Consider the following 56,979-nt stretch of genomic DNA (forward strand, 5'->3'; position numbering starts at 1 on the left):
GCCGACGTCGGCGTGTACGCCGCGAGCCTGCGCCGGCGCGACCGGTTCAACCGCATCCTCGTGATGCAGATCCAGTCCGTCGCGGGCCGCGCCACGTCGCTCGGCCACTTCGACATCCTGCTCATCGACGAAGCGCACCGCATCCCGCTCAAGGGTGACGGCCAGTACCTGCAGTTCATTCGGGATTGCAGGCGCATCAACCCGAACCTGCGCGTCGTCGGCCTCACAGCCACGCCGTATCGACTGCAAGGCGCGGCGGTCCCGGTGTGCGGTGCGGACAACGTGCTCACCGAAATCGCGTTCGAAGCGCGCATCCCGGACCTGATTCGCGGCGGGTATCTGTCGCGCCTGGTGTCGCGTGCCGGCGAGCTGCCGAACTTGGCCGGCGTGCACACGCGCGGAGGCGAGTACGTCGAGGCCGAGCTCGCGGCACGCATGGACGACGCCGGGCTGATCGCGCGCACGATGGACGACCTGTGCGTACGCGCTGCGGATCGCCGCGCGTGGATCGTCTTCTGCGTCAACGTCGGCCACGCCGAGCACGTGCGCGACGCGCTGCAGGCGCGTGGTGTCGCATCAGGCTTGGTGCACGCTGGAACGGCGAAGGCCGACCGCGAGAGTCAGATCGCCGACTTCCAGTCCGGCCGACTGCGCGCGATGGTCAACGTCAACGTGCTGTCGGAAGGCTTCGACGCCCCCCACATCGACTGCGTCGCGATGCTGCGTCCGACGAAGTCGCCGGGCCTCTACTACCAGCAGGTCGGCCGCGGCTTGCGCCTGGCGGACGGCAAAGCCGATTGTCTCGTCCTCGACTACGCCGGCAACGTGCTTGAGCACGGGCCCGTCGACGAGATCAAGGTCCGTCGCGCGCGCTTCGAAGGCGACGCCGCAACCGTGCAGACGGCACGTGTCAAGGAATGCGGCTGCGGCGCGTTGCTCGCGCTCGGCATTCGCATGTGCCCCGAGTGCGGCCACGAGTTCGGCAGTGCGGATCCCGCACACGCTGAGCGGCCCGTCGACGCGCCCGTGTTGTCGATCGACAAGCCGCGACGTGTCACCGAGCACAGCGTGGGCGGCGTGAGCTACGCGCGGCATAGCAAGCCCGGTAAGACGCCCTCGCTGCGCGTCACGTACCACTGCGGCCTGCGTCAGTTCCACGAGTGGATCTGCGTCGAACACAGCGGCCTGGCACGCGCGAAAGCGCTGCGCTGGTGGCAGACGCGCGCGGACGCTTCGTGCCCGCGTTCTGTCGAAGAAGCCATCGCGGCATCGCCGCATCTGCGACGCCCGAGCGTGATCGTCGTCGACGAGACGGACAAGTTCCCCGAGATCAAGGAACACCGCTTCACCGAGGAAGCGCCCGCGCTTCGCGAACAACCGCGACCGGCGGCAAACGCGCCGTCCTGGCTAACGAATGCCATGAGGAAATCCGCATGACCGCACCCCCCAACGTCCAGCACGAACTGCTACGTGATCTGCGGATGGTTTCGCAGCACGTCGAAATCTGCGGACCTGATCCGATCGTTCGCGCTGCGCTTGATCGTTTGCAGGACGCGCTTGCCGCCCCCGAGATTGCCCGCCGGGTTGGGGGTGAGGCCGTCGCGATTCTTGACGGCTGCTCGGTCGCTGACCATCCGTGCCGAACGACGCGCTGGCTCGTCGACAACATGAAGCTGCCACCCGGCACGAAGCTCTATGCAGCCGCCCCGCCGGCCCCGTCCGAGGTGCCCCATGACTGACGCCCCTAGCGAGGTGCTGCGTGCGCTGGAGATTGAGGTTCGGCTTGCGTGCCGGCTCGACCATTTCGCGGCTGCGGCAGAGCGGCACGGCGAAGCAAACGACGCCGAGACGTATCACGCCATGCACCGCGAGCGCCGCAAGCTGATCGAAGCCATCGCCGCCCTCGCCCCGCCCGCGCCACAAGCCGCCACGGCAGGATGCACGATGGGTGTCGGCTGCGATGAGGCAGGCGTCTGTTATGCCCGCGCGCACGGTAAGCCCGAAATGTGTCCACAAGCCGCCACGCCGAGCAGCGCGCAGGTCGGTCTGGTGTTGACGCCGGATACCGACACGGGAGCGTTACGCGATGCCGACCGCAACGTGTTGTGCTATCCGGGCACGCCGCTTGCGTGGCACGTTAAGCCGGAAGATTTCCCGCCCGAGCAGCCCGCGCCACTGTCGGACGACGACAAGGCCGAGACGTTCCGCAAGGGTTGGGAGGCCGGTCACGCGGCTGCGCCACTGTCGGACGATGCGCGGGCGGTGGAGGAAGGTTGCCCGATATGCAACGGCGATTGTGCAGGCGCAGCCGTGCAGCCACTTAACTGCCCGCTCGCCACCCGCCCCACCGCAGCACCGAGCGCGCCACTGGAGGCCGGCAAGGGTGGGGAGGACTGGACGCGAGACGCGATCCAATGGGGCGGCGCACTGAACGATGCGGCGTGGACGTTTATCGAACACTGTCCGGAAAAGAGCGCGCTGCTGTTCAACAACACGAAAGTGCCGCTTCGCTTAGCGATCCTGAAATACGCCGAGATAGTCGTCCGCACCGCCGCCGAGCCGGAGAGCAAGGGATGAAGCCTCTATACATTTTCGACCTCGACGGCACGCTCGCGGACTGTCAGCACCGCACGCACTACCTCGCCGAGACATACAACCCGCAACGCTGGCGCCAGTTCTACGCGGCCTGCGTCCGAGATCGCCCGATTCCTGCCGTCATCGCCACGATGGAGCGTCTACGCCATTTCGCGGACGTGTGGATTTTTAGCGGCCGGAGCGAGGAAGTCCGCGCAGAAACCGTGGCGTGGCTGGCCGAACACACCAGCTTTATGTCGCACGACCTAGAGCTTGCGTTGACCATGCGGCAAGAAGGCGACCACCGCGCAGACGACATCGTTAAACGCGAATGGCTGGACGGAATGCTGGTGGACGACCGCAAGCGCCTTGTCGCGACGTTCGACGATCGCGATCGCGTTGTCGCCATGTGGCGTGCCGCTGGCGTCCCGTGCTTCCAAGTCGCGCCGGGAGACTTCTAATGGCTAACCCCTCGCAAGGCATGAGCGCCGTCACTGAGGCGCTAGCAATGGTTCGATTCGCCGCGCTCGATGCGTACCGCACTGGCATGCCGACACTTGGCGCTGCGCTCGACGAAGCTGCGCACACCCTCGAAGCCGCCCTAGCCGCACCGCAGCAGGCGGAGGCGGTGCCTGTGGCGTGGCGCTCGCGGATACCCGGCTACCCGTGGTGCTACGACGAACGCGATCCGGGCGCACTGCCCGGGAACTCCCCGCTGTCGGACGCCTTTGAGGTTCAGGCGCTGTACGCCGCCCGCGAGGCCCGCCATGAGTGAGGTCAAGCACTTGTGCCCGCCGCTTACCTACGGCGAGGCGATGGACTCGCTGCACGACCTCGCGATGCTGGAAGGTCGCGGCTGTCGCGCCGCCAACACGCTGCTGCAAATCCGCGCCACGCTCACCGACGAGCGCGCCGCAAAAGAGGCCGCGCTGGCGAGACTGGTAGCGGCCGACAATAGCTCGCGCATGTATGCCGAGCAGATGGGCCGGGAAATGCAGCGCGCCGAGTCCGCCGAGGCCGAGCTGCGGAAGGTGCGGGAGGGGATTGAGGGTTCGGCGGTGGAGCTCGAAGCGCACACGCGCGAACTGCTCGCCGACAAACACTTCGCGCTGGCCGGAGCCATCGGCCGAGCCGTGCGCGCACTGCGCGGCCTGCTGGGCGAGGGGGAGTGATGGACAAGCCCGCCGCGCTGTTCCTGTTCCACAAAAACCCGACGATGGCGCAGCCCTGGGCGGACGCGGGCTACGACTGCTACCTGGTCGATCTGCAGCATGCGAAGGGCGAGCGCCGGGACGGCAATCTGATCTACGTTGGCGCCGACATTCACCGGTATGCGCCCGCACTGCGTCGCTATCGCTTCGGCTTCGCCTGCCCCCCCCTGCACGGATGTCGCGGTGTCAGGCGCGCGGTGGTTCAAGGGCAAGGGGCTGTACGCCTTGGCGGATGCGATCGGCTGCTTTGCCCGTGCGGCGGAAATGCTGGAAGCCGCCGACTGCCCGTACGGCATCGAGAACCCGGTGAGCGTGATCAGCAGCTACTGGCGCAAGCCCGACTACACCTTCGATCCGAACGAGTACGCGGGCTACGAAGGCGGCCAGGACGACACCTACACAAAGAAGACCTGCATCTGGGCCGGCGGTGGGTTCGTCATGCCGCCGCGCCGTCCGCTGCCAGCGATCGATGGAAGCCGCATGCACCTGCTGCCGCCGTCCAGCGAGCGCGCCAACCTGCGCAGCGCGACACCGCCAGGCTTCGCCAACGCAGTCTTTCAGTTCAACGCGCGAGAAGCGCAGAGCCAAGCCGCATGACCGCCCACCGCTACAGCGAGGATGACCGTGGCTAAGTCCGTCAACTCAATGCGGAGCGCGTGGCGGCTCGTGGCTACGAAGCACGACGGGCAGCATCTTTGGTTCTGGGGGCAGATGGCGGCGCCGCATACCGCGCTGCCGCTGCACCTGTACGCCACGCGCTACCTGCGCCGGCATGGAGGCCATGCCAGGTGATCGGTAGCGTGCTTGAGTTCGCCGACCTGCAGCGCGTGAGCGGCTATGACCGCCGCGCGGATGTGGAGCGGTGGGCGCGTGACATCGGCCTAAGCGTGCGTCCATGCCGTGGCGGTGTGTGGACGACCGTCGAAGCACTGAACGCCGCGCTAGGCTTGTTGGCGAGCAACGACGACGCCTACCCGGCCGGAGTGGTGTGATGGCACCGCGGCAGCGCAAGCACAATCCGTCCATCCCTTCGCACATCGACCAGAACGCGATCCCGAAGGGCGTGTATTGGGATGCGACCGGCAAGGGCCGCTGGTATCGCTTCGTGCAATCAGAAGGCAAGCCGGCGCGCGAAACGCTCGCAGGGCCGGCAGCGAAGCTGTCCGATCTGCACGCGATGATCGAGCCGCAGGAATTGGCCGGAACGGTCGAGTGGCTGTCGAAGCAGTACCACGCGAGCGCGAAGTTCGCGAAGCTCGCCAAGTCCACGCAGGACGACTACGAATACAGCCGCGACGTGGCACTCGGGATCAAGACCACGAGCGGCACGACATTCGGCAAGCTTGAGGCGAAGCGACTGGCGGCCGCGCACATCCAGCGCATTGTCGATCGCCTGGACAACGAAGGCACGCCAACGAAGGCGAACAAGGTGCTGCGCTATCTGCGCCTGCTGTTTCGATGGGGCGTGAATCGCGGGCTGTGTCCGCACAACCCCGCGCAGGGCGTGGAGGCTGCGCAGGAGCGCAAGAAGCGGCGCCTACCGCCGACGGACGTCTACACCGCCCTGCTCCGTTTCGCACAGGAGCGCGGCGCACTGAAGGCGCACACGGAAGGCTCGGTCGCGCCGTACCTGTGGCTGGTGATGGAACTGGGCTACATGTGCCGCCTGCGCGGCATCGAGACGGTGACGCTTACGCTCGCGGCTGAAACGCCCGAAGGCATCCAGACGAACCGACGCAAGCGCTCACGCGATTCGCTTGTGCAGTGGAATCCGCGCCTACGCGCGGCATGGGACGCCGCTGTCGCACTACGGCAAGCCACGCTGACGCGATTGAAGCGCCCGGAAATGCTGAGGTTGGAAGATCGCGCGCTGTTTCTCTCGCAGGGCGGCGAACCGCTCAGCAAGTCGGGCTTGGACACCGCCTGGCAGCGGCTCATCAAGCTGGCGATCGAGAAGGACGTCATCGCACCGGAGCAGCGTTTCGGCCTGCATGACCTCAAGCGCAAGGGCGGCACCGAAGCTGCAGGCAGCAAGGGCGAACGTCAGGACGCGTTGGGCGTTTCGGATGCGATGATGAAGGTGTACGACCACTCCGTTCCGCGCGTGAAGCCATCGGGATTTACGGAGTGATTTACGGAGGCAGTCGGTAGAGCCTCGCAAGTATCTGATTTCAATGGTGGGTCGTGATGGATTCGAACCATCGACCAGCGGATTAAAAGTCCGATGCTCTACCGACTGAGCTAACGACCCACAGTCCCGGCGTCGCCGGGGGCGCGATCTTACCGCAGACGCCCGCTGGCTTCAGCCGCTGCGTAGCGCGTGGGGTCCGGCACGCCGGCCGCTTCGAAGCCCTGAGCGCGCAGGCGGCATGCATCGCATTCGCCACAGGCGCGGCCTTCGGCGTCGGCCTTGTAGCAGGAGACAGTCAGGCCGAAGTCGACCCCGAGGCGCACGCCTTCACGCGCGATGTCGGCCTTGCTCATGAATTGCAGCGGTGCGTGCACGCGCAGGCCCGCGCCTTCGACGCCCGCCTTCGTCGCGAGGTTCGCGAGTCGTTCGAACGCGGCGACGAACTCGGGGCGACAGTCGGGATAGCCCGAATAGTCCACCGCATTCACGCCGCAGAAGATGTCGTTCGCGCCGAGCACTTCGGCCCAGCCCAGCGCGATCGACAACATGATCGTGTTGCGGGCCGGCACGTAGGTGACCGGGATGCTGGAGCCGGTATCGCCCGCCGTCGGCACGTCGATCGCGGTGTCGGTGAGCGCGGAGCCGCCGATGGTGCCGAGGTCGACGACGACGGTCTTGTGCTCGATGACGCCGAGCGCCTGCGACACGCGCGCGGCGGCGTCGAGTTCCGACGTATGCCGCTGGCCGTAGCGAACGCTGAGCGCGTAGACGTCGAAACCCTGCGACTTCGCCATCGCAACGACGACGGCGGAATCCATGCCGCCGGAAAGAAGAACGACGGCCCTGCGTGTAGACGTGGAAGTCATCGGTGCTTTGAACGAAAGAATGCGGATTGATGTGCGACGAACACGCGGACCGTGCGGCATGCATGCATCGCGCAAGGCGACATCACGCAATGCGACGCATCAACGCCCCGGTTCGTCGCCCCAGAGGATCTTGTGCAGCTGCAGCTGGAAGCGCACCCGCAGGCGGTCGTCGACGATCCACTGCGCGAGATCACGTGGCGCGACCTGGCCAAAGCTCGGCGAGAACAGCACATCGCAGCGCGATGGCAACGCATGTTCGGCGACGATGCCGCGCGACCATTCGTAATCCTCGCGCGAGCAGATGACGAACTTGACCTCGTCGTGCGGCGTCAGCAGCGGGATGTTCTCCCAGCGGTTGCGATGCACTTCGGCCGAGCCCGGCGTCTTGATGTCGACCACGCGCGACACGCGCGGATCGACCGCGCCGATGTCGAGCGCGCCGGACGTTTCCAGCGACACCGCGTAGCCCGCGTCGCACAGGCGCTGCAGCAGGATCGTGCAGCGCTTCTGCGCGAGCGGCTCGCCGCCGGTGACGCAGACGTGGCGGACACCGAGGCGCGCGACCTCGGCGAGGATCGCGTCGATCTCCCACCAGTCGCCACCGTGGAACGAATACGTGGTGTCGCAGTACTGGCAGCGCAGCGGGCAGCCGGTCAGGCGCACGAACACGGTCGGCCAGCCGACGCTGTTCGACTCGCCTTGCAGGGACAGGAAAATCTCGGTCAGCCGCAAGCGCTCCGGCGCTGCGGCGGCCGCGGTGACGGGGACGCTCATCCGGCGATTTTACCGCCCTGCCCGCCTGCGCCGGTGCGGACGCGCGCCGCCGTTCAGGACGCCCGTTGCGGGCGGTCGCGTCAGCGCGCGGCGCCCATCGCGCGCAGGCGATCAGCGGCCGACTGCGAGGCGTCGCTGCCGGCGTAATGGGCGACCACGCCCTCGAAATCGGCACGCGCCGCGTCGTCCTGATGCAGGTTAAGGCGGGTCAGGCCGCGCTTGAGCATCGCGCCGGGCGCCTTGTCGTGGGTCGGGAAGCGATCGAGCAGCTGCGTGAACGGCTCGACGGCCTGCTCGTAGTTGCGCGTCGCGTAGTAGCTCTCGCCCAGCCAGTACAGCGCGTTCGGCGCGTAGACGCCGCCCGGGTAGCGGTCGAGGAAGTCCGAGAACAGGCGCGAGGCGTCGGCGTAGCGACCGGCCTTCAGCGCGTCGAAGGCGGCGTTGTAGGCGGTGAGCTCGTTGCCGGTGGGCGTCGCGGAGCCGGCGGCGGCGGTCGGTGCCGCGGGCGGCTTGGCCTTGGTCGTCGCAGGCGCCGCGGGCTTGGTCGACGCCGAAGGACGCGCGGCCGCTGTGGAAGTACCGAGTGCGGGCTTCGCAGTGGCTGCGGGCGCTGGCGTCGGTGTTACCGGAGCCGGCGTCGCGCCACCCTCGATCCGCTGCAGGCGGCCGTCGACGTCGAGGTATTGCGTCCGCATCGACGCGCGCAGCTGCTCGTTCGCCTGCTGCATTTCCTCCAGCTGCCCGCGCATCGACTGCACATCCTGGCGCAGCTGCGCGATCTGGTTGACCAGTTCGACGTTCTGCGGATTCGCGGCGCGCACTTCGAGTGCGGTGACGCGATCGGCGAGGCTGGCGCGCTGCGCGAAGACGGGCAGCGGTGCGACGAGGACCAGCGCGATGGCGAGCGCGAGGGCGCGAGGTGAGTTCATGACGATTCCCCGGTGTTGGAGCGTGCGGCGAGTATGCCGCGCGCGGGCCGCGATCCGACTGTCGCGACGATGAATGCATGCCGCAACGAAAACGGGCCGCATCGCGCGGCCCGTTTCGCCAACTACCGCGTATCGATCAGCGCGCGCTGTAGCTGATCTCGACGCGACGGTTCTTCGACCAGCAACCCTCGCCCGACTCGGTGCAGATCGGCTTCTCTTCGCCGAAGCTGTTGGTCGTCAGCTGCGACGATTGTCCACCCGCGGCCTGCATCGCCGACGAAACGGCGTTCGCACGGCGTTCGCCGAGGGCGAGGTTGTAGTCGCGGCTGCCGCGCTCGTCGGCGTGGCCGTCGAGCGTCATGCGCGAGGACGGACGGTCGCGCAGGTACTTCGCGTGGCAGTTCACAATCGCCTGGAACTCCGGCTTCAGCGTGTCCTGGTCGAGGTCGAAGTAGACGATGCGCTGGCGCAGGCAGGTGTCGGTATCGAGATCGTTCGGGCCGTACGCGCCGGCGGTGGTCGGGCCGGTGGTGGCGGGCATGGTCGTGGTGGTGCCCGTCGACGTATCGGTCGGCGGCGTTTCCTTGACCTTCTTCGAGCACGCCATCGCGAGGGTGCACATCGCGGCGACGATCAGGAGCTGGCTGGCGGACTTGGCGTTCATTCGTTCTTTCCTTGTTTGGCGTTTTGGATGGACGTCTGCCGCGTCAGCGCGGCGTGCGGTAAGGGCCCCACGCCGGCTCGCGAACATCGCCGTCGGCGAGCACGAGGCGCTGGCGAACGCGCGCGTCGGCCGACAGCGCGTACAACACGCCGCGACCGCCCTCGCGTGCGGCGTAGATGAGCATGCTCGCGTTGGGCGCGAAGCTCGGGGATTCGTCGAGGTTGCCCGGCGACAACAGGCTCCAGCGCGGGCTGCCGAGGCTCGAGTCCATCAGCGCGATGCGGTACGTATTGCCCACGCCCTGCGCGGTGGCGATCTTCTTGCCGTCGTACGACACGGTGGCGCTGGCGTTGTACGTGCCCTGGAAGGTCACGCGCGTCGCGTTGCCGCCCGATGCCGACGCCGTGTAGATCTGCGGACGGCCGCCGCGATCGGACGTGAAATACAGGCGCGAACCATCCGCGCTCCACGTCGGTTCGGTGTCGATCGAATAGTGGTTGGTGACCTGCGTGAGCGCGCGGCTGCCGAGATCCATCACGTAGACCTCGGGATTGCCCGAACGCGACAGCGTCATCGCGAGGCGACGACCGTCCGGCGAGAACTCCGGCGAACCGTTGATCCCGCGAAAGTGCGCGACCATCTCGCGCGCGCCGCTGGCGATCGTCTGGATGTAGATCGCCGAGCTGCCGCCTTCGAAGCCGACGTACGCGAGGCGCGCGCCATCCGGGCTCCACGACGGCGACATCAGCGGCTCGGTCGAGCGCACGACGGTCTGCGGGTTGTAGCCATCGCTGTCGGCGACCACGAGCGCATAGCGCGCGCCACCACCTGTACCGCTCTGCGTGACGTACGCGATGCGCGTGTAGAACGCGCCGCGCACGCCGGTGACTTTTTCGTAGATCGCATCGGCGATCTGGTGCGCGACGTCGCGCATCTGGCCGCTGCGCGCGGTGAGTGCGAAGCCGAGCAGGCGCGTCTGCTTGGCGACGTCGAGCAGTTCGTATTCGACGCGATACGCACCGCCGCCCGCATCGAGCACGCGACCGACGACGACGTAATCCTGGTTGATCGCACGCCAGACCGGATAGTTGACGTCCTCGCTGCGCGTCGGGCGTTCCGGCAGGCCGTCGACCGGCAACGACTTGAACTGGCCGGAGCGGTTGAGATCCGCAGCGACGATCGACGCCTCGTCGTTCGCACCCGTGCCGTTCTGGAACGGCACCACCGCAATCGGCAGCGCGGCCGCGTTGCCGCCGACGATGTCGATCTCCAGGCCCTGCTGCTGCGCGGCCGCCGCCATCGGCAACAGGCATGCGATGCACAGGACCAGCCATGACACGAGACGACGCATCGTGATTCCTCGGTCTTTCGGTGTGGGCGCATACAGGTAGCAGCCCGATCGTGAATCCTAGCTCACACCTGAACCGTTTAGCGGGTTGACAGATGCGAGCCGTCGCGTCCCGTCAGGGCGCGCGGAAGTTGAGCGTCAGTTCGCGCTTGAAGACTTTCTCGAAGCCCGCGTAAGGCAGCGGCTGCGCCTTCAGCACCGCGGCCTCGATCGAGCGACGGCCGGCCTCGTCGTACACGCAGGGCGACGTCACCTGCGCATCGATCACCTCACCGCCCGGCAACTGGCGGATGACGAGGCGGCACATCGCGTTCGGCGGAATGTTGTCCGGACGAATCCATTTCGCGCGGATGGCGTCCTGCAACGCGGCGGCGTAACGACCCAGCAGGCCGTCGTCGGCGGGACCGCTGCCGCCCGCATCGGCGTCCGACTGTGCCGCCTGCTGCGCGGCCGATCCACTGCGCGTCGGCGCGGTGAGCTGCGCGAGGCGTTCCTCGGCAGCCATCGCGGCACGCGAGGCCGCGGCACGACGACGACGGATGTCCGCGAGCTGCGCTTCCTTGTCGGCCTGCTGGCGCTGCTGCGCTTCCTGCTGCGCATCGACCGGGCTGGTCAGGTCGGCCTGCTGCTGTTGGTGCTTTTCTTCCTGTGGCTTCGTTTCGACGGCCTTCTGCGGCGTCGGCGTTTCGACCACCGCCTGGTGTTCGACGTCGTCCGGCTGCGTGAGCTGTTGCTGCGGCTTCGGTTGCGCTTCCGGCGGCGCGGTTTCGGGTTCCGGCTGCGGTTCGGGCACGGGTTCCGGTAACGGCTCCGGTGCAGGCTGCGGACGATGGTTCAAAGTGCGCTGCATCGCCGCCGACAACTGACCGACATCGACCACGTCCGCCGACATGCCACCGGCACTGGCCTGCGTGATGTCGTGCGGCCGCATCGCGAGCCACAGCAGCAACGCGAGCGCGAGGTGCAAGCCGATCGCCAGCGCGACCGCGGTGGCGTCGTCGGCCGGCCGAACCCTCACTTCGCCTGACCCTTCGGCGAGCTGATCAGCGACACCTTGTCGACGCCCGCCTTCTTGAGCAGATCGATCGCGTCGGTAACGGTCTGGTAGCTCGCCTTCGCATCCGCGCCGATCAGCACCTGCACGTCATGATTCTGCGCGACGATCGTCGACAGCCGCGCGGTGAGTTCCGCACCGCTGACGGCTTCGTTGCTGCCTGCTTTCACCGCGAGGAAGTAATTGCCGTCCGCATCGACCTGCACGACGACGGGGTCCGTCTTCTGCTGCAGCGATTTCGCGTTCGACTTCGGAAGATCGACATCGACGCCGAGGTTCAGCAGCGGCGCGGTGATCATGAAGATGACGAGCAGCACGAGCATCACGTCGATGTACGGCACGACGTTGATCTCTGACTTGAGCTTGCGTCGCCTGTGGCGACGGAGGGAGACCGACATGGCTCAGCCCTCGAGGTGCGACTGTCGCTGCAGGATCGACGAGAACTCTTCTGCGAACGCCTCGTAGCGCGACGCAAGCCGCTCCACGGCAGTGGCGAAGCGGTTGTACGCCCACACCGCGGGAATCGCGACGAACAGGCCCATCGCGGTCGCCAGCAGCGCTTCGGAAATACCGGGCGCGACGTCCTTGATGCCTACCTGCTGCGAACTGGCGAGCAGCGAATGCATCGTCACCATGATGCCGAACACGGTGCCGACCAGGCCGATGTACGGCGACGTCGAACCGATGTTGGCGAGCAGTTCGAGGTTGTGTTCCAGCGAATCGAGTTCGCGCGACGCGGTCGCGCGCATGCCGCGCTGCGCGGCTTCGAGTTGCGCGTCGGTGTCCGCGCCGCGGCGCTGGCGAAGACGGTTGAAGTCGCGGAAACCGGCTTCGAAGATCGCTTCCATGCCGCCGACATCGCGACCGCGCCCGCTCGCGCCTTCATAGAGCTTGCTGAGTTCGGAGCCCGACCAGAAGCGTTCCTCGAACTGCACCGCTTCGCGACGCGCGCGACGCAGCAGCGCCGACTTGCGGAAGATGATCACCCACGACGCGATCGACGCCACGATCAGCAGCAGCATGATCAGCTGCACCGGAAGGCTGGCGTGCGTGACCAGTTGCACGAGGTCGAGCGAGCCGGCGGGGGGCGTAGCTGCGGCGCTCGCGGCCTGCGCCGCATCGGCGAGCGGCTGCGCATCGACGGGCGTCGCATCCGGCAGCGCGGCGGGGCTGGACTGCAGCATCAGCGACAGCGCGCTCATCGGGCGGCCCCTGCAGCCGTGTGCGTGGGGGACGTGCGCGGGCGATGCGATGCGGTCATTCGGGCTCTCCGGTCCATGCGGCGGACGATCAGTTCGGGGTTTGCAGGGCGGCGAGCTGCGCATGCAGCCCGGCCGGAATGGGCGCGGGGCGGAACGTCGCGGCGTCGAGCGCAGCGATTCGGACCGTGGCGTCGAGAAGACGTTCCCCGTCGCGGTCGATCGACTGCTTGAAGACGAGGCTTGCGCGGCGGCAGTCGGCGAGTTCGCAATGCACGTCGAGCGCGTCGTCGAGGCGGGCGGGCTTGAGGAAATCCAGCGTCATCGCACGCACCGCGAACACCAGGCCCGTGGCCTGCAGCGATGCCTGTCCGTGGCCGTTCGCGCGCATCCACTCCGAGCGCGCGCGCTCGAGGAATGCGACATAGCGCGCGTGGTAGACCACGCCGCCGGCGTCGGTGTCTTCCCAGTAGATGCGGACCGGCAGGCTGAACATGCGCTCCGAACGCCCGAAATGCCGGGCCGTGCGTGGGGGCGCCAAGTCTACCCGCGGTGCCCAACCGTGCCGACGCCGCGGCAAGCGGCGGTTCAGTCGATCGACGGCGCAGCCGGTGGCTCGAACAGATCCGGCGACTTCGCACGTGGGGTGAATCCGAGGTGGCGATACGCCTTCGGCGTCGCCATGCGGCCGCGCGCGGTGCGGATCAGGTAGCCCTGCTGGATGAGGTAGGGCTCGACCACGTCCTCGAGCGTGCCGCGTTCCTCGCTCAGCGCTGCGGCCAGCGATTCGACGCCGACCGGCCCGCCATCGAACGACTCGATCACGATGCCGAGCAGGCGCCGATCGAGTTCGTCGAAACCTTCCGGATCGACCTTCAGCATCGTCATCGCATCGAACGCGGTCTGGCTGGTGATCGTGCCGTCGCCGCGCACCTGCGCGAAGTCGCGCACGCGGCGCAGCAGGCGGTTGGCGATACGCGGCGTGCCGCGCGATCGACGCGCGATCTCGCCGGCACCGTCCGGTGTGCACGAGATACCGAGGATGTGTGCGGAACGCTGCACGATCTTCGTCAGTTCTTCCGCGCTGTAGAACTCCAGGCGCTGCACGATGCCGAAGCGGTCGCGCAGCGGCGCGGTCAGCAAGCCCGCGCGCGTGGTCGCGCCGATCAGCGTGAACGGCGGCAGATCGATCTTGATCGAGCGTGCGGCCGGGCCCTCGCCGATCATGATGTCGAGCTGGAAATCCTCCATCGCCGGGTACAGCACTTCCTCGACCAGCGGCGACAGGCGATGGATCTCGTCGACGAACAGCACGTCGTGCGGCTGCAGGTTGGTGAGCAACGCCGCGAGGTCGCCGGCTTTCTCGATCACCGGGCCGGACGTCTGCCGCAGGTTGACGCCGAGTTCGTTGGCGATGACCTGGCTGAGCGTGGTCTTGCCGAGGCCGGGCGGGCCGAAGATCAGCACGTGGTCGAGTGCTTCGCCGCGGCCCTTCGCGGCCTCGATGTAGATCTTCATCTGCTCGCGCACCGGCGCCTGGCCGAGGTACTCGTCCAGGCGCTTGGGTCGGATGCTGGCCTCGACGGCGGCGTCTTCGTTCGTGGCGCCGGCGGCGATGATGCGGTTCTCGGTCATGCCGGGATTATGGCCCGCCGCCGCTCAGCCGGTGCGACGCTAGATCTCGATCTGCGCGCCCAGCTCGACGAGGCGGTTGCCCGGAATGCGGAAGAAGGTCGTCGCGGGTGCGGCATTTCGATGCATCAGCGCGAACACCTTGTCGCGCCAGAACGGCATGCCGCGGTGCTTGCTGGCGACGATGGTTTCGCGGCTCGCGAAATACGTCGTGTCCATCGGGTCGAAATGGATGCCGCCCTTGTCGCACGAACGCATCAACGCGAGCGGCACGTCCGGCGTTTCCATGAAGCCGAACTTGATCGTCACCCGGTAGAAGTTCTCACCGATCGAATCGATCTTCAGGCGCTTGTCCTTGGGCGCCATCGGCACCGTCATCGGTTCGACGGTGAGGAAGACGTTGCGCTCGTGCAGCACCTTGTTGTGCTTGAGGTTGTGCAGGAACGCCTGCGGCACGACGCCGCGATCGGCGGTGAGGAATACCGCCGTGCCCGGCACGCGCACCGGCGGCGACAGCATCAGGCCGGGCAGGAACACGTCGAGCTGGATGCCTTCCTTGCGCACTTCCTCGTGCAGCAGCGCGCGGCCGCGACGCCAGGTGCGCATCAGCGTGAACGAGGTGATGCCGATGAACAGCGGCACCCACGCGCCGATGCCGGTGAGCAGCTTGCCGCCGTTGGCGACGAGGAACGCGACGTCGATGATCAGGAACAGGCCGCACAGCGGCAGCACCCATTTACGCGAGTCGTTCCAGCGCGTGTATGCGACGAGCGCGAGCAGCAGCGTGTCGATGAGCATCGTGCCGGTGACGGACAGGCCGTATGCGGTGGCGAGGTTGGTCGCGCTCTTGAACGCGAGCGTCAGCAGGATCACCGCGCCCAGCAGCGTCCAGTTGATCGACGGCACGTAGATCTGGCCAATCGTCTGTCTCGACGTGTGCTTGATCGACAGGCGCGGCAGGTAGCCGAGCTGGATCGCCTGGCGCGTCACCGAGAACGCGCCGGTGATCACCGCCTGCGAAGCGATGGCCGCAGCGACGGTCGCAAGCCCGAGCATCGGCACCTGCGCCCAGTCGGGCATGGACATGTAGAACGGATTCGCGCGCGCCTCGGGATTCTGCAGAAGCACCGCGCCCTGCCCGAAGTAGTTCAGCACCAGCGCCGGCAGCACGAAGCCGAACCACGCCCAGCGAATGGGTTTTTTGCCGAAGTGGCCCATGTCGGCATACAGCGCTTCACCGCCGGTGATCGCCAGCACCACCGCACCGAGAATGAAGAGCGCATGGCCGCCATGCGTGATGAAAAAACGCAGGCCCCAGTACGGATTCAGCGCGGTCAGCACCGACGGATAGCGGACGATGTTGTTGACGCCGAGAATCGCCAGCACGACGAACCACGTGATCATCACCGGCCCGAAGATCCTGCCCACACGCTCGGTGCCGAAGCGCTGGAACGCGAACAGCGCGACGAGGATGACCAGGCCGACCGGCATCACCCAGTGTCCGAATTCCGGCGAGATCACGCGAAGGCCGTCGAGCGCACCGAGCACGGTGACCGGCGGCGTGATCATGCCGTCGCCGAAGAACAGCGACGCACCGAAGATGCCGAGGATGCCGACCAGGTAGTTGAGCCGCGAGCCCTGCTTCAGCGACCGCTGCGCGAGTGCGGTGAGCGCCATGATGCCGCCCTCGCCCTCGTTGTCCGCACGCATGATGACGATGACGTACTTCAGCGTGACGACCAGCATCAACGCCCAGAACGCGAGCGACAGCAGGCCCTTCACCGTCGACGCATCGGGCTGCAACCCGTAATGCGGCAGGAACATTTCCTGGATCGTGTAGAGCGGGCTGGTACCGATGTCGCCGAACACGACGCCCACGGCGCCGACCACCATGGTCGCGAGACCGGCGTGTCCGTGACCGTGGGCATGGCCCGTATCGCCACCATGCGAAGAGGTGGCCGTGGAAACGGAAGCGGTCATGAACGTCCTGGAACGCGGTCCTTCGCTCAGCGGAGCGCGGACTGTAGCGCCTTGCGGATGATGGTCGCGGTGTCGTCGCCGGGCTGCACGGCGTCCTTTGCCATGCGCACGGCTTCGGCCGGCTTGTAACCGAGCTGTTGCAGGGCGATCACCGCTTCGGTCTGCGGATCAGCCGGCACGCCAGTGTTCACGCCGAGCGACGAACCCGTGCCGATCAGGTCGGCCGCGCGGTCGCGCAGCTCGACCACGATGCGTTCGGCGGTCTTCTTGCCGATGCCCGGGATGCGCGTGAGCGCGGTGACGTCGCCGGCCTGAACGAGCCGCGCGAATTCATCGACGCTTACCGCGGAGAGAATGGCCAGCGCGATCTTCGCGCCGATGCCCGTGACCTTTTGCACGTCGCGGAACAGCCGTCGCTCGCCTTCGCGCAGGAAGGCGTACAGCGAGACGCTGTCTTCCTTCTGCGCGTAGTGCGTGAACAGCACGACCTCGCGCCCGGCTTCGGGCAGGTCGTAGAACGTGCTCATCGGCGCTTCGAGCTCGTAGCCGATGCCGCCCGCCACTTCCACCATCAGCCACGGCGGCTGCTTCTGGACGAGGATCCCGCGCAGGCGCCCGATCACGCGACAGCTCCGCGCGCGCCCGCAGCCGCGCGAACGCGCCTGCCGCCAGCGAAGCTGTGAACCCGTCCGATCATGCGTCGTATCCCGTGCCGCCCACCCGGCGGCGCGCATTGTGCGCTCATTGCGATCACGGTGCGCTCCGCCCGTCTCAGCTGCCGCGTCGGCGCAGATGGGCGACCGCGATGCCGGTACGGCCGGCGGTCGCGCTCATGTGGGCGTGGGTCAGCGCGACGGCCAGTGCATCGGCGGCGTCGGCCTGGATCTTCTGCTCCGGCAGGTTCAGCAGCAGCCGCACCATGTGCTGCACCTGCTGCTTGTCCGCGGCGCCACGCCCGACCAGCGACTGCTTGATCAGCCGCGGCGCGTATTCGCTGACCGGCAGGCCGCGGCGCACCACCGTCGCGATCGCCGCGCCGCGTGCATGCCCGAGCTTCAGCGCACTGGTCGCCGACTTGTCCATGAAGACGGTTTCGATCGCGACCTGCGTCGGCTTCCATTCGTCGATCAGCGCATCGAGGCCTTCGCACAGCAGACCGAGCCGCTTCGGGAAATCCTCTGCGTCCAGCAATTTCAACGTATGTGCGGACACGTAGGCGCACTTGCCCGTCGCGTCGACGTCGACGAAGCCGACGCCGGTGCGCTGCGAGCCCGGATCGATGCCGAGGATTCGGATCACGTTTGCGCCGCCGTCAGGCGTACGCGTCCTCGCCGAGTTCAGCGTTGGAATACACGTGCTGCACGTCGTCCATGTCCTCGAGCCACGCGAGCAGCTTGGCGACCTGCCTGGCGGTGTCGCCTTCGACCTTGACGTTGTTCTCCGCGCGCATCGTCACCTGCGATTCGCCCGGCTTGAGGCCGGCCGCTTCGAGCGCCGACTTCACCGCGTCGAATGATTCGGGCGCGGTCAGCACGTCGATCGAGCCGTCTTCCGGATACACGACGACATCGTCGGCGCCGGCGTCGATCGCCGCTTCGGTGATGCGGTCTTCGTCCGCGCCTTCGCCGAACCAGATCACGCCGCGCTTGTGGAACATGAAGGACACCGAGCCGTCGGTGCCGAGGTTGCCGCCGAACTTGGAGAACGCGTGGCGGACGTCGGCGACGGTGCGCACCTTGTTGTCGGTGAGGCAGTCGACGATCACCGCAACGCCGCCGGGCGCATAACCTTCGTAGCGGAGTTCCTCGTAGGTCACGCCTTCGAGTTCGCCGGTCGCCTTCTTGATCGCGCGTTCGATGACGTCCTTCGACATGTTGACGTCGAGGCCGCGGTCGATCGCGGCGCGCAGCCGCGGATTGCCGGACGGATCACCGCCGCCCATGCGCGCGGCGACGCCGATCTCGCGAATGACCTTGGTGAAGATCTTGCCGCGCTGGGCGTCGACGGCGTTCTTGCGGGCTTCGATCGAGGGACCACGACCCATCGGGCACTTCCGGACGAACAGGTAACGGGGCGCAGATTTTACCGGATCGGCCGCTCGGAACCGGCGGCACCGGCTGGCTCGTTCAGTGCTGGAACCGGCCTTCACGCAGGAAGGCGGTGACCTGCCTGGCCGCGGTGGGCGAAAGCACGAGTCCGCTGTGGGTGGCATGGACGATGACGTGGTCGGTGAGGCCGTCGAGCCGGGTTTCGGACACGGCGACCGTGCCGTCGTTCGGGCCGTGGATCCGGCCGATCACGCGGCCCAGCCCGAGCGGGAGGGTGCCGGCGATCGAGCCGACCTCGGCGTTCCCAGCCCACGCGTGGCAACCGTCTCGCAGCAGGCGTCGGCTATGGCCGAGCCAGCGACCCAGCTTCGGGACCCGCGCCAGCCCGTCAGCCGCCGCGCTGCCGCACAGCGGCGAGCCCAGGCAGACGACGCGTTCCACCGGCAGGTCGGGCTCGGCATCCAGCGCGGTCAGCGTCATCAACCCGCCGAGGCTGTGGCCGACGATGTGACAGGGCGCGCGCCGGGCGGCGTCGGAAATCGCACGCAGCGCATGTGTGGGCCGCTGGCGGGAGCTCTCATAGCCGATCAGCTCGGTCTCGAACCCCTCGCGCCCGAGACGACGCGCGAGCAGCGCCATCGATGCCGGGCGCATCCAGAGGCCGTGGACGAGGAGTACGCGGGAAGTCGTCATCACCGCGACATCGGGCCGGTCGCGGTGTTGTGCAAGGGTGACGAAGGTCGTGCGACGCCGTGCCGCACGCGAATCGCGCCGGATATAGCGAGCGGCTACGGGTTCGCGAGGTGCAACGTTGGGAACCGCGTCAGCGTTGCGCCGGCCGTCGCATGATGAATTCCAGATCGCGCACGCGCCCCACGGGGAATTCGTACGTGCCGACCTTCTCGAAGCCGTAGCGCCCGTAGAAACGCTGCGCGCCCTCGTTCTCGCTCCACACGCCGACCCACAGCGTGCGCGGACCCTCGCGCTCCAGCCATTGCATCGCGGTGTCCATCAAACGCGCACCGCTTCCGCCGTTCTGGAATTCGCGGAGCACGTAGAGGCGCTTGACCTCGCCATCGCCGGGCACGACGTCCGCGTGCGGCAACCCACACGGACCCGCTGCGCAGTGACCGACGGCGCGACCGTCCGATTCCAGGAACCACACCGCGTAATCGGGATGCGCGAGGATCGTCGCCTGCTTGCGCACGTCGTACGCATCGTCGAGAAACGCCTGCAGATCCTCGGGCTGATACAGATGACCGAACGCTTCGACAAACGTTGCCGTCGCCAGCGACGACAACGTCGCCGCATCGTCGACCGTCGCGCGGCGGATGAGCACAGTCATAGGGTGGCTCCTTTTGTGCGACCGCGACGGGCGCGGAGCCAGCCCACCGCCACTTGAACCGCGAATGCAGCGGCGATGAACTCGAGCATGCGATAGGGAACGGCGTAACGCGGCTCGGCCTGCAGGACGAGGTGCACTGCCGTCGTGGCAACGAGTGTCAGTGCCGTCGCCCACGTTGCCGATGGAATGGGTGTCCGTCGCCGCACGACGCGCGTCACCGCGACCGCGATGCCGAACAAGGCAGCCAGGGCGACCAGCGGATTCAGACCGAAGCAGATCGATGAAATCGCGCGAAATAGCCCTTCGGTTTCGTATGGCGAGCGATAGGTCGGATAGACGTAGTACGTGCCCTGGCCTACCGCGATATCCCATCCCCACAATTCCGCAAGCTTATACCGGGCGTACCAGACGAACGAATCCACTGGCGTCCGCGCGAGGCGCGCAAGGACGACGCGCATCCCTTCCCTGCGCGACTCTCGTCCCGTCGCGATCTCCGCGTTCATCTCGCTCCATGCATCGACTGCAGCCGGCGTCATGGCGTTCGCGAGTCGCTCGCGGTGCACGATGTGGTACTCGGGATGCGAGCCTTGCACGAGGTTCACCCACGCCCGGTCCGACGCTCCCTGCGCCGCGGTGTCGACCGCGACGGCATTGCGGATCGCCCAGCCCAATGGGGCAAGCGCGAACACGAGCAGGAAGGCCAGCGCCGCGCGTCGCTGGCCGCGCCATGCCGATGCAACGCCAAGCAGGACCCAGGCGGGAGCGCACACCGGATTGGTCAACCACGCGAGTGCGGCACCCGCGCCCGCGATGCCCGCATGCACTACAGGCCTTCGACGCTCGATGCCCGCGAACGCCCAAAGCGTAGCCGCAACAAGGAATCCATAAAGCGCTTCGGACAGCAGGTACGCGCTACTGGTCACGAGATGCGGCCACGCCACGCCCAGCAGCGCCACGGCGATCGCAGCGGGCGTACCGGCAGCGCGACGTGCCAGAAGCGCGCCGAACACCACCGCCATTGCGCCCAAGGCCGATTGCGCAAGCAGCACCGGCATATAGGCGTCTTCGCCGTATTTCGCGAGGAAGGCTGCGAGAAAGACCGGATAGCCCGGTGCCCGGAATGCATCGGCGATGATCGGACCGTCGCCGACCGAACCGGAGAAGGTGCCGTGGCGAACGAGGTTCCAGGCATATGCCAGGTATTGCCCCGCATCGCCGCGGTCGAACGGATAGACGTGCGCGTGCGTAACGAAATGCACGCGTACGACCAACGCCACGACAAATACCGCCAACGCGAACAACGCGGTGCTACGCGCTCCGGTCAAGCGATATCGCACGCCTGCCGCATCGTTGAGGCCCATCACGCGGCAGATCGCGCACGGGGCGACGACAGCTCTACGCAACGTGCCACCCGACTCACTCCGCCTTCGCCTCGCGCGGACGCACGGCGACGTGCACTTCGGCGAGCTGCGCATCGGGGATCGGGGACGGTGCCCCGGTCATGAGGCACTGCGCGCTGGTCGTCTTCGGGAACGGGATGACGTCGCGGATGGATTCGGTGCCCGCCATCAGCGCGGCGATGCGGTCGATGCCGAACGCAATGCCCCCGTGCGGCGGCGCGCCGTAGCGGAGCGCTTCGAGCAGGAAGCCGAACTTGAGTTCGGCCTCGTCGCGACCGATGCCGAGCAGATCGAACACCGCGGACTGCATGGCCGAGCGATGGATGCGGATCGAACCGCCGCCGATCTCGTTGCCGTTGAGCACCATGTCGTAGCCGCGCGACACGGCGGTCGCGGCATTGGCGCGCAGGTCGGCTTCGTCGTCGACGCTCGGCGCGGTGAACGGGTGATGCAGCGCGACGTAGCGCTGCGCTTCGTCGTCCCATTCGAACATCGGGAAGTCGGTGACCCACAGCGGCGCCCAGCCTTCGGCGACGAGGCCGAGGTCCTTGCCGAGCTTGATGCGCAGTGCGCCCATGAAGTCGGACGCCGACTTGTACGTCGCGGCGCCGAAGAAGATCGCGTCGCCGGTGGTCGCGCCGGTGGCTTCGACGACGGTGGCAAGCGTCGCATCGTCCAGGAACTTCGCGATCGGCGAGTTGATGCCTTCGCGACCCTTGGTCGCGTCGTCGATCTTCATCCAAGCGACGCCCTTGGCGCCGTACTTCGCGGCATGCGCGCCGAGGTCGTCGATCTGCTTGCGCGAGAACTGCGCGCCGCCCGGCGCACGCAGCGCGATGACGCGGCCATCGGCGTGGTTCGCCCAGTCGGTGAACACCTTGAACTCGCAGTTCTTCACGACATCGGCGATGTCCGTGAATTCCAGCGGGATGCGCAGATCGGGCTTGTCGGAACCGAAGCGACGCATGGCTTCAGCGAACGTCATGCGCGGGAACGGATTCGCGAGTTCGACGCCGATGGCGTCACGGAACACCGTGCGGATCATCTCCTCGACGGTGTCCTGCACGTCACGCTCGGAGACCCACGCGAACTCCATGTCGAGCTGGGTGAATTCGAGCTGGCGATCGGCGCGCAGCGCTTCGTCGCGGAAGCAGCGCGCGATCTGGTAGTAGCGGTCGAAGCCCGCCATCATCAGGATCTGCTTGAACAGCTGCGGCGACTGCGGCAGCGCGTAGAACTCGCCCGGATGCATGCGCGCCGGCACGAGGAAGTCGCGCGCGCCTTCGGGCGTCGCCTTCGTGAGGATCGGCGTCTCGATGTCCTGGAAACCGCGCTCATCCAGATAACGACGCAGCGCCGCGACGAGCTTGGTCCGCGTACGCATCATCTTCTGCATCTCGGGACGACGCATGTCGAGATAGCGGTACTTGAGGCGGATGTCCTCGCCGGCGTTCTCGTGCGCGTGGAACGGCAGCGGGTCGGCCTTGTTCAACACTTCGATCGTGGTCGGCACGATTTCGACGCGACCGGTCGGAATCTTGTCGTTCGCGGCGTAACGCGCGCGCACCGTGCCCGTCACGCGCACCGCGTCCTCGTTACCAAGGTCGGCGGCGGCCTTGAACAGCTCGGGCTGGTCGCTCTCCACGAGCACCTGCACCACGCCTTCGTGGTCGCGAAGGTCGATGAAGGTCTGGTGGCTCTGGACGCGCGCGCTGTTGACCCAGCCGCAAAGGGTGACGGTCTGGCCGATCAGGCGCTCGTCGACGAGGCCGCAGAACTGGGTACGCATTGGGACTCCGGCGGCGCCCCGGAAGCGGGCGCGGATAAGCCGGCTAGTTTAGCGTCCGCGACGGCCGTGGACCCGGCCCGCCGTACGGGGCGGGCCGATGTCGACGTATTCAGGTCGAGCTGGACGAACCGCCGGAGCTGCCCGAGGTTCCCGAACTCGAGCCGGACGATGGCGCCGGGCTCGATGCGGGCGCGGAAGGCGCAGGCGTTGACGATGCCGGCTTGCTGTCGCCACCACCCGACGACGCGTCGGACTTCGGTGCCGTGCCGTCCCCGGCCAGGTTGCGCTTCTTGTCGCCGTCCTTCTTGAAATCCGTCTCGTACCAGCCGCCGCCGGCGAGGCGGAACTGCGGGGCGGTCAGTCGACGACGGATCTGCTGCGGTGCGCCGCATTTCGGGCAATCGGTCGGGTCGGCGTCGCTCAGCTTCTGAAGGCGGTCGAAGTCATGGCCGCAGGCGGCGCACTCGAAGGAGTAGATCGGCATGGGTCGCAACATCTCGGAACGCGGACTCCGCGGATGGGGCCGCGCACGGCCGTTTTCAAGCGCCCGCCTCACGGCGCGGCCACGGCGGCTGTCTAGAGTGGCCGCGGACCCGCACAGGATGTGATGCATGCCGACCCGACGGACGCGCCCCGCCCTCGCCGCCTTCCTTGCGGCACTGATCGTTCTCGCCGGCTGCAACCGGCATCCGGAAGGTTCAACGGCCGAAGCTTCGGCGCCCGCCGCCTCCGCTCTTTCGACACTCGAACGGGTCGCACGCCAGCCGCAGCCGGCGATTCCGCCGTCGACGTCAGCGCCCGTCGTGCAGGACCTCGCGCCCGGCGCCGCACGCCTGGGCACCGACCTGATCGCAGTCGACGTCACACGCGTGACCTACACGCCCCACGGCGTCGAGATCGATGCGGTGGCGCGGCAGTCCGGGCGCGTGCTCGGCGGCGAGGTCTACCTGAATTACGGCGACGAAGGCGTGCTGCGCGACGATCGCGGCAACACGTACCGCCTGCGTGACCCCGAGGATCGCCTGAAGACGCACTTCGCAGGCGCGGACGACCGCTGGACGCTGCATCTCGTCGCGCTCGGCTTCCTGCCGCGCGATGCCAAGCGCCTCACGCTCGGGCTCAACATCAATAGTCTCGGCACCAGTGCCGCGCTGGTCGAGACGTCGTGGGACGTGCCGCCGACGGTCGCATCGAAGCGTCGCGTTGCACCTGCTGACGTCGTGCGGCCCGGCGCCGGTTGGACGTATGCGGCGCCGCCGACCGGCAACAGCCCGCAGGGCAACGCATCGATCCGCGTGTTCTCGATCGACTGGCTGAAGGACGGCATCGCGCTGACGTTCGAAGCGCTCAACGGCACGCGCGACACGCGCACCAGCCTCAACAGTGCGAACTGGCAGTTGAGGCTCGTCGACGACCGCGGACACATCTATCGCGTCGTGCAGAACGAAGATTCCGCCGCGCGGGCCGTGCCAATCGAGAACGGCCAGCGCATCGCCGGACGACTGCTGTTCGCACCGCAGATCGCGCCGGACGCGACGCGCCTTCGCCTTCTCGCGAACGCGGGGCCGGCCGGGGACGACCCATGGGCCGCGATCGACACCAAGGACGACAACATGTTCGCCGCGCGCGTCGCGGTCGACCTCGGCACGATTCCCGACGCCGCGCGTTCGCACGCACCCGTCGCGGCCAAGCAGGACGTCACGCTCAACCTTGCACAGCCGCCGCTGCCGTCGACGCCGCTCGCGACGAGCACAATGGATCCGATCGCGAAGTTGAAGCAGGAGCTCGGCGCGAAGGACAGCGACGCCGGCACCACCGTCGACCTGCCGAGTGACGTGCTGTTCGATTTCGACAAGGCGACGCTACGGCCCGATGCGCAGCAGACGGTCGACACCCTCGCCGACCTGCTGCGTCGCATCGATCGCCCGGTGACGATCTCCGGCCACACCGATGCCCAAGGGCGACGACGCCTACAACATGAAGCTTTCGAGCGAACGTGCTGAAGCGGTGCGCAGCGCGCTGGTCAGCGCGGGCATCAATGCGTCGCGACTTGCCGCGATGGGTTACGGCGCGAGTCGTCCCAAGCGTCCGAACACCCATCCCGACGGCAGCGACGATCCCGATGCACGACAGGCGAACCGTCGCGTCGAAGTGCTGATCCCGAAAGACTGAGGCTCAGCCGGCTTCGTAGAGTTCGAGGTACTCGGCTTCGGCTTTCGCGAGCGCATCGGCGAGGCGTGTGCGCTCTTGGCCGAGGCGCGCGAAGTCCGCATGACGCGCGGGGTTCGCGAGATCGGCATCGACCGCGGCCAGCTTGCCTTCGAGTTCGGCGACCCGCGCTTCCGCCTGCGACAACTTGATCGGATTCGCCTTCTTGCCCGACTTCGGTGCGGGCGGCGGGGGTGCGACGACCGCGACGGGCGCAGCCGGCTTCGGGTCGTTCTCACGCGTGCGCAGCCACACCGCGTATTCGTCGAGGTCGCCGTCGAACGGCTGGGCGACGCCGCCGGCGACGCGCCAGAACGTTTCGCAGACCAGGCCGATCAGATGGCGGTCATGCGAGACCAGCACGATCGCGCCGTCGAAATCGCTCAGCGCTTCGGCGAGCGCCTCGCGCATGTCGAGGTCGAGGTGGTTGGTCGGCTCGTCGAGCAGCAGTACGTTGGGCTTGCGCCACGCGATCATCGCAAGTGCGAGACGCGCGCGTTCGCCGCCGGAGAAACCGTCGACGGATTCGAACGCACGATCGCCGGGGAACTGCCACTTGCCGAGGAAATCGCGCAGCTGCTGCGTGGCGACACCGGGCGCGATCTTCTGCAGATGCTCGATCGGCGTTTCGCCTTTGCGCAGCGATTCCACCGTGTGCTGCGCGAAGTAACCGATGCGCAGGTCGGGATGCGTGCCGCGTTCGCCGGCGAGCAGCTTGATCTCGCCGACCAGCGACTTCACCAGCGTCGACTTGCCCGCGCCGTTCGGGCCGAGCAACGCGATGCGATCGCCAGCCTCCAGCCGGAAAATGATGTCGCGCAGGATCGTGATGTTGCCGTAGCCGCAGTCGGCATGCGTCAGGCCGAGCAGCGAATGCGGCAGCTTGTCGGGCACCGGGAAATCGATGTGCAGCGAACGTTCCGCGCGCACGGCTTCGGTGCCGGCGAGCTTGGCAAGGCGCTTCATGCGGCTCTGCGCCTGCTTGGCCTTGCTCGCCTTCGCCTTGAAGCGATCGATGAACTTCTGCAGGTGCGCGCGCTCGATCTGCTCCTTGTCGTGCGCGATCTGCTGCTGGCGCAGTTGCTCGGCACGCTGGCGCTCGAAGTCGGTGTAGTTGCCCGAGTAGAGCTTGGCGGTGCCGGAATGCAGGTGCAGCACGTGGCTGCACAGGCCGTCGAGGAATTCGCGATCATGCGAGATAACGAACAGCGTGCCGGGATATTTCAGCAGCCACTGTTCGAGCCAGAGCACGGCGTCGAGGTCGAGATGGTTGGTCGGTTCGTCGAGCAGCAGCAGGTCACTCGGCGTCATCAGTGCACGCGCGAGATTCAACCGGACGCGCCAACCGCCCGAGAACGACTTCACGGGGCGATCGTGCGTTTCCGGCGAGAAGCCGAGGCCGTGCAGCAGCTTGGCCGCGCGCGCTTCACCGTCGTAGCCGCCGATCTCCTCGAGCACGTGGTGCGCTTCGGCGACAGCTTCCCAGTCCTCGCGTGCGGCCGCTTCGCGCTCGTTGAGCAGCGCGGCATGCACCTTCGCATCGCCGGAAAGCACGAAGTCGAGCGCGCTGTCGTCAAGCGCCGGCGTTTCCTGCGCAACGCTGGCGATGCGCGCGCGGCCGGGGATGTCGATGTCGCCCTTGTCAGGCTCGACCTCGCCCTGCAGCGCCGCGAAGAGCGACGACTTGCCCGTGCCATTGCGGCCGACCACGCCCACGCGCCATCCGGCGTGCAGCGAGAGGTCGACGCCCGAGAGCAGCAGCCGTTCGCCACGGCGCAGCGCGAAATCACGAAAACCAATCATCCGGGCATTGTACCGGCCGCCCGCACCGGGCCCGGCGCCGACGTTGCGGAGACGCGTTACGGTTAAGGTGATGAACGGCCTTTGCGCCACTTTGTTTACTGACGAAGGACCGGATGCACCACACCCCGCTCATCGCCATGCTCGTCGCGGGTTTCGCGCTCGCGTTCCTGTTCGGCGGGCTGGCGCACCGGCTGCGGCTGTCGCCGCTGGTGGGCTACCTGCTGGCCGGCGTACTGATCGGCCCGTTCACGCCGGGCTTCATCGCCGACGTGTCGCTGGCGCCACAGCTTGCGGAAATCGGCGTGATCCTGCTGATGTTCGGCGTCGGCCTGCACTTCTCGTTGCGCGACCTGCTCGACGTCAAGGGCGTGGCGATTCCGGGCGCGCTCGCGCAGATCGTTCTGGTGACGGCGCTGGGCTGGGGCCTGGCGCGGATGATCGGCTGGCCGAACATCACCGGCGTGGTGTTCGGGCTCGCGCTGTCGGTGGCGAGTACGGTCGTCGTGCTGCGCGGGTTGGAAGAACGGCGCCTGCTCGATACGTCGCGCGGTCGCGTGGCGGTCGGCTGGTTGATCGTCGAAGACCTCGCCATGGTTCTCGCGCTCGTTCTGTTGCCGGCAATCGGTGGAAAGGAAGGCGGCAACATCGGCATGGCGCTGCTGCTGACGGTCGCAAAGGTCGGCGGCTTCGTGGTGTTCATGCTGGTGGTCGGTCGACGCGTGATCCCGTGGGTACTCGAACGCGTTGCCGGCACCGGTTCGCGCGAGCTGTTCACGCTGTGCGTGCTGACCATCGCGCTCGGCGTGGCGTTTGGATCGGCACAACTGTTCGGCGTGTCGTTCGCGCTCGGTGCGTTCTTCGCCGGGCTGATCCTCAGCGAATCCGAATTCAGCCATCAGGCCGCGAACGAGACGCTGCCGCTGCGCGACGCATTCGCCGTGCTGTTCTTCGTGTCGGTCGGCATGCTGTTCGACCCGATGATCCTGATCAACGAACCGATCAACGTGCTCGCTACGTTCCTGGTCGTAGTGGTCGGTAACGGCGTGGTGGCGTGGGGCGTCGCGCGGCTGCTCGGCAAGTCGCCGGCCAGCGCGCGACTGCTCGGCGTGAGCCTTTCCCAGATCGGTGAGTTTTCTTTCATCCTCGCCACGCTCGGCATGTCGCTGGGCATGCTGTCGAAGGACGGGCAGAGCCTGATCCTCGCGGCGGCGATCATGTCGATCATCATCAATCCGCTGCTGTTCGCGGTGCACGACCGCATCGAAGCGCGACGCGAACGCGAACCGCCTGCGCCGCTCGATGTGATGTCGCCGCCGCTGCCGGACGGCGAGCGTCCGCACGTGATCCTGGTCGGTTACGGACGTGTCGGCAGCGAACTCGGGCCGCTGCTGCAGTCGCATGACATTCCGCTCGTGGTGATCGACGACGACGAACCGCTGGTCGAACGTGCGCGTGCCGCCGGAATTCCTGCCATCCGCGGACATGCGGCGAATCCCGCGGTGCTGCTCGAGGCGCAGCCGCAGCGTGCGCAGATGGCGCTGGTCGCGATTCCGAACGCGTTCGAAGCGGGCGAGATCGTCGAGCGACTGCGCGAACTCAATCCGACCATCAGCGTGATCGCGCGTGCGCATTCGGATGCCGGCGTCCGTTACCTGCTCGACCGCGGTGCCGATGGTGCAGTGATGGCGGAGCGCGAACTCGCGCACAGCCTTGCCGAGATGGTGAGTGCGCTGCCTGCGTTCCGGGGCGAACGGTCGCTACCGCCGGCAACGTGACGCGACGTGACGCTGATCGCTCTCACCGGCGCCGGAATGTCGGTCGAGAGTGACGCGCCACGTTCGGTGATGCACCGACCGGCCTGTGGGCGCGTCCGACGAGCAACGCCCGACAACGCACGGAGCCTTCCGTCGCGACCCCGCGCTGCATGCATGGCCCGATGCCGGTCATGAAGCGATCGCGGGCCTGACCCGACGTGTCGCGTCGCCGGCGCTGCAGTCTAGAATCGGCCCGCGCCGGGGAGGCGCATCATCAGGGGATCGAATGTTTCGTCTTTTCAAGACAGCCGCGCTTGCGGCCTTGCTTCTCGTCGCAATGCCCGCGTTCGCGCAGGACGCCACCGGCACGCTCGTGCTCGACGTCAAGCCGTTCCAGTCGGAAGTTACGCTCAAGCCGAAGATCCAGTCGCAGCTGGAATCCGGCGGTGTCGAGTGGGGCCTGAAGGATCATCAGATGGTGGTGACGATGGTCAACAAGCGATTCGTCGACTTCGACATCGCGCACATGACGCGCTACGGCCGCAGCGAGACGCTGGCACTGCCGCCCGGCGAGTACTCGCTCACCGGCATCGGACTCGAAATGCACACGGCCTTCAGCCCGGAGAAGGTGCTGGCCAAGGGCGCATTCGTGAATGCGGACGTCGTCAAGTTCACGATCGAGCCTGGCAAAACGACAACGCTCACCATGCTCCCCATCATCGGCCGCGACATGACCTTCCTCATCGAGTGGTACATGCCGGCGCTGATGACGTCGGTGACCACCGACGCGGCTGCGACGCCGCCGGTCGCGATCAACGTCCGCGGGGACACATCGATTGCCTGGCCCGCCTACAATGGCGCGCTGAAGTTCAAGGCCGCGAAGTAAGACCAAGAGGCCGCGGATATCGCGGCCTCTTTCGCTTTAGACCAATCCAGTGCGGTGCGACCGTCTCGATGGCGTACCGCGCGGAAGGCCGGTTCACCCCCGATCGAATTCCAGGTGCCCGCCTTCGGTGCGCACGCGAACCGTATCGCCGTTCGCGAACTCGCCGGAGAGGATGCGCTGCGCCAGCGGATTCTCCAGCTGTTGCTGGATGGCACGCTTCAACGGACGTGCGCCGTACACAGGGTCGAAACCGACGTTGCCGAGCAGCGTCAGCGCTTCGTCGGTGAGTTCGAGCTTCAATCCCACGCTCGCCCATGCGCTTCTCCAGCCCACGCAGCTGGATCTTCGCGATCTCGCGGATCTGCGCCTTGTCGAGCGGATGGAAGACGACGATGTCGTCGAGGCGATTGATGAACTCCGGCCGGAAGTGCGCCTGCACCACGCCCATCACCGCGGCCTTCATCTGCATGTAGGCCTGTGGTGAATCGTCGCCCTGCATCTCCTGGATCTGGTGCGAGCCGAGGTTGGACGTCATCACGATGACCGTGTTGCGGAAATCGACCGTGCGGCCTTGGCCGTCGGTGAGGCGTCCGTCGTCCAGCACCTGCAGCAGGATGTTGAACACATCCGGATGCGCCTTCTCGACCTCGTCGAGCAGGATCACGCTGTACGGGCGACGACGCACCGCTTCGGTCAGGTAACCACCTTCCTCGTAGCCGACGTAGCCCGGAGGCGCGCCGACCAGTCGGCTCACGGCGTGCTTCTCCATGAATTCGCTCATGTCGATGCGCACCATCGCGTCGGCGGAATCGAACAGGAATTCGGCCAGCGCCTTGCACAGCTCGGTCTTGCCGACGCCGGTGGGGCCGAGGAACAGGAACGAGCCGCTCGGACGATTCGGGTCGCTCAGCCCCGCGCGCGAACGACGCACCGCATCCGAAACGACCTTGATCGCTTCCTCCTGTCCGACAACGCGCGTGTGCAGCTGCGCTTCCATCTTCAGCAGCTTCTCGCGCTCGCCTTCGAGCATGCGGTTGACCGGAATGCCGGTCCAGCGCGACACGACTTCCGCGATCTCCTCGGCCGTCACCTTGTCCTGCAGCAGCGTGAAGCCTTTGGTCTCGGCTTCCTGCGCGGTCGTGAGTTGCTTTTCCAGTTCGGGAATGCGTCCGTACTGGATCTCGCTCATCTTCGCGTAGTCCTGCTTGCGCTGCGCGGCCTCCAGCTCGACGCGCGCCGTCTCGATCTGCTCCTTGATCTTGGTCGCGCCCTGCACGCTCGCTTTCTCGGCGCGCCAGACTTCCTCGAGATCGTTGAACTCGCGCTCGAGCGTCGCGATGTCGGCTTCGAGATCGACCAGCCGCTGCTTCGACGCCTCGTCCTTCTCCTTCTTCAGTGCCTCGCGCTGGATCTTGAGCTGGATGAGTCGACGCTCCTTGCGGTCGAGTTCTTCCGGCTTGGAATCGATTTCCATGCGGATGCGCGACGCGGCTTCGTCCATCAGGTCGATGGCCTTGTCGGGAAGCTGGCGGTCGGCGATGTAGCGGTGGCTCAGCGTGGCTGCGGCGACGATCGCGGGATCGGTGATCTCGACGCCGTGATGCACGGCGTAGCGCTCCTTGAGGCCGCGCAGGATCGCGATGGTGTCCTCGACCGATGGCTCGCCCACGAACACCTTCTGGAAGCGACGCTCCAGCGCGGCGTCCTTCTCGACGTACTTGCGGTATTCGTCGAGCGTGGTCGCGCCGATGCAGTGCAGCTCGCCGCGTGCGAGAGCGGGCTTGAGCATGTTGCCGGCGTCCATCGCGCCATCGGCCTTGCCGGCGCCCACCATCGTGTGCAGCTCGTCGATGAAGAGGATGATCTGGCCTTCGTTCTTCGACAGGTCGTTGAGCACCGCCTTCAGCCGTTCCTCGAACTCACCGCGATATTTCGCACCGGCGATCAGCGCGCCCATGTCGAGCGAGAGCACACGCTTGCCGCGCAGGCCTTCGGGCACTTCGTTGTTGACGATGCGCTGCGCGAGGCCTTCGACGATCGCCGTCTTGCCGACGCCCGGCTCGCCGATCAGCACCGGATTGTTCTTGGTGCGACGCTGCAGCACCTGGATCGTGCGACGGATTTCCTCGTCGCGGCCGACGACCGGATCGAGCTTGCCGCTCTCGGCGCGCGCGGTGAGGTCGACGGTGTACTTCTCCAGCGCCTGACGCGCCTCTTCCGCGTTCTCGTCCTGCACCTTCTCGCCGCCGCGCAGTTTGTCGACGGCCGCTTCGAGTTTGTCCTTGGTCGCACCGGTCGCCTTCAGCGCGCGACCGAGATCGCCGCCGTCCTCCAGCGCCGCGAGCACGAAAAGCTCGCTGGCGATGAAGCTGTCGCCGCCCTGCGAGGCCAGCTTGTCGGTGACGTTCAGTAGTCGCGCGAGGTCGTTGCCGACCGAGATGTTGCCGGCCTGGCCGGACACCTTCGGCAACTTGTCGAGCGCTTCGCCGAGCCGTTCGCGCAGCGCGGCGACGTTGACGCCGGCCTGCGATAGCAACGGTCGCGTGCTGCCGCCCTGCTGGTCGAGCAGCGCGGTCATCAGGTGCGCGGGCTCCAGCACGCTGTGGTCGCGCGCGACCGCGAGCGACTGCGCGTCGCCGAGCGCCTGCTGGAAGCGGGACGTGAGCTTGTCCATCCGCATGGGAATCCTCTTGAATCGGGGCGGCTGTGAACCGCGATGGCCGATAGATGCGGTCTATGCCCGGCGATTCAAGCGTGGGCCGCGACCGTTCAGCAGCACGTCAAGCGCTCCGGCGGCTGTCCACCCTGCGCTTACGTGGCGACCACCAGACTCCCGCCGATGAGTGCGACCGCCCCGATGACCCTGCCCGCCCCGCCGCCCGTCCAGTCCGACTGGGCGCTGTTCCTCGACGTCGACGGCTGCCTGCTCGACTTCGCGGACGATCCCAATGACGTCCATGTGCCCGACGGCCTCGGCGATGCGCTGCGGCGGTTGTCGCAGGCGTTGCAGGGCGCACTGGCGCTGGTGAGCGGGCGTCGCATCGCGCAACTCGACACGTTGTTTCCCGACCTGCGCGTGCCGGCGGCCGGCCTTCACGGGCTCGAACTGCGCGAGGACATTCACGTCGCGACGCCGCTCGATATCCCGCCCGAACTTGCGCGCGTGCGTGAAGCCGCGGAACAGATCGCCGATGCGCATCCGGGTGCGCGCGTGGAGGACAAGGGCGTCGCACTCGCGCTGCATTGGCGTGCGGCGCCGAATGCGCGCTCGGCTCTCGAAGCGATCGCCGCGTCTGCGTTGTCGCACCTGCCTGGCTATCGCCTGCAGCATGGCAACTGCGTCGTCGAACTGCGGCCTGCGCAAGCGGACAAGGGCGAGGCGGTGCGTCGATTGATGGCGATATCCGCGTTCGCCGGTCGCACGCCCGTGTTCGCAGGCGACGACCTCACCGATGAGGACGGCTTCGCCGCGGCGAACCATCTCGGCGGGCTCTCGGTGCGTGTGGGTGACCGCCAGCCCAGCTTGGCGACACACACGCTCGCCGACACCAATGCACTGCGCGGCTGGATCGTCGATGGTGCCGATCGCCTGGGAGCCGCCGCATGAGTTCGCTGTCGCTGGGCCTGATCGGCAATTGCAGTGTCGGCGCATTGGTCGACCCGCAGGCGCGCATCGTCTGGGGCTGCGTGCCCGCGTTCGACGGCGACCCGACGTTCTGCGCACTGCTGTCGCCGCGCATCGATGGCGGCGATTTCGCGATCGAACTCGATGGCGGCGTATCGAGCGAGCAGCACTACATCGAGAACACCGCGGTATTGCGTACGGTGCTGCGCGACGACCGCGGCGGTGCGATCGAGATCCTCGATTTCGCACCGCGCTGGAAACAGTACGACCGCTTCTATCGCCCGGTGATGCTGATCCGCACGGTGCGCCCGCTGTCGGGCGAGCCGCGCGTCCGCGTGCGGCTGCGCCCGCTGGTCGAGTATGGCGCGCGGGTTCCTGAGCGCACGTGGGGCAGCAACCACATCCGTTTCGTGCTCAACGACTTCACGCTTCGCCTCAACACCGATGCGCCGGTGCGCATGGTGCGCGAGGAGATCCCGTTCCTGCTCGACCGCGAGCTGCACTTCATCCTCGGTCCGGACGAAACCTTTACCCGCGCGATTTCCGACTACGCGCACGAAGCACTCGAAAAGACGATCGATTACTGGCGCGAATGGGTGCGTGCGCTTTCGATCCCGCTGGAATGGCAGGACGCCGTCATCCGCAGCGCGATCACGCTTAAGCTCTGCCAGTACGACGAAACCGGCGCGATCATCGCCGCGATGACCACGTCCATCCCGGAAGCTGCGCACACGCAGCGCAACTGGGACTACCGCTACTGTTGGCTCCGCGACGCCGCGTTCGTGGTGCGCGCTCTCAACCGCCTCGGCGCGACCCGCACGATGGAGGAATACCTGCGCTACGTGTCCAACCTCATTCCCGAGGACGGGCACCTGCAGCCGCTTTACGGCATCGGCCTCGAGCGCGAGCTGCACGAAGAAGAGATGGAGGGCCTCACCGGTTATCGCGGCATGGGACCGGTACGTCGCGGCAATCTCGCGTGGGTGCAGCCGCAACACGATGTCTACGGCAGCGTGGTGCTCGCGTCGACGCAGATGTATCTCGACCGCCGTCTCAACCTGCCGAGCGGCAGCACGCATTTCCGTCGCCTTGAACGTCTTGGCGAACGCGCCTACGCGTTGTTCGACCAACCCGACGCCGGCCTCTGGGAGTTTCGCGGCCGCGTCGAGGTCCACACCTACTCCGCAGTGATGTGCTGGGCGGCATGCGATCGCCTTGCGCGCATCGCACGCGCGCTGCAGATCGGTGACCGCGAGGCCTTCTGGCGCGAGCGCGCGGATCGAATGCATGCACGCATCGACGACCTCGCGTTCGACAAGAACCGTGGCCACTTCGTTGAAGGCACGCACAGCGGCCGCATGGACGCCGTACTGCTGCTGCTCGCGGATCTCGGCTTCGTGCGTGCGGACGATCCACGCTTCGCGGCGACGGTCGATGCGGTAGGCCGCGAGCTGCGTCGCGAGGACGGCATGCTTCGTTACGTCGCGCCCGACGACTTCGGCGTGCCGGAAACGAGCTTCACTATCTGCACGTTCTGGTACATCGATGCGCTCGCGTCGGTCGGTCGCGCCGATGAAGCGCGTGAGCTGTTCGAACGCGTGCTCGCGCGCCGCAATCCGCTGGGCCTGTTGTCGGAAGACCTGTCGCTGGAAGGCAACGAGCTCTGGGGCAATTTCCCGCAGACGTATTCGCACGTCGGCCTGATCAACGCGGCGATGCGCCTGAGCCGCCCGTGGGAGGACGCAACCTAGCGTTCCGTTCCGCGCTCGTTGCCGTCACGTATCGACGAACCGCGCGCGGGCATGCTCGCTCGTACCGGCGTCCGTCGGCAGGAGCATCAGCGCAGGCATCGCATGGGTCGTCTCGTCGTCGTCAGTAACCGCGTCGCATTGCCCGAGGAGTCGCGGGCCGGCGGGCTCGCGATCGCACTGCTCGACGCACTGCGCGAGGACGGCGGCCTGTGGTTCGGCTGGAGCGGCAAGATCGATCCGCATGCCTCGGGCCGCATGCACGAGCAGCAGGACGGCAACATCCGCTTCATCACGATGGACCTGTCCGCGCAGGACCACGAGGACTACTACAACGGCTTCGCGAACCGCACGCTGTGGCCGTTGCTGCACTTCCGCATGGACCTGGTCGATTACGACCGCGACACGTATGCGGGCTACCAGGTCGTCAATGCGCTGTTCGCCGGCAAGCTCGCACCTCTGCTGAAAGAAGACGACCTCGTCTGGATCCACGACTACCACCTGATTCCGCTTGCGCGATTGCTGCGCGAGCGCGGCGTCAAATGTCGTATCGGTTTCTTCCTGCACGTGCCGATGCCGTCGTCAGACCTGCTTGCCGCGTTGCCCAGTCATCAACGCCTGTTCGAAGGCCTGTCGTCCTGCGACCTGGTCGGCTTCCAGACCGAACGTGATCTCGAACGCTTCCAGGACTATGTGCGCCTGTTCGGCGGCGGCCGCGTGATCGAACGTGGTGTTCTCGAAGCACCAAATGGCCGACGTTTCCGCGCGGGCGCATTCCCGATCAGCATCGATACGACGCGCATCGCGGCACTGGCACGCGAAGCGGTCGCGAAATCCGCAGTGAAGCGGCTGGTCAGCAGCATGTCGGGCCGCGATCTTGCGATCGGTGTCGACCGGCTCGATTACTCGAAAGGCCTGCCGGAACGTTTCCGCGGTTTCGCGAACTACCTCAAGCGCTATCCGCAGCAGCGCGGGCAGCTAACGTTCCTGCAGATCGCGCCGGTGTCGCGTGGCGGCGTTGCCGAGTACCGCGACCTGCGCAGCGAACTCGAACAGATCTCCGGCAACATCAACGGGCGATTCGCTGAGCCGGACTGGACGCCGGTGCGCTACGTCAACCGCAACTTTCCGCATTCGACGCTGACGGGCTTCTATCGGCTTGCGAAAGTCGGACTGGTGACGCCGCTGCGCGATGGCATGAACCTGGTCGCCAAGGAGTTCGTCGCCGCCCAGGATCCGGATGATCCAGGCGTTCTTTTGTTGTCGCCGTTCGCAGGTGCATCGCGCGAACTCGATGGCGCGCTGGTGGTGAACCCGTACGACCTTGACGGCGCCGGCGATGCGATCGCGCAGGCGATGACGATGCCGCTGGAGGAACGCCGCGAGCGCTGGCAGGGCATGTTCCGCCACCTCAAGCGTCACGACATCACGTTCTGGCGTCGCAGTTATTTGAAGGCGCTGCGCGAAGCCGGCGATTTCAAGGAATCGGCCGACGCCGGCGAGCGCCGGACAGCGCGACGACGCCGGACCGACGCCACGCAGGGCGTGCGGCCGCACTGACGAATGAATCAGCGCATCGCCGTGATCTTGCGCAGCTCCGACGCGGCGGTCGTCAATGTCGACGCCAAGCGGAACACACCGAGTTCCGAGAGTTCACGACGCTGCCGCACCTGCGCTTCGTCGAGCAGGCCGGGCCGCACCACGAGCAGCGGCAGTCCTTCGAACTCCGTGCCGAGTCGCTTGACCAGATAGCGCACATGCGCGAGCCCGCCGGGCGGCACCGACACCAGCACGAGCGCGTCGATCTGCGCGCCGCGGATGTGTTCGACCACGTCGGACGCCAGAACCGCAGATGACGCGGCGTTCCACTCGATGCGCCCCATATCGATGAGCTTGCCGAGCATCGACACCGCCACTTCGTCGACGTTGTCGCGCACCGGAATCGCGAGCACGCGCATGCGGTCGGCACCCACCATGTCATCCGGGCGAATGAGTCGACGGTGCGCATCGACCAGTGCATGCGCTTCGTCGATCACGCGTGCATGGTCGGACGCCTGCAGTCGGCCCTGACGCAGATCCTCGCGCGCATGCGCGAGCGTCGGCACGACGATCTCGTCGTAGGCGCGATCCAGGCCGTCGAGCGCGGCGTAATCGTCTAGCAGGTCGGCGGCTTCGGTGTCGTCCTGCGCGAGCAGGCGCTGGTAGAAGCGATGCGCAGGCGCAAGTGGTGGTGTGTCGCCAAGTAGCGTGTCAAGGAATTTCAGGAACGGCACGTACCGCCCGAGCACGACGAGACAGACCGTGAGCGGTGATGCGAGCACGAGCCCGATCGGCCCCCACAGCCACGTCCAGAACGCGACCGCGATCAGCAGCGCCGCCTGCGAAACGCCCATGCCACGCCCGTACACCCAGGGCTCGACCAGCATGTTGGTGATCAGCTCGAGCGTGCCGAACAGTGCGACAACGAGAAGCGCAGTCGTCCATTCGCGTGCAATCAATAGGCTCAGCGCGACCGGCATGAATGCGGCAAGCCAAGAGCCTAAATACGGGATGTAGCGCAGCACCGCGGCGAAGAATCCCCACAGCAGCGCATACGGCACGCCGATCACCGACAGGCCGATCGCGACGCATAGTCCGTACCCGCTGTTCACCATCAACTGCATCAGCAGGTAACGGCTGACGCGCTGGCCTGCGTCTTCCAGTGCTCGCGTCGTATCCGCCAACTGATCGACGCCGACCAGCGAGATCAGGCGATCGCGCAGGTCCTCGCGATGGATGAGCATGAAAATCACGAGCACCAGCACGAGGCCGAGCCCCGCGAGTGGTTCGAGCAGCGGCCCCGCGATCGCCCACAGCTGCGACATGCGCACCGGTTCCTGCTGCACGATGCGCACCGGCTGCGCGCGGGCGGCCTCGCGTTCGGCCTGTGTCATCGGCGCGGGGCCGCGGCGGTCGAGCTGGGTGGAGATGCGTTCGGTCACCACCTGCAACTTGTCGAGCAGCCCGGTGCGACCGCGCGATCGCAACTGTTCGATCTTCGCGGTGACGTTGGGTTCGTAGCGCGGGTATGCGTCGAGCAGGCTGCCGACCTGCCGCGTCACCGCGAAGCCCGCGCCGATCGCCAGCGCGAGCGCGAGCACCGTCATCAATGCGCTCGACACCACGCGCGACACGCCGCGGCGTTCGAGGTAATGCGCAGGCGGCGCCAGCAGGAACGTGAAAAGGATGGCGAGCGCCACCGGGATCACGATCACCTTTGCCCAGTACAGGAAGCCGAGCACCAGCGCGGCGCCGACGAGTACCGGCAACGCACGGTTGAGGTTGGATTGCTCGGCCACACGATCCCCTTCGCCGGGAATCCGGCCGCGCCCTTATGCGCCGTGGGGCGTCAAGGCCGCATGCAGCCGCTTGATGGTCAGCCGCGCGGGTCGCGCCAGACCAGCGAGGCCATGCGTCCGGTGCGGCGGTCTCGACGATGCGAGAAGAAGCGCGCGGGCTCGGCGATCGTGCTGAGGCCGCCGCCGAAGATGGCGTTCTCGGCGAGGCCCGCAGCGATCAGGCGCGTGCGCGCCAGTGCATAGAGGTCGACGCGCCAGTGGCCGGGACGCGTGGCGACGAAGGCGGACGCGGCGCCGGCGTCCTTTTCGACGAACGCGTCGTAAACGTCTGCTCCGATTTCATACTCCACCGGCCCAGCCGCGGGGCCGAACCACGCGATCAGGTCATCCGGCGACGTCCGCATCGCGGCGACCGTCGCCTCGAGCACGCCGTCGGCCAGCCCGCGCCAGCCTGCGTGCGCGCCACCGACCTCCGATCCGTCGCGCGCGGCGAACAGCACAGGCAGGCAGTCAGCGGTGAGGATTGCGATGACGACGCCGGCATCGGATGTCACCGCGGCGTCCGCCTGAGGTTCGTCGGTCGGCGCGTCGTCAGCCGTGAATCGAACAACCTCGACGCCGTGCACCTGCCGAAGCCAGCGCGGCCGCGACGGCAGCGCGAGCAGGTCGACGAGTTCACCGCGGTTGGCGTCAACGGTGATCGTGTCATCGCCATCCGCCGCGTACCGATTGCCGAGGTTGAACGTGTCGAACGGTGCAACGGAACGACCGGCACCAAAGCGCAGCGTCGTCCCGCCATGCACACCGGCGGGCACAGGCCAGTCGGCGTGCAGGAACGCGGTCACCGCGTGCGTTCCTCGTGCTCGCGCTGGTCGGTGCGCAGTGCATCGACGAGCGCGCGCAGGTCGGCCGGCACCGGTGCGGTGCAGCGCACCGGCTCGCCGGTAGTGGGATGCACGAATTCCAGCGTCTCGGCATGCAGCGCCTGGCGCTTGAACGCGCGCAGCGTTTCGATGGTTTCCGGCGATGCGCCGCGCGGGAGCTTCAACGGGCCGCCGTAAAGCGGATCGCCCACGATCGGATGCTTGAGGTGCGCCATGTGCACGCGGATCTGGTGGGTGCGGCCGGTTTCGAGGCGGCATTCCAGCAGCGTGTGCGCACGGAAACGCTCCCGCAGGCGGAAGTGCGTCACCGCGTCCTTGCCGTCGTCGCGCACGGCCATGCGCAGGCGGTCGCGCGGATGACGGTCAATCGGGGCATTGGCGGCGCCGCCGGATACCAGCGCACCGACGACGACCGCGAGGTACTGGCGATGCACCTGTCGCGCCGAGAGCTGGTCGACCAACGACGTATGCGCCTGCAGCGTGCGAGCGATGACCATGACGCCCGAGGTGTCCTTGTCGAGCCGATGCACGATGCCCGCGCGCGGCAGCGCCGACAGCGAGGCGTCGCGATGCAGCAGCGCGTTGACCAGCGTGCCCGCCGGGTTTCCCGCGCCCGGGTGCACGACGAGGCCGGCGGGCTTGTCGATCACGATGACCTCGGCGTCCTCATAAAGAACGTCGAGCGCGATGTCCTCGGCCGGGGCGTCGGTCTGCACGCCGATCTCGGCCTGGACCGTGACGTGCTCGCCGCCGCGCACCGGATCGCGCGGACGGACCTCGCGGCCGTCGAGCCGGGCCTGCCCGGTCTTGATCCAGCCGGCCAGCCGCGAGCGCGAATGCTCGGGGAACAGCTCGGCCAGGACGGCATCGAAGCGGCGCCCGGCGCTGGTATCGGGGACGCGGGCTTCGAGGGTGATCGTGTCGGACATCGGTGGCCTTGTTCCTTGCGGCCCGCCAGCGCGGGTCGGTTAAGACGGTCCTGCTATTATCCGGCCTTCCTGTCTCCCGATCCGGCATCCGTCGATCCCATGAGCTATCGCTCCGCCTTCCGCCCGTCGCCCGTGTCCCTCGTCCGTGGCCTGGCGGTCGCAGTCCTCGCGGTCTCCCTACTCGCCGGCGCCGGTTGCGCGCGCTTCCGCCACAAGGGCGACTCGAACGAAGGCGTTCCGGTCGAGACCCTGTACCAGAAGGGTCACAAGTCCATGGTCAACGGCAACTGGTCCTCGGCCGAGGAGACGTACAAGCGCCTCATCGCCCAGTACCCGTACGGCCCGTACACCGAGCAGGCGCAGATCGAAACCGCCTACGCGCAGTACAAGGCCGGCCAGCACGATGACGCGATCAGCACCATCGACCGCTTCATCCGCACCTACCCGACCAACCGCAACATCGCGTACCTGTACTACCTGCGCGGCCTGGTGAATTCCTCGCGCGACGCCGTGTTCCTGCAGCGCGTATGGCACCTCGACCCGGCGCGCCGCGACCTCGCTACGCCGCAGCAGGCGTACAACGACTTCGGCATCGTGGTCGAGCGCTACGGCAACAGCCGTTACGCCGCCGACGCACGCGACCGCATGGCCAAGCTGCGCGACATGTTCGCCCGCTACGAGATGGAAACCGCGCTGTACTACCTCGAGCGCCACGCGGACGTCGCCGCGATCGACCGCGCGAAGTACGTGCTCGAGAACTATCCGCAGTCGAGCTACCAGAACGACGCGATCGCGACGATGGCTTCGGCGTATACGTCGCTCGGCAACACCACGCTCGCCAACGACGCGCGCGCCGAGCTGCAGAAGGCGGATCCGAACCACGCCTACCTCAAGGGCGAGTGGCCGGATTACCCGAGCCACCTGCGCCGCCTGAACCCGTTCGGTGGCGACACGTCCAAGGTCGGTCACTGATCGGTCGCAGCACCGCGTCGACGAACGCCGCCTCCGGGCGGCGTTTTCGTTTCCGGCATCGATGCGTCAGCGGTAGCCGTTGCTGATCGGGTATCGACGCTCGCGGCCAAACGCGCGCGGCGTCATCTTCGGGCCCGGCGCGGCCTGGTGGCGCTTCCACTCGGAGATGCGCACGAGCCGGAGCACGCGGTCGACCGTCGCATCATCGAACCCTGCGACAACGATCTCATCGCGCGACTGCTCGCCGTCGACATAGCGCTCGAGGATCGCGTCGAGTACGTCGTAAGGCGGCAGCGAGTCCTGATCCTTCTGGTTCTCGCGCAGCTCGGCCGACGGCGGGCGGTCGATGACTTCCTGCGGGATGACGGCGTCGACCGTGTTGCGCCAACGCGCGAGCGCGAACACGTCGGTCTTGTACACGTCCTTGATCGGCGCGTAGCCGCCGCACATGTCACCGTAGATGGTCGCGTAACCGACCGCGTACTCGCTCTTGTTGCCGGTGGTGAGCAGCAGGCCGCCGAACTTGTTCGACATCGCCATCAGCGTGCCGCCGCGGATGCGCGACTGCAGGTTTTCTTCGGTCGTATCCGGCGCGCGGCCTTCGAACACCGGTGCCAGCGTTTCGAGGTAGGCCTCGAACGGCTTCTCGATCGGTACGGTCAGCAGGCGCACGCCTTGGCGTTCGCATTGCTCGGCCGCGAGGTCGTTCGACATCCCCGCCGTGTAGCGCGACGGCAAGCGGACTGCGGTGACGTTCTCCGCACCCAGCGCATCGACCGCGATCGCCAGCACCAGCGCCGAATCGATACCGCCCGAAAGCCCCAGCCACACCTTCTCGAACCCGTTCTTGCGGCAGTAGTCGCGCGTGCCGCGCACGATGCCGCGCCATGCGAGGCCTTCGCGGCTCTCGTCGTCCTCCGGCGTCCAGCGCACCGGCTTGAACGCGCCTGCAGTCGGATCGAAGTCCACCACCAGCCATTCCTCGCGGAACGTAGCTGCGGCCGGATGCACGTGCCCGTTCGCGTCCGCGACCACCGACGCGCCATCGAATACGACGTGGTCCTGCCCACCCACGACATTGAGATAGGCGATCGCCGTACCCGACTCCGTCGCGCGCTCGGCGAGCAGCGCGTCGCGCGTCATGTGTTTGCCGTGCTCGTAGGGCGACGCATTCGGCACGACGACGACCTGCGCGCCGTCCTTCACCGTTGCGGCCAGCGGCTCGGGGAACCACAGGTCCTCGCAGATCACCACGCCGACCTGCACGCCATCGACCGCGACCACGCAGGTTTCGCCATCGGGGTCGACGGAGAAATAGCGGCGCTCGTCGAACACCTGGTAGTTCGGCAGCTCGCGCTTGCGGTAGGTGCGTTCGATTTCGCCGTCGCGCAGCACACTTGCCGAGTTGTAGACGATCGCGCCGGCGGTTTCCGGCCAGCCGACGACTGCGGTGATGCCGTGCGTGGATGCGGCGATGCGGCGGATCGCGGCGTCGCAGTCGGCGAGGAAGCCAGGCCGCAGCAGCAGGTCTTCCGGCGAGTAACCGCTGACCGCGAGCTCGGGAAACACGACGAGCGCGGCGCCGTGCTCGTCGCGTGCGTGCGCGATCATCGCTTCGATGCGCGACGTGTTGCCGGCGGCGTCGCCGACCGGGAAATCGAACTGGGCGAGTGCGATCCGCAGGGCCATGGCCGCTCCTGTGAGAGCGGCCGATTCTACGCGCCGGCCGCGCAGGGTCCGTCGTCGAGCGGTTCGACCGGTGCGGGCCGACCGTTCGCATCTAGCGCGATCATGCTGAAGCGGCCGCGCGTGCACAGATGCCGCGTGCCGGCATGTGGATCCTCGGTGTGCAGCTCGACGTCGACCTGCATCGAACTCCGGCCGACCTCGGCGACGCGTGCGACGAGTTCGACCAGTTGCCCCTGCCGCACCGGAACCCGGAAGTCGACCTGATCGGACCGCGCGGTCACCACCGTGCGCCGCGCATAACGCGTCGCCGCGACGAACGCGGCCTTGTCCATCCACGCCAGCGCCTGTCCGCCGAACAACGTCCCGAGATGGTTCGCGTGGTCGGGGAAGACGATCTCCCAGAGCCGTGCCTCGCGCGGCGCGTCAGAAGGCGGCATCGAAGGCCACCTGCCCGCTCACGCCGACCTGGTAGGCCGAGACGCGGCGCTCGAAGAAGTTCGTGAGTTCCTGCACGTCCTGCAGGTCCATGAAGGCGAACGGGTTGCGGCTGCCGAATTCCGGCGCGAGCCCGAGCGACTGCAGGCGCAGGTCGGCGACGTACTGCAGGTAGTCACGCATCTCGCGCGGCGACAGCCCGTTGACGCCGCCGGACAGCACATCGTGGGCGAACGCGGCTTCGACATCGACCGCCTCGCGCAGCATGGCGCGCACGTCGCGCTCCATCTCGGCGTCGAACAGGTCGGACTCTTCGTCGCGCACGGTGCGGATGACCTCAAGTGCGAATGCCATGTGGCCCGATTCGTCGCGAAACACCCAGTTGGTGCCGGCGGCCAGACCCGGCAGCAGCCCGCGCGAACGCAGGAACCAGACGTAGGCGAATGCGGCGAAGAAGAACAGGCCTTCGATGCAGCAGGCGAAGCAGATGAGGTTGAGCAGGAACATGCGGCGGTCGCCGCGCGTTTCGAGCCGATGCATCTGCTGGATGGAGTCGATCCAGCGAAAGCAGAAATCGGCCTTGGCGCGGATCGATGGAATGTTCTCGATGGCATCGAACGCGGCGGCGCGCCGCTCGACGTCGGGCACGTAGGCGTCGAGCAGCGTCAGGTAGAACTGCACGTGCAGCGCTTCCTCATAGAGCTGCCGCGACAGGTACATGCGCGCTTCCGGCGCGTTGATGTGCTGGTACAGGTTCAGTACGAGGTTGTTCGACACGATGGAGTCGCCCGTGGCGAAGAACGCGACGAGGCGTTCGACGAGATGGCGGTCGGCCGGCGTCAGCTTGTCGCGCAGATCGTTGACGTCGATGCCGAAGTCGATCTCCTCCACCGTCCACGTGTTGCGCACCGCGTCGCGATACATGTCGTAGAACGCGGGATAGCGCATCGGGCGAAGGGTGAGGTCGAAGCCGGGGTCGAGCAGGCGGGTGGCGGTCATTTCGATTCCGGAGGCGCGATGCATTGCATCGCGAGAAAAAGGTGCAGGGGCAACGGGCGGCTTCCATGCGCCGCATCCATGCGCGCGATCCCTCGCGCCCGGCGTTCCCTCGGCGACTCCTGTCGTCGCCCGTGCCCCTGCATTGAGCTGACGTCAGCCCCGCGGAGGCGCCGGATATCGACGCCTCCGCGAAGTGACGGACTGGACGGTTACTGGCAGGCCTCGCAGGTCTCCGGGTTTTCCAGCGAACACGCGACGGCCGCCTGTGGTGTCGCGATGCTCACCGTGGCTTTCGCGATGCGCGTGGCCGGGCGCGAGCGCAGGTAATACGTCGTCTTCAGGCCCGACTTCCACGCGTACATGTACATCGACGACAGCCGCCCGATGTTCGGGCTCTCCATGAAGAGATTCAGCGATTGCGACTGGTCGATATACGCACCGCGTGCGGCGGCGAGATCAATCAGTGCCTTCTGCGGCAGTTCCCACGCCGTTCGATAGACGTCGCGCAGCGGCGCGGGAATCGCGTCGATGGCCTGGATCGAACCTTCGCCCAGCTTGATCGCGTCACGCACCTCCTGCGTCCACAGGCCGAGCTTCTTCAGCTCGTCGACGAGATAGCGGTTGACCTGCACGAAGTCGCCGGACAGCGTCTCGCGCTTGAACAGGTTCGACACCTGCGGCTCGATGCATTCGTAGCAACCGGCGATGGACGCGATGGTCGCGGTCGGCGCGATCGCGATCAGCAGGGAGTTCCGCAGCCCATGCTGCGCGATGCGCGACTTGAGCGCGCCCCATGCGGCGTTCTGCGTCGGCACTACGCCCCAAAGATCGAACTGCAGCTCGCCGTTTGCTGCGCGCGTCTCCGAGAAGGAAGGATGCGCGCCGTGCTGGTCGGCCAGTTCGCAGGACGCGTCCAGCGCCTGCAGATAGATGGTTTCAGCGACTCGCGTCGACAGCGCCAGCGCCTCGCTTGAATCGAACGGCATCCGCAGCTTGAAGAACACGTCCTGCAGACCCATCACGCCGAGCCCGACCGGCCGCCAGCGCAGGTTCGAGCGTCGCGCCGATTCGATCGGATAGAAGTTGAGATCGATCACGCGGTCGAGCTGGCGCACCGCGACGCGCACCGTTTCCGCGAGCTTGTCGAAGTCGAAGCCGTGTTCACCGACGTGCTGCGCGAGGTTGATCGAGCCGAGGTTGCACACCGCCGTCTCGTCCGCGCTGGTGACTTCGAGGATCTCGGTGCACAGGTTCGACAGATGCACGGTGCGGCCCGGGCCGACCTGGTTGCATGTACGGTTAGCGGCGTCCTTGAAGGTCATCCAGCCGTTACCGGTTTCGCCGAGCACTTTCATCATGCGCGCGTACAGCTCGCGCGCCTTCACCGTTCGCGTCGCGAGCCCCTGCTGCTCGGCCTGCACGTAGGCCCGCTCGAACGCGTCGCCCCAGAGGTCCGGCAGCTCGGGCACGGCCTTCGGATCGAACAACGACCAGTCGCCGTCGGTGTCGACGCGACGCATGAAGAGGTCGGGAATCCAGTTGGCGAGGTTGAGGTTGTGCGTGCGGCGTGCCTCGTCGCCGGTGTTGTCGCGCAGTTCGAGGAACTCCTCGATATCCGCGTGCCAGGTCTCGAGATAGATGCACGCGGCACCCTTGCGCTTGCCGCCTTGGTTCACCGCGGCGACCGATGCATCGAGTGTCTTCAGCCACGGCACGACGCCGTTGCTGCGCCCGTTGGTGGAACGAATCAGCGAACCACGAGAGCGAACGCGGTGGTAGGCCTGTCCGATGCCGCCGGAGAACTTCGACAGCTGCGCGACGTCGCCGTAGCGGGCGTAGATATCGGTCAGCGAATCCTGCGGCGAATCCAGGAGGAAGCAGGACGACAACTGCTCGTGCCGCGTGCCGGAATTGAACAGCGTCGGCGAACTCGGGATGTAGTCGAGCGACGCCATCAGCCGATACAGCTGCAACGCGCCCGACGGCGTGTCGGTCAGCGCGACGGCGATGCGCATGAAGAAGTGCTGCGGTGTCTCGATGACGTGGCGACGATGCGGATGCTTCAGCAGGTAGCGGTCGTACAGCGTGCGCAGGCCGAAGTATTCGAAGCGCTGCGTCTGCGCGGTGTCGATCGCGTCGTTGAACTTGCGCGCGTTCGCCTCGACGACCTCGCGCACGCGGTCGTTGATCAGGCCGAGATCATGACCGAGCACGATCGACTGCGAGAACGAATAGACGCCGAGGCCGGCGACCTCCTTGTCGATGTACGCACTGAGAAGTCGCGCGGCGAGGCGCGAGTACTGCGGCTCTTCCGTGGTGAACGCCGCCGCGGTGTGGATCGACAGCTCGTCGAGTTCCCGCGTGGTCGCGCCGTCGTATATGCCGCCGATGGTCTTGAGCGCGACGCGCATCGGGTCGATGTCGTCGAGCCCCGTCGAGCAACGCTGCACGGCGCGCACGATCTTGGCGACGTCGACCGGCTCGCGCCGGCCGTCGCGCTTGGTCACGGTCATGGTCGCCGGTGCATGCGGCGGGGTCAGTGCGAAGTCGGACTGTGCGTCGTCGACGTCGGGCGCGGCGGTGGTGACGAGTGTTTCGGTGGTCATGTTTCCTCTCCGATGGCGATGGAGAGGAAGCGAAAGCGGCGCACGCAACGTCCTGCGCCGGCCCCCGCCCCCTCGGGCGAGCCGGCATCGACATGGACGAGACGGACGGCGACGGGCGCGGGCCCGAAGACCGGCCCGTCCCTCCCACGAGGACGCCTGGCCAAGCGGCGGCACGCGGCCACCGATCGAGGCAGGTCTTCGGACTCGTGGACTACGGCGACCGGAGTCGCCACCTACTGCGCGTCGCTTCCCAGCCCGAAGGCCAGTGCCAATGACGCGGGTCGTTTCCACTTACCGCTGCGGGGCAGTCCCGGATTCCCACCGGGTTCCCTATTAAGCCGCTCCTGGCAGGAGACGGCGCCTTCGATGGGCACAACATATGCGGCAAGGCCCCATCCGTCAACGCTAGATTTTGTGGTCGGGTCGCGACGCCGTTGCATGACCGTTAGCGGCGAGTAACGCACGAATCGTGAAGACCCCGAAGGGGCGGCCGACAGGACGTCGGCCGTCGCCACCCGAGCCAGGATGGCGAGTGTGGCGATCGCGGTGACCTCGCCCGATCGCGAGCTGTAGATTCGTCGGGGAAGGTGCTTTCTTTGGTTACTTTCTTTGCACCAGCAAAGAAAGTGACTCGGGCGCGCCAGCGCACGAAACGACTTTGACGCCCAGACCGAGACCAACGTCGACGTGGATGCCTATGTCTGTGTCGACGAAAATTCGAATGTAGACGCTGGACAGCGCGGCCCCGCCGCAAACAAAAAGGCCGCCCGAAGGCGGCCTTTCGTGTACCGAGAAGCGGTCGAATCAGCCCGCAAGCTTCTTCGCAATCGCAGCACCCAGATCGCCCGGCGATTTCACCGTGGTGACGCCCGCCTTCTCCAGCGCTGCGAACTTGCCTTCCGCCGTGCCCGAGCCGCCCGACGCGATCGCACCGGCATGGCCCATGCGCTTGCCCTTCGGCGCCGACGCACCGGCGATGAAACCGACGACCGGCTTCGTCACGTGCTTGGCGATGAACTCGGCCGCTTCTTCCTCGGCCGAACCGCCGATCTCGCCGACCATGATGATGCCTTCCGTCTGCGGGTCGTCCTGGAACCAGCGCAGCGCGTCGATGAAGTTGGTGCCGTTGATCGGATCGCCGCCGATGCCGATGCAGGTCGACTGGCCGAGGCCGACGTCGGTGGTCTGCTTGACCGCTTCATACGTCAGCGTGCCGGAGCGCGACACGATGCCGATCTTGCCCGGCATGTGGATGTGGCCCGGCATGATGCCGATCTTGCACTCGCCCGGCGTGATCACGCCCGGGCAGTTCGGACCGACGAGCACCGTCTCCGGATGCTCCTTCAGCACGTTCTTCGCGCGCAGCATGTCGAGCACCGGGATGCCTTCGGTGATGCAGACGATGACGCGGATGCCCGCGGCCGCGGCTTCCATGATCGCGTCAGCCGCAAACGGCGGCGGCACGTAGATCACGGACGCATCGGCGCCGGTCTTCGACACGGCTTCGGCGACGGTGTTGAACACGGGCAGGCCGAGGTGCTCGGTACCGCCCTTGCCCGGGGTAACGCCGCCCACGACCTTGGTGCCGTAGTCGAGCATCTGCTGTGCGTGGAAGGTGCCCTGCGAGCCGGTGAAGCCCTGCACGATCACCTTGGTGTTCTTGTTGATCAGAACGGACATTGCGAGTCCCTTGTGTAGCCCGGACGAGCGAGGCGCGCCCGGGAAATCTTGCGGTGGTCGAACCCGGGCGCGGCCTGTGGCCTTGCCCGGGCTACGGCGACGTCAGGCGGCCTTCTGGACCGCAGCGACGGCCTTCTTCGCACCGTCGTTGATGTCGTCGGCGGCCGTGATCGCGAGGCCGGAGTTCTTCAGAAGCTCCTTGCCCGCTTCGACGTTCGTGCCCTCGAGGCGCACGATCACCGGCACCTTGACGTCGACTTCCTTGACGGCCGCGATGATGCCCTCGGCGATCATGTCGCAGCGGACGATGCCGCCGAAGATGTTGACGAAGATCGCCTTCACCTTGTCGCTCGACAGGATCAGCTTGAACGCTTCGGTGACGCGCTCCTTCGTAGCACCGCCGCCCACGTCCAGGAAGTTCGCCGGCGAACCGCCGTTGAGCGAGATAACGTCCATCGTGGCCATGGCCAGGCCCGCGCCATTGACCATGCAACCGATGTCGCCGTCCATCGTGACGTAGTTGAGGTCGTACTTCGACGCCAGCACTTCCGTGTCGTCTTCCTGGCGCGTGTCGCGCATGGCGACCAGCTCCGGATGACGGAACGACGCGTTGTCGTCGGAATCGACCTTGCCGTCGAGCACGGCGAGGTCGCCGTTGGTGAGGATCGCGAGCGGGTTGAGTTCGACCAGCGCGAGGTCCTTCTCCATGAACAGCTTGAACAGGCCGGTCATGATCTTGGTCAGCTGGCCGACCTGCTTGGCGTTGAGGCCCATCGCGAAGCCGAGGTCGCGGCACTGGTACGGCTGCAGGCCTTCGACGTAGTTCACGTGCAGCGTCTGGATCGCCTCGGGCTTCTCGTGCGCGACCTGCTCGATGTCCATGCCGCCTTCCGCCGAAGCGATGAAGGTGACGGTCTTGGTCGAACGGTCGACGAGCACCGACAGGTACAGCTCCTTCGCGATGTCCGTGCCTTCGGAGATCAGCACCGAATCGATCGGCAGCTCGACGCCGGCGGTCTGGTACGTCGCCATCTTCGTGCCGAGCATCGCCTTGGCGTACTGCGCGACCTCGTCGAAGTTCTTCGCGAGCTTCACGCCGCCCGCCTTGCCACGGCCGCCTGCATGGATCTGGGCCTTGACGACCCACAGATCGCCGGGGATCTGCTTGGCCGCCGCCACCGCCGCATCCGGCGAGCGGGCGACGATGCCCATGGGAACGGCGATGCCGTATTCGGCAAAGAGCTGCTTTGCCTGGTATTCGTGGAAATTCATGCGTCACCGAAGGATGGACGTGGGGCCCGCGCGCGAGAGCGCACCCGGAGGCCGGCGCGAGGGGGCAGTATTGTCGCCGATCGGGCGGGGCCGGGCAAAACCGGTGCAGCCGGCGAGCCGCGCGGAATCGGCCACCTATACTCGGCCGACCTGCCGTCGGACGTGCGCCGTGCCCTTCAGAACCGTCGTCACCCCGCTCGACGCCGACCACGTCCTCTACCGCGAACTGCGGCTTTTCAACCTCTACCGGGCGCTCGAGGCGGCGCTGCTGGTCTTCGTGATCTTCGGGCCGTTCGCTTCTACGCTCGAGCCGCCGCGCTATGAGCTGCTGTCGCGCTCGGTGGTGATCGCTTACCTCTTCGTCTCGCTGGTGATGCTGGGCCTCGGGCGACGGATGGATGTGCGCGTCTCGGCCGGTGTCGGCATCGCCGCAGATCTGTTCTTCGGCATCCTCGCGATGCATGCCTTGCCATCCGCGGGCACCGGCATCGCGTTGATGCTGATGTTCAACGTCGGCGCGGCATCGCTGCTGTTGCCGTCGCGCGTCGCGTTCGCGTTCGCGACAACGGCCGTCGCGCTGCTGGTCGGCGAATACGTCTGGAGCCTGTTCGACGGCGCGCCGCGTCGCGGCATGTCCGAGCCGGTGATGTTCGCTATCGGCTACTTCGCGCTCGCCACGCTGATGAATGTGCTCGGTCGGCAGATGCGTGACAGCTACGAGATCGCCGCGCTGCGCACCACCGAGAACGAGCACCTCGCGCAGGTCAACGAACTGATCATCCGTCGGCTGCGTACCGGCGTGTTGCTGGTCGACAGCGCGGGACGCATGCGGTTGGCTAACGAAGCCGCGACATCGCTGATCGGCGATGTCGGCGACGAAGTTCACGGCTTCCGCGAACTTGCAGTCGCGGTACCGGAACTCGGCCGACGCCTGCAGAAATGGCGGGAAACAGGTGCCGTGGACGATGACCCGCTGCGTATCGCCGCCGACCAGAACGACGTCATTCCGCGCTTCACCCGGTTGCAGGCGAACAGCGACCAGGCGCTCGTATTCCTCGACGACACCTCACTGCTGTCGCAACGCGCGGAATCGATCACGCTCGCAACGCTCGGTCGATTCTCCGCAAGCCTCGCGCACGAAATCCGCAACCCGCTCGCGGCGATGAGTTACGCCGTGCAGCTGCTCGAAGAGTCGGACGACATCCGTCCGGCGGATCGTCGTCTGCTGGAGATCATCCATCAGCACGTCGTGCGCATGAACGGCATCGTCGAGAACGTGCTCGGGCTTGCGCGACGCGAACCAGCGAAACCGGTCGTGGTCGAACTCGTGCACTTCGCGAAGCAGTTCGTCGACGACTACAGCGTGAGTCATCCGATCGAAAGCGACACGTTGATCAGTGCGTCGACACAGCCCGAACTCAACGCGCTGTTCGATCCGCGACAACTGCATCAGGCGGTGACGGTGCTCGTCGCCAACGCACTCAACTACGGACGCATGCCGGGCGAGCCGGCGCGCGTCACGCTGCGCACGGCGATCGAGAGCGGGCAGCCGGTGCTCGACGTCATCGATCGCGGCCCCGGCATCCCCGAGCCCATTCGCGCGCGCCTGTTCAAACCGTTCTTCACCACGTCGAGCCACGGCACGGGCCTAGGCCTCTACATCGCCCGCGAACTCTGCCGCGCCAATCAGGCCAGCCTGGACTACGTGCCGACCCCCGGCGTCGGCGGCTGCTTCCGGATCCGCATGAGCGCCTTGGGTCGCTGACCTGACCTTCGCCTGACGAAAACCGACGGAAGTGGTCGTAGACGGTCACTTCAGCTAAGGTGCGCGGCGGAGGATCCGATGGCCGAACCCCGTAGTGCCCCCGCCCGCACCGCACTTGTCGTCGACGATGAACGCGACATCCGCGAATTGCTGGTCATGACCCTCGGCCGTATGGGCCTGCGCTGCGATACCGCGGCGAACGTCACTGACGCCCGCGCCCTGCTCTCCCGGAACAAATACGACCTCTGCCTGACCGACATGCGCCTGCCGGACGGCACGGGGCTGGAGATCGTGTCCGAGATCAACCAGAAGCATCCGACCACGCCGGTCGCGATGATCACAGCGTTCGGCAACGTCGAGGCCGCGGTCGAAGCACTGAAGGCGGGTGCGTTCGACTTCGTCAGCAAGCCCGTCGACCTCGGTGTGCTGCGCGACCTGGTCCGCCAGGCGCTCGAGCTGCACGAGCGCCGCCGCGCCGCCAGCGAGGCCGGCATCTCCTCGCGCCTGTTCGGCGAGTCGCCGGCCATGGCCTCGCTGCGTGCCACGCTGACCAAGGTCGCCCGCAGCCAGGCGCCGGTCTACATCTCCGGCGAATCCGGCGTCGGCAAGGAGCTGGTCGCCCGCACCATCCATGCCGAAGGCGGCCGCGCCTCCGGGCCGTTCGTGCCCGTGAACTGCGGCGCGATCCCGGCCGAGCTGATGGAAAGCGAGTTCTTCGGGCACAAGAAGGGCTCGTTCACCGGCGCGCACGCCGACAAGCCCGGCCTGTTCCAGGCGGCCGACGGCGGCACCTTGTTCCTCGACGAGGTCGCCGAACTGCCGCTGCCCATGCAGGTCAAGCTGCTGCGCGCGATCCAGGAAAAGTCGGTGCGACCAGTCGGCTCCAACGCCGAGGCGAAGGTCGACGTCCGCATCCTGTCGGCGACGCACAAGGATCTGGCCGCACTGGTCGAGGAAGGCCGCTTCCGGCACGACCTCTACTACCGCATCAACGTCATCGAGCTGCGCGTCCCGCCGCTGCGCGAGCGTCCCGACGACCTCGCGGGTCTGGCCGACGTCATCCTGCGACGCCTCTCCGCCGCGCAGGACCGCCCTACCCCGCACCTGTCGCCCGACGCGCTCGAAGCGCTCGCTGCCTATCCGTTCCCCGGCAACGTGCGGGAACTGGAGAACATCCTCGAACGCTCGCTCGCACTGGCCGATGGCGAAGTGATCCGCGCCGACGACCTGAGCCTGCCGAAGGTCGTCTCCAAGATCGGCCCACCGGCGCCCGCACCTGCCGCGCCGCAGCCAACGCCGCCCGCGGCCGCCGGTGCCGACCCACGTGCCATCGATCCGCGCGACACCGCCACCAGTGCGCTGCCGTCGTACATCGAAGAGATCGAACGCGCCGCCATCCAGCACGCGCTGCAGGAAAACCGCTACAACAAGACCCGCACCGCAGCTGCACTGGGGATTACGTTCCGCGCGCTGCGGTACAAGCTGAAGAAGTTGGGGATCGAGTGACCCACGAAGCCGGCGCTCCCCGACGCGCCGTCGCGTGGGTTCTCGGCCTGACTGCGCTGCTTCGGCTGGCGCACCTCTATTTCGCGATCCGCAGCCCGCTAACTTACCAGCCCGGGCCTGACGAGGCGTACTACATCGCGTTCGGACACGACGTCGCCTCGGGCAGCGGCGGTCTGCAGCCGATCTTCGCCTTCATGGACCCGTTCTACGGCTATCTCGTTGGCGCTGTATTGCGCGTCACCGGATCGCTGTTTCCCATCTACCTGCTGCAGATCGCGCTCGATACGCTGACGGCCTACGGCCTGTATCGCATCGCCGGCGAACTCGGACGTCCCCGAACAGGCTTGGTTGCCGCAGCCATTTACGCGCTGACGGGCACCGCGATCGCGTACACGGCGGCGATCCTGAAACCGACCTGCGATGTCGCCTATCTAACATGGTGGAGCTTCGCGCTGCTCGGGCTCATGCAGCAGCCGACACCGCGTCGCTGGGCATTGTTCGGTGCGTATTGCGGACTCGGCGTCGCGATCCGCTCCAACCTTCTGCTGATGACGCCACTGGCCGTCGCAGTCGTGTTCGCGTGCTCGGTCGAAGCGCGACGCCGGTGGGTCCACGGCGTGAGCTTTCTCATCGCCGGTTTGGCACTACCGCTCGCCTTGCTTGTAGCGCGCAACCACGCGATTTCCGGAAACTGGTCGCCGCTGCCGAACAATGGCGGCATTGTTCTGCACCAGCTCTACAACGACGAAAATCCGCAGTCCCGCTCCGGAGTTCCCTCGTTCGTTGGACGCTATACGGCGCCGTTCGAAATCTGGCGCGGGTATGAGCGCGAAGCCCAGCGGCGCGCCGGCCACTCGTTGCGCCCGAACGAGGTCAGCGCGTACTGGCAGCACGAAGCGACGAGCTACCTCTTTGCGCATCCGTGGCAGTCGATGGCCAACGGCATTCGCAAGCTGCGGGAGTTCTCGGCGTATCCGGAAGTCCCCAACACGCGCAGCTACGGCGATGAGCGATGCTTCTCGCCCGTGCTGCGCGCGCTTCCGCTGCCATTCGGCTGGCTGTTTGCGCTCGGCTTGCCAGGGCTCGTGCTCTGGTTGCGTCGAGACCGACGCGCGCTTGTGTTGTTGGCGCCGGTCGCGATGGGGCTTCTCACCATTGCCGTGTTCTTCGCCGAAGACCGGTTCCGTTTCGATTTCATCGGCCCTTTCGTTCTCGGCAGCGCGTGCTGGCTAGTCTTTCTGTTCGATGCATTGCGGCGGCGCGACGTGCGCGAGCTGGCGTTTGGCATCGTCGTCAGTGGGCTGCTCGGGGCGTGGAGCGCCATCCAGGCGCGGCAGCTGATCCCCGCATTTCCCTCCGGATTGGCAGCGCGTCACCTGGGGGTACCTGCGCTCGGGGCGCGCACAGGAAGCCGAAGCCGAGCTGCGTCGCGTCGAAGCGCAATCGCCAGACGCGAGCGGCCTGCACGAACTGCGAGCCTTCATCGCGCTCCAGAGCGGCCGCCCGGACATCGCCCTGCCCCATCTGCAACGCGCACTGGAGCAGCGGCCGGATCTCGCTGCGACATGGCAGAACTACAGTCTCGCGCTCGAGCGACTTGGACACGAGGAGGCATCACTGCAGGCCGCTCAGCGCGCTGCCGCGCTCGACCCTACGGCGGAAGCTACGCTGCGAGTTGGGGACCTGCAGGCAGCGCAGGGGCTGCAGCGACAGGCGCGAGCGAGCTGGGCACTTGCCGCGGCGCGTGCTCCGTCGCCGGCCGCGGCAGCAGAGATACGCAAGCGTCTGGAGGCAAAGAGCCCCCGCGTCGAGAACGACGCTCCGCGTCACACCGCTCCGACGAACTGACACTTTGCGTCACTCACGATTTCCGCTCGTCGGAGCAAGCGTGATCGGCGCCTCGAAAGCACCACCGCAAACTGGACCATCGGTTTGGCACGGGTTATGCGTATGCTCGCAGTGCACGGGCAGCGAGCATGGCAGACCGAAGGATCTGGCGAGCCGTCCGGCGTTGTCCGTGAAGACCACTCTCCTAGGGGATACACAATGAAGAACCAGCAAGGCTTTACCCTCATCGAACTGATGATCGTTGTCGCGATCATCGCGATCCTGGCCGCCATCGCGCTGCCGGCTTACCAGGACTACGTCGCCCGCTCGCAGGTGACGGAAGGCATGAGCCTGGCGTCGGGTGCGAAGACGGCGGTTGCCGAGTACTACTCGAACTACGGCACGTTCACTGCCGCGGGCAACTCGGCCATCGGCATCGCCGGCGGCGCCTCGATCACCGGCAAGTACGTGAGCGACCTCACCGTCACCAACGGCAAGATCAAGGCGACGTATGGTGCCACCGGCGCGAGCTCGAAGATCAGCAGCGGCACGCTGACGCTGAGCCCGGTCGACAACGGCGGTTCCATTTCGTGGACCTGCACCGGTGGCGGCAAGGTCACCAGCAAGTACCTGCCGAGCTCCTGCCGCTAATTCGCAGCAGCTGGTAAAAAGGGCCGCGCAAGCGGCCCTTTTTTTATGCCGGGGATGATTATCCGAACTGCACTCATGTGGTTGGCGGCCGTGGCGCTCGTGCTCGTGGCTACCGCCGGTGCCTACTGGCGTGGCCTCCACGGCCCATTCCTGTTCGACGACTTCGCGAACCTTCCTGCGCTTGGTCAGTTCGATGTATTCCATCACCCGCGCCTTCTTGTCGCCTACCTGACCTCGGGGAATGCGGACCCCACCGGGCGCCCGGTTTCTCTGCTGACCTTTTTGGTGGATGCGAATGGATGGCCTGACCATCCGCTTCGGTTCAAGCGCACCAACCTCATCATTCATGCGCTAACCGGGCTGCTCCTGCTGACGCTCCTGGTGCGTATGGGTGCTCGCCTCGGTCTTGATGAGAGCCGCGCGCGCGCTGCAGCCCTGTTCGGCACAGCCTGCTGGCTGCTACACCCGCTCTTCGTGTCGACGGTGCTTTACGTCGTGCAGCGAGAGGCGATGTTGTCGACGCTGTTCGTGTTCGCGGGACTCGTCGCGTTCGATGCAGCCGTTCGCAGCTCCACCAGCGTACGGGCTCGTCGTGCCGGCTGGCTGCTCTACGTGGGCTGCCTCGTGCTCGGCACGCTTTCGAAAGCCAATGGTGCGCTGCTGCCCGTGCTTGCCTGGCTCATCGCCTACTGCCTTCCTGATCTGCGCGATCGCACGAAGTCGCCAGCCTTCAAGGGCCTGGTGGTACTGCCCGCCGCAGTCGTCTGCCTTTCGCTTGCAATCATGGGCTTCAGCTCGGCACGCGCAGGCGTACTCCCCTATCGTGGCTGGTCTGTCGCTCAGCGATTGCTGACCGAGCCTCGCGTCCTGATCGACTACCTCACCTCGCTGTGGATCCCGCAGCCCTACGGTCGCGGCGTGTTTCATGACGACATGCTCGTGTCGACATCCTCGCTTCAGCCAGCAACGACATTGCCTTCGCTCATCGCAGTGGTGCTGGCGATCAGTGTTGCCTGGCGCTGGCGGCGCGCTGCGCCTGCGCTGTGCGCGGCCGTGCTCTTCTTTTTCGCGAGTCACCTGATCGAATCGACCGTAATCCCGCTCGAACTCTACTTCGAGCACCGCAACTACCTCGCCGCGGGCCTCATGTTCTGGCCCTTGGGAGTAGCACTGTCCGTACCGGTGCAGTCGGCCACACGGGTCACGCGCGCACTACGTGCCGTTGCGCCCGTGACCATCCCGCTGCTTCTTGCCTGCCTCACCTGGGTGCGAGCAGGCCTGTGGGGCGATGCGACGTCGCAGGCGCTCCTGTGGGCACGACTGCAGCCCGAGTCGGCGCGTGCCCAGGCGTACGCCGCGACATACGAGGTTGCGCAGCGCCGACCGGAAGCTGCCGCAATCCGCCTGCGGCCAATGCTTGCGAGCCACCCGGGTCAGCCGCAGCTGGCGCTCGGGCTG

Annotated in this window: 52 protein-coding genes, 1 tRNA gene, 2 pseudogenes and 1 riboswitch (2 of these 56 running past the window's edge); of the genes and pseudogenes, 24 read left to right on the forward strand and 31 right to left on the reverse strand. The window is 66.8% G+C overall.

The window, feature by feature from the left end; genetic code table 11:
* From ACVWZN_RS09745 to ACVWZN_RS09790, 10 genes are all read left to right on the forward strand, one after another.
* A protein-coding gene (locus tag ACVWZN_RS09745; protein ID WP_456953647.1) for a DEAD/DEAH box helicase crosses the window boundary here: on the forward strand, positions 1 to 1,437 show its 3' portion. It extends 231 nt beyond the left edge of the window; the window shows 1,437 of its 1,668 coding nt (coding positions 232-1,668); its start codon lies off the left edge, out of view; the stop codon is at positions 1,435 to 1,437.
* Entirely contained in the window at positions 1,434 to 1,739 is a 306-nt protein-coding gene (locus ACVWZN_RS09750) for a hypothetical protein (RefSeq protein WP_456953648.1), read from the forward strand. The genes ACVWZN_RS09745 and ACVWZN_RS09750 overlap by 4 nt, the downstream gene beginning before the upstream one ends.
* On the forward strand, positions 1,732 to 2,577 hold the full coding sequence (locus ACVWZN_RS09755; RefSeq protein ID WP_456953649.1) for a hypothetical protein: 846 nt from the start codon (positions 1,732 to 1,734) through the stop codon (positions 2,575 to 2,577). Before ACVWZN_RS09750 ends, ACVWZN_RS09755 begins: the two co-directional genes overlap by 8 nt.
* Positions 2,574 to 3,035, forward strand: coding sequence for a phosphatase domain-containing protein (locus ACVWZN_RS09760; RefSeq protein WP_456953650.1), 462 nt, complete (start codon positions 2,574 to 2,576; stop codon positions 3,033 to 3,035). Before ACVWZN_RS09755 ends, ACVWZN_RS09760 begins: the two co-directional genes overlap by 4 nt.
* 47 nt (positions 3,036 to 3,082) lie before the next feature.
* Positions 3,083 to 3,349 (forward strand): hypothetical protein, encoded by a 267-nt coding sequence (locus ACVWZN_RS09765; protein ID WP_456953651.1) that lies wholly within the window; start codon positions 3,083 to 3,085, stop codon positions 3,347 to 3,349.
* A complete protein-coding gene (locus ACVWZN_RS09770) occupies positions 3,342 to 3,746 on the forward strand; it encodes a hypothetical protein (protein WP_456953652.1) in 405 nt (134 codons plus the stop codon). The genes ACVWZN_RS09765 and ACVWZN_RS09770 overlap by 8 nt, the downstream gene beginning before the upstream one ends.
* A 222-nt stretch (positions 3,747 to 3,968) precedes the next feature.
* Complete coding sequence (locus tag ACVWZN_RS09775; RefSeq protein WP_456953653.1) at positions 3,969 to 4,382, forward strand: hypothetical protein; 414 nt, start codon at positions 3,969 to 3,971, stop codon at positions 4,380 to 4,382.
* Positions 4,383 to 4,451: 69 nt separating this feature from the next.
* On the forward strand, positions 4,452 to 4,577 hold the full coding sequence (locus tag ACVWZN_RS09780; RefSeq protein WP_456953654.1) for a hypothetical protein: 126 nt from the start codon (positions 4,452 to 4,454) through the stop codon (positions 4,575 to 4,577).
* 8 nt (positions 4,578 to 4,585) lie between these two features.
* Complete coding sequence (locus tag ACVWZN_RS09785) at positions 4,586 to 4,777, forward strand: hypothetical protein (RefSeq protein WP_456953655.1); 192 nt, start codon at positions 4,586 to 4,588, stop codon at positions 4,775 to 4,777.
* On the forward strand, positions 4,777 to 5,916 hold the full coding sequence (locus tag ACVWZN_RS09790; RefSeq protein ID WP_456953656.1) for a site-specific integrase: 1,140 nt from the start codon (positions 4,777 to 4,779) through the stop codon (positions 5,914 to 5,916). Before ACVWZN_RS09785 ends, ACVWZN_RS09790 begins: the two co-directional genes overlap by 1 nt.
* Before the next feature lie 44 nt (positions 5,917 to 5,960).
* On the opposite strand, the gene ACVWZN_RS09795 is transcribed toward ACVWZN_RS09790, so the two are convergent.
* The 20 genes from ACVWZN_RS09795 to ACVWZN_RS09890 form a co-directional block, all read right to left on the reverse strand.
* A tRNA-Lys gene (locus ACVWZN_RS09795) sits at positions 5,961 to 6,036 on the reverse strand.
* Positions 6,037 to 6,065: 29 nt separating this feature from the next.
* The gene (gene queC / locus ACVWZN_RS09800) at positions 6,066 to 6,782 is read right to left on the reverse strand and encodes a 7-cyano-7-deazaguanine synthase QueC (protein ID WP_456953657.1); all 717 of its coding nucleotides are present in this window, start codon (positions 6,780 to 6,782) and stop codon (positions 6,066 to 6,068) included.
* A gap of 99 nt (positions 6,783 to 6,881) precedes the next feature.
* Positions 6,882 to 7,556, reverse strand: coding sequence for a 7-carboxy-7-deazaguanine synthase QueE (gene queE / locus ACVWZN_RS09805; RefSeq protein ID WP_456953658.1), 675 nt, complete (start codon positions 7,554 to 7,556; stop codon positions 6,882 to 6,884).
* An 80-nt stretch (positions 7,557 to 7,636) separates the two neighbouring features.
* Positions 7,637 to 8,485: a tol-pal system protein YbgF gene (gene ybgF, locus ACVWZN_RS09810; protein ID WP_456953659.1), complete on the reverse strand. Its 849-nt coding sequence runs from the start codon at positions 8,483 to 8,485 to the stop codon at positions 7,637 to 7,639.
* Between the two features lie 136 nt (positions 8,486 to 8,621).
* Entirely contained in the window at positions 8,622 to 9,149 is a 528-nt protein-coding gene (gene pal / locus ACVWZN_RS09815) for a peptidoglycan-associated lipoprotein Pal (RefSeq protein ID WP_456953660.1), read from the reverse strand.
* A 43-nt stretch (positions 9,150 to 9,192) separates the two neighbouring features.
* Complete coding sequence (gene tolB / locus ACVWZN_RS09820; protein WP_456953661.1) at positions 9,193 to 10,500, reverse strand: Tol-Pal system beta propeller repeat protein TolB; 1,308 nt, start codon at positions 10,498 to 10,500, stop codon at positions 9,193 to 9,195.
* 112 nt (positions 10,501 to 10,612) lie between these two features.
* A complete protein-coding gene (locus tag ACVWZN_RS09825) occupies positions 10,613 to 11,515 on the reverse strand; it encodes a cell envelope integrity protein TolA (protein ID WP_456953662.1) in 903 nt (300 codons plus the stop codon).
* Positions 11,512 to 11,949, reverse strand: a complete 438-nt coding sequence (tolR, locus tag ACVWZN_RS09830; protein WP_456953663.1) for a protein TolR — start codon at positions 11,947 to 11,949, stop codon at positions 11,512 to 11,514. The genes ACVWZN_RS09825 and tolR overlap by 4 nt, the downstream gene beginning before the upstream one ends.
* A 3-nt stretch (positions 11,950 to 11,952) precedes the next feature.
* Entirely contained in the window at positions 11,953 to 12,753 is an 801-nt protein-coding gene (gene tolQ, locus ACVWZN_RS09835) for a protein TolQ (protein WP_456953664.1), read from the reverse strand.
* Positions 12,754 to 12,841: 88 nt separating this feature from the next.
* Positions 12,842 to 13,246, reverse strand: coding sequence for a tol-pal system-associated acyl-CoA thioesterase (gene ybgC / locus ACVWZN_RS09840; protein WP_456953665.1), 405 nt, complete (start codon positions 13,244 to 13,246; stop codon positions 12,842 to 12,844).
* 92 nt (positions 13,247 to 13,338) lie between these two features.
* A complete protein-coding gene (gene ruvB / locus ACVWZN_RS09845) occupies positions 13,339 to 14,385 on the reverse strand; it encodes a Holliday junction branch migration DNA helicase RuvB (protein ID WP_456953666.1) in 1,047 nt (348 codons plus the stop codon).
* A 39-nt stretch (positions 14,386 to 14,424) separates the two neighbouring features.
* Positions 14,425 to 16,362 (reverse strand): potassium transporter Kup, encoded by a 1,938-nt coding sequence (locus tag ACVWZN_RS09850; RefSeq protein WP_456953667.1) that lies wholly within the window; start codon positions 16,360 to 16,362, stop codon positions 14,425 to 14,427.
* A 26-nt stretch (positions 16,363 to 16,388) separates the two neighbouring features.
* The gene (gene ruvA / locus ACVWZN_RS09855) at positions 16,389 to 16,985 is read right to left on the reverse strand and encodes a Holliday junction branch migration protein RuvA (protein ID WP_456953668.1); all 597 of its coding nucleotides are present in this window, start codon (positions 16,983 to 16,985) and stop codon (positions 16,389 to 16,391) included.
* A 148-nt stretch (positions 16,986 to 17,133) separates the two neighbouring features.
* Entirely contained in the window at positions 17,134 to 17,661 is a 528-nt protein-coding gene (gene ruvC, locus ACVWZN_RS09860) for a crossover junction endodeoxyribonuclease RuvC (RefSeq protein WP_027081922.1), read from the reverse strand.
* A gap of 13 nt (positions 17,662 to 17,674) precedes the next feature.
* Complete coding sequence (locus ACVWZN_RS09865) at positions 17,675 to 18,406, reverse strand: YebC/PmpR family DNA-binding transcriptional regulator (protein WP_027081921.1); 732 nt, start codon at positions 18,404 to 18,406, stop codon at positions 17,675 to 17,677.
* A gap of 82 nt (positions 18,407 to 18,488) precedes the next feature.
* Complete coding sequence (locus ACVWZN_RS09870; protein ID WP_456953669.1) at positions 18,489 to 19,103, reverse strand: alpha/beta fold hydrolase; 615 nt, start codon at positions 19,101 to 19,103, stop codon at positions 18,489 to 18,491.
* Between the two features lie 130 nt (positions 19,104 to 19,233).
* Positions 19,234 to 19,755 carry an N-acetyltransferase family protein gene (locus ACVWZN_RS09875; protein WP_456953670.1) on the reverse strand — a complete coding sequence of 174 codons (522 nt, stop codon included), beginning with the start codon at positions 19,753 to 19,755 and terminating at the stop codon, positions 19,234 to 19,236.
* Positions 19,752 to 21,092, reverse strand: a complete 1,341-nt coding sequence (locus ACVWZN_RS09880) for a hypothetical protein (RefSeq protein WP_456953671.1) — start codon at positions 21,090 to 21,092, stop codon at positions 19,752 to 19,754. Before ACVWZN_RS09880 ends, ACVWZN_RS09875 begins: the two co-directional genes overlap by 4 nt.
* 79 nt (positions 21,093 to 21,171) lie before the next feature.
* Entirely contained in the window at positions 21,172 to 22,944 is a 1,773-nt protein-coding gene (gene aspS / locus ACVWZN_RS09885; RefSeq protein ID WP_456953672.1) for an aspartate--tRNA ligase, read from the reverse strand.
* Between the two features lie 109 nt (positions 22,945 to 23,053).
* Complete coding sequence (locus ACVWZN_RS09890) at positions 23,054 to 23,428, reverse strand: FmdB family zinc ribbon protein (RefSeq protein WP_456953673.1); 375 nt, start codon at positions 23,426 to 23,428, stop codon at positions 23,054 to 23,056.
* Positions 23,429 to 23,555: 127 nt separating this feature from the next.
* Between ACVWZN_RS09890 and ACVWZN_RS09895 the strand changes: the two genes are divergently transcribed.
* Together ACVWZN_RS09895 and ACVWZN_RS09900 are read left to right on the forward strand one after the other, a co-directional pair.
* On the forward strand, positions 23,556 to 24,947 hold the full coding sequence (locus ACVWZN_RS09895) for an OmpA family protein (RefSeq protein ID WP_456953674.1): 1,392 nt from the start codon (positions 23,556 to 23,558) through the stop codon (positions 24,945 to 24,947).
* Positions 24,922 to 25,116, forward strand: a complete 195-nt coding sequence (locus tag ACVWZN_RS09900) for an OmpA family protein (protein WP_456953675.1) — start codon at positions 24,922 to 24,924, stop codon at positions 25,114 to 25,116. Before ACVWZN_RS09895 ends, ACVWZN_RS09900 begins: the two co-directional genes overlap by 26 nt.
* Before the next feature lie 3 nt (positions 25,117 to 25,119).
* On the opposite strand, the gene ACVWZN_RS09905 is transcribed toward ACVWZN_RS09900, so the two are convergent.
* On the reverse strand, positions 25,120 to 26,955 hold the full coding sequence (locus tag ACVWZN_RS09905) for an ABC-F family ATP-binding cassette domain-containing protein (RefSeq protein WP_456953676.1): 1,836 nt from the start codon (positions 26,953 to 26,955) through the stop codon (positions 25,120 to 25,122).
* Between the two features lie 113 nt (positions 26,956 to 27,068).
* Between ACVWZN_RS09905 and ybaL the strand changes: the two genes are divergently transcribed.
* Both ybaL and ACVWZN_RS09915 read left to right on the forward strand, forming a co-directional pair.
* The gene (gene ybaL, locus ACVWZN_RS09910; protein WP_456953677.1) at positions 27,069 to 28,730 is read left to right on the forward strand and encodes a YbaL family putative K(+) efflux transporter; all 1,662 of its coding nucleotides are present in this window, start codon (positions 27,069 to 27,071) and stop codon (positions 28,728 to 28,730) included.
* Between the two features lie 265 nt (positions 28,731 to 28,995).
* Positions 28,996 to 29,595: a hypothetical protein gene (locus ACVWZN_RS09915; RefSeq protein ID WP_456953678.1), complete on the forward strand. Its 600-nt coding sequence runs from the start codon at positions 28,996 to 28,998 to the stop codon at positions 29,593 to 29,595.
* Here ACVWZN_RS09915 and clpB read toward each other — a convergent pair.
* Complete coding sequence (gene clpB, locus ACVWZN_RS09920) at positions 29,579 to 32,269, reverse strand: ATP-dependent chaperone ClpB (protein WP_456953679.1); 2,691 nt, start codon at positions 32,267 to 32,269, stop codon at positions 29,579 to 29,581. The genes ACVWZN_RS09915 and clpB overlap by 17 nt on opposite strands.
* Before the next feature lie 183 nt (positions 32,270 to 32,452).
* Here clpB and otsB point away from each other — a divergent pair, with 183 nt between their 5' ends.
* From otsB to otsA, 3 genes and pseudogenes are all read left to right on the forward strand, one after another.
* The gene (gene otsB, locus ACVWZN_RS09925; RefSeq protein WP_456953680.1) at positions 32,453 to 33,202 is read left to right on the forward strand and encodes a trehalose-phosphatase; all 750 of its coding nucleotides are present in this window, start codon (positions 32,453 to 32,455) and stop codon (positions 33,200 to 33,202) included.
* Positions 33,199 to 34,971 (forward strand): glycoside hydrolase family 15 protein, encoded by a 1,773-nt coding sequence (locus ACVWZN_RS09930; protein WP_456953681.1) that lies wholly within the window; start codon positions 33,199 to 33,201, stop codon positions 34,969 to 34,971. The genes otsB and ACVWZN_RS09930 overlap by 4 nt, the downstream gene beginning before the upstream one ends.
* A 102-nt stretch (positions 34,972 to 35,073) precedes the next feature.
* Positions 35,074 to 36,435, forward strand: a pseudogene (gene otsA / locus ACVWZN_RS09935) (alpha,alpha-trehalose-phosphate synthase (UDP-forming)); the annotation flags it as partial.
* A gap of 101 nt (positions 36,436 to 36,536) precedes the next feature.
* Here the strand turns inward: otsA and ACVWZN_RS09940 are convergent.
* The 3 genes from ACVWZN_RS09940 to rluD all read right to left on the reverse strand — a co-directional run bounded on the left by ACVWZN_RS09940 (position 36,537) and on the right by rluD (position 40,119).
* Positions 36,537 to 38,306, reverse strand: coding sequence for an AI-2E family transporter (locus tag ACVWZN_RS09940; RefSeq protein WP_456953682.1), 1,770 nt, complete (start codon positions 38,304 to 38,306; stop codon positions 36,537 to 36,539).
* A gap of 77 nt (positions 38,307 to 38,383) precedes the next feature.
* A complete protein-coding gene (gene pgeF / locus ACVWZN_RS09945) occupies positions 38,384 to 39,151 on the reverse strand; it encodes a peptidoglycan editing factor PgeF (protein ID WP_456953683.1) in 768 nt (255 codons plus the stop codon).
* Complete coding sequence (gene rluD / locus ACVWZN_RS09950) at positions 39,148 to 40,119, reverse strand: 23S rRNA pseudouridine(1911/1915/1917) synthase RluD (RefSeq protein WP_456953684.1); 972 nt, start codon at positions 40,117 to 40,119, stop codon at positions 39,148 to 39,150. Before rluD ends, pgeF begins: the two co-directional genes overlap by 4 nt.
* Positions 40,120 to 40,218: 99 nt before the next feature.
* Between rluD and ACVWZN_RS09955 the strand changes: the two genes are divergently transcribed.
* A complete protein-coding gene (locus ACVWZN_RS09955) occupies positions 40,219 to 41,091 on the forward strand; it encodes an outer membrane protein assembly factor BamD (protein ID WP_027081907.1) in 873 nt (290 codons plus the stop codon).
* A 66-nt stretch (positions 41,092 to 41,157) separates the two neighbouring features.
* On the opposite strand, the gene ACVWZN_RS09960 is transcribed toward ACVWZN_RS09955, so the two are convergent.
* From ACVWZN_RS09960 to sucC, 6 genes are all read right to left on the reverse strand, one after another.
* Positions 41,158 to 42,780: an NAD+ synthase gene (locus ACVWZN_RS09960; RefSeq protein ID WP_456953685.1), complete on the reverse strand. Its 1,623-nt coding sequence runs from the start codon at positions 42,778 to 42,780 to the stop codon at positions 41,158 to 41,160.
* A 26-nt stretch (positions 42,781 to 42,806) separates the two neighbouring features.
* Positions 42,807 to 43,217, reverse strand: coding sequence for an acyl-CoA thioesterase (locus ACVWZN_RS09965; protein WP_456953686.1), 411 nt, complete (start codon positions 43,215 to 43,217; stop codon positions 42,807 to 42,809).
* Positions 43,204 to 44,214 carry a ribonucleotide-diphosphate reductase subunit beta gene (locus ACVWZN_RS09970; protein ID WP_456953687.1) on the reverse strand — a complete coding sequence of 337 codons (1,011 nt, stop codon included), beginning with the start codon at positions 44,212 to 44,214 and terminating at the stop codon, positions 43,204 to 43,206. The genes ACVWZN_RS09965 and ACVWZN_RS09970 overlap by 14 nt, the downstream gene beginning before the upstream one ends.
* A gap of 209 nt (positions 44,215 to 44,423) precedes the next feature.
* Positions 44,424 to 46,820: a ribonucleoside-diphosphate reductase subunit alpha gene (locus ACVWZN_RS09975; RefSeq protein ID WP_456953688.1), complete on the reverse strand. Its 2,397-nt coding sequence runs from the start codon at positions 46,818 to 46,820 to the stop codon at positions 44,424 to 44,426.
* A gap of 172 nt (positions 46,821 to 46,992) precedes the next feature.
* Positions 46,993 to 47,201: riboswitch (cobalamin riboswitch) on the reverse strand.
* 423 nt (positions 47,202 to 47,624) lie between these two features.
* Complete coding sequence (gene sucD / locus ACVWZN_RS09980; RefSeq protein ID WP_456953689.1) at positions 47,625 to 48,500, reverse strand: succinate--CoA ligase subunit alpha; 876 nt, start codon at positions 48,498 to 48,500, stop codon at positions 47,625 to 47,627.
* A gap of 102 nt (positions 48,501 to 48,602) precedes the next feature.
* A complete protein-coding gene (sucC, locus tag ACVWZN_RS09985; RefSeq protein WP_027081900.1) occupies positions 48,603 to 49,772 on the reverse strand; it encodes an ADP-forming succinate--CoA ligase subunit beta in 1,170 nt (389 codons plus the stop codon).
* Between the two features lie 169 nt (positions 49,773 to 49,941).
* On the opposite strand from sucC, the gene ACVWZN_RS09990 reads away from it, so the two are divergent.
* From ACVWZN_RS09990 to ACVWZN_RS10015, 6 genes and pseudogenes are all read left to right on the forward strand, one after another.
* Positions 49,942 to 51,537: a sensor histidine kinase gene (locus tag ACVWZN_RS09990; protein WP_456953690.1), complete on the forward strand. Its 1,596-nt coding sequence runs from the start codon at positions 49,942 to 49,944 to the stop codon at positions 51,535 to 51,537.
* 78 nt (positions 51,538 to 51,615) lie between these two features.
* On the forward strand, positions 51,616 to 53,043 hold the full coding sequence (locus ACVWZN_RS09995) for a sigma-54-dependent transcriptional regulator (protein WP_456953691.1): 1,428 nt from the start codon (positions 51,616 to 51,618) through the stop codon (positions 53,041 to 53,043).
* 194 nt (positions 53,044 to 53,237) lie between these two features.
* Positions 53,238 to 53,684 (forward strand): annotated as a pseudogene (locus ACVWZN_RS10000) (glycosyltransferase family 39 protein); the annotation flags it as partial.
* A gap of 781 nt (positions 53,685 to 54,465) precedes the next feature.
* Positions 54,466 to 54,891 carry a hypothetical protein gene (locus tag ACVWZN_RS10005; protein ID WP_456954742.1) on the forward strand — a complete coding sequence of 142 codons (426 nt, stop codon included), beginning with the start codon at positions 54,466 to 54,468 and terminating at the stop codon, positions 54,889 to 54,891.
* A gap of 198 nt (positions 54,892 to 55,089) precedes the next feature.
* Positions 55,090 to 55,521, forward strand: a complete 432-nt coding sequence (locus ACVWZN_RS10010) for a pilin (RefSeq protein ID WP_456953692.1) — start codon at positions 55,090 to 55,092, stop codon at positions 55,519 to 55,521.
* A 90-nt stretch (positions 55,522 to 55,611) separates the two neighbouring features.
* Positions 55,612 to 56,979: the 5' portion of a tetratricopeptide repeat protein gene (locus tag ACVWZN_RS10015; protein ID WP_456953693.1), read on the forward strand. The gene runs 561 nt beyond the window's last position; the window shows 1,368 of its 1,929 coding nt (coding positions 1-1,368); its start codon is at positions 55,612 to 55,614; its stop codon lies beyond the right edge, outside the window.

The sequence above is a fragment of the Lysobacter sp. HA35 genome (assembly GCF_054061195.1).

Bases quoted from the DNA above. Each gene is read 5' to 3' on its own strand.
- ACVWZN_RS09750 (WP_456953648.1), top strand. From the start codon at position 1,434: ATGACCGCACCCCCCAACGTCCAGCACGAACTGCTACGTGATCTGCGG.
- ACVWZN_RS09755 (WP_456953649.1), top strand. From the start codon at position 1,732: ATGACTGACGCCCCTAGCGAGGTGCTGCGTGCGCTGGAGATTGAGGTT.
- ACVWZN_RS09760 (WP_456953650.1), top strand. From the start codon at position 2,574: ATGAAGCCTCTATACATTTTCGACCTCGACGGCACGCTCGCGGACTGT.
- ACVWZN_RS09765 (WP_456953651.1), top strand. From the start codon at position 3,083: ATGGTTCGATTCGCCGCGCTCGATGCGTACCGCACTGGCATGCCGACA.
- ACVWZN_RS09770 (WP_456953652.1), top strand. From the start codon at position 3,342: ATGAGTGAGGTCAAGCACTTGTGCCCGCCGCTTACCTACGGCGAGGCG.
- ACVWZN_RS09790 (WP_456953656.1), top strand. From the start codon at position 4,777: ATGGCACCGCGGCAGCGCAAGCACAATCCGTCCATCCCTTCGCACATC.
- queC (WP_456953657.1), bottom strand. From the start codon at position 6,782: ATGACTTCCACGTCTACACGCAGGGCCGTCGTTCTTCTTTCCGGCGGC.
- queE (WP_456953658.1), bottom strand. From the start codon at position 7,556: ATGAGCGTCCCCGTCACCGCGGCCGCCGCAGCGCCGGAGCGCTTGCGG.
- ybgF (WP_456953659.1), bottom strand. From the start codon at position 8,485: ATGAACTCACCTCGCGCCCTCGCGCTCGCCATCGCGCTGGTCCTCGTC.
- pal (WP_456953660.1), bottom strand. From the start codon at position 9,149: ATGAACGCCAAGTCCGCCAGCCAGCTCCTGATCGTCGCCGCGATGTGC.
- tolB (WP_456953661.1), bottom strand. From the start codon at position 10,500: ATGCGTCGTCTCGTGTCATGGCTGGTCCTGTGCATCGCATGCCTGTTG.
- tolR (WP_456953663.1), bottom strand. From the start codon at position 11,949: ATGTCGGTCTCCCTCCGTCGCCACAGGCGACGCAAGCTCAAGTCAGAG.
- tolQ (WP_456953664.1), bottom strand. From the start codon at position 12,753: ATGAGCGCGCTGTCGCTGATGCTGCAGTCCAGCCCCGCCGCGCTGCCG.
- ybgC (WP_456953665.1), bottom strand. From the start codon at position 13,246: ATGTTCAGCCTGCCGGTCCGCATCTACTGGGAAGACACCGACGCCGGC.
- ruvB (WP_456953666.1), bottom strand. From the start codon at position 14,385: ATGACCGAGAACCGCATCATCGCCGCCGGCGCCACGAACGAAGACGCC.
- ACVWZN_RS09850 (WP_456953667.1), bottom strand. From the start codon at position 16,362: ATGACCGCTTCCGTTTCCACGGCCACCTCTTCGCATGGTGGCGATACG.
- ACVWZN_RS09865 (WP_027081921.1), bottom strand. From the start codon at position 18,406: ATGGGTCGTGGTCCCTCGATCGAAGCCCGCAAGAACGCCGTCGACGCC.
- ACVWZN_RS09870 (WP_456953669.1), bottom strand. From the start codon at position 19,103: ATGACGACTTCCCGCGTACTCCTCGTCCACGGCCTCTGGATGCGCCCG.
- ACVWZN_RS09875 (WP_456953670.1), bottom strand. From the start codon at position 19,755: ATGACTGTGCTCATCCGCCGCGCGACGGTCGACGATGCGGCGACGTTG.
- aspS (WP_456953672.1), bottom strand. From the start codon at position 22,944: ATGCGTACCCAGTTCTGCGGCCTCGTCGACGAGCGCCTGATCGGCCAG.
- ACVWZN_RS09890 (WP_456953673.1), bottom strand. From the start codon at position 23,428: ATGCCGATCTACTCCTTCGAGTGCGCCGCCTGCGGCCATGACTTCGAC.
- ACVWZN_RS09895 (WP_456953674.1), top strand. From the start codon at position 23,556: ATGCCGACCCGACGGACGCGCCCCGCCCTCGCCGCCTTCCTTGCGGCA.
- ACVWZN_RS09900 (WP_456953675.1), top strand. From the start codon at position 24,922: ATGAAGCTTTCGAGCGAACGTGCTGAAGCGGTGCGCAGCGCGCTGGTC.
- ACVWZN_RS09905 (WP_456953676.1), bottom strand. From the start codon at position 26,955: ATGATTGGTTTTCGTGATTTCGCGCTGCGCCGTGGCGAACGGCTGCTG.
- ybaL (WP_456953677.1), top strand. From the start codon at position 27,069: ATGCACCACACCCCGCTCATCGCCATGCTCGTCGCGGGTTTCGCGCTC.
- ACVWZN_RS09915 (WP_456953678.1), top strand. From the start codon at position 28,996: ATGTTTCGTCTTTTCAAGACAGCCGCGCTTGCGGCCTTGCTTCTCGTC.
- clpB (WP_456953679.1), bottom strand. From the start codon at position 32,269: ATGGACAAGCTCACGTCCCGCTTCCAGCAGGCGCTCGGCGACGCGCAG.
- otsB (WP_456953680.1), top strand. From the start codon at position 32,453: ATGACCCTGCCCGCCCCGCCGCCCGTCCAGTCCGACTGGGCGCTGTTC.
- ACVWZN_RS09930 (WP_456953681.1), top strand. From the start codon at position 33,199: ATGAGTTCGCTGTCGCTGGGCCTGATCGGCAATTGCAGTGTCGGCGCA.
- rluD (WP_456953684.1), bottom strand. From the start codon at position 40,119: ATGTCCGACACGATCACCCTCGAAGCCCGCGTCCCCGATACCAGCGCC.
- ACVWZN_RS09955 (WP_027081907.1), top strand. From the start codon at position 40,219: ATGAGCTATCGCTCCGCCTTCCGCCCGTCGCCCGTGTCCCTCGTCCGT.
- ACVWZN_RS09960 (WP_456953685.1), bottom strand. From the start codon at position 42,780: ATGGCCCTGCGGATCGCACTCGCCCAGTTCGATTTCCCGGTCGGCGAC.
- ACVWZN_RS09965 (WP_456953686.1), bottom strand. From the start codon at position 43,217: ATGCCGCCTTCTGACGCGCCGCGCGAGGCACGGCTCTGGGAGATCGTC.
- ACVWZN_RS09970 (WP_456953687.1), bottom strand. From the start codon at position 44,214: ATGACCGCCACCCGCCTGCTCGACCCCGGCTTCGACCTCACCCTTCGC.
- ACVWZN_RS09975 (WP_456953688.1), bottom strand. From the start codon at position 46,820: ATGACCACCGAAACACTCGTCACCACCGCCGCGCCCGACGTCGACGAC.
- sucD (WP_456953689.1), bottom strand. From the start codon at position 48,500: ATGTCCGTTCTGATCAACAAGAACACCAAGGTGATCGTGCAGGGCTTC.
- sucC (WP_027081900.1), bottom strand. From the start codon at position 49,772: ATGAATTTCCACGAATACCAGGCAAAGCAGCTCTTTGCCGAATACGGC.
- ACVWZN_RS09995 (WP_456953691.1), top strand. From the start codon at position 51,616: ATGGCCGAACCCCGTAGTGCCCCCGCCCGCACCGCACTTGTCGTCGAC.
- ACVWZN_RS10010 (WP_456953692.1), top strand. From the start codon at position 55,090: ATGAAGAACCAGCAAGGCTTTACCCTCATCGAACTGATGATCGTTGTC.